Source organism: Streptomyces sp. NPDC048002, from assembly GCF_040653275.1.
Taxonomy (GTDB): domain Bacteria; phylum Actinomycetota; class Actinomycetes; order Streptomycetales; family Streptomycetaceae; genus Streptomyces.
Map to the genome: position 1 here is coordinate 1 of NZ_JBEZNL010000056.1, position 47,101 is coordinate 47,101.

The window sequence follows — 47,101 nt, forward strand, 5'->3', positions numbered from 1 at the left end:
GTGAAGACCAGACCGGCGACCACGAGCCAGGCCACGATCAGCGGAAGATCCGTTCCCCCCACGGGCACGGAGTAGAAGACCACCTCTACGAGCCAGGCGGCTATCGGTTCGAAGAATCCGCTGACCGCCTTGTCGACGGACTGGGTGAAGGAATCGAGTGACACGGTGGGGACCTCGGAAGCGCAGACCGGCGCGCGGGGCGGCCGGTGGGGATGCGGTCGGTGAGCGAACGCCGTTGTCCGGTCGGCGAACGAAGGGATCCGCTCCGTGGACTCGGAGCGTCACCACCTCGGTCGTGCTGCCGGTGCTGACCGGCACTCCACAGGACGGCCAGGGGTGTTGCCACCTGCGGATTTACGCATTCCTAACACAGGCCCCACCTGATCGAGAGTGGCGAGTGTCACAGCACCCAGGGTGACCTCGCAAAGTGCCAGCACCCGTGACACGACCGTTATCCGGACACCCATATCCGTTCACAGGACATCTATTTCCGCAGGTCAGTACCGTGCGCCGCCCGTCGGCCGCCCCACGCCGGTCAGACGCGCAGCCACACCGCCGTGTCCCCCGGCAGGTGACCCCCGTCGTCGAGCGGTCCGCTGGCGAGCAGCAGTTCCCGGTGCGCCGGCAGGGCGGCCGGCCGGGCGGAGAAGTTCACCAGGCACTGCACGCCCTGGGGCCGGGCGAAGGCGAGGACGCCGTCCGGTGCGGGCAGCCAGGTCATGGCGCCGTCACCGAAGCCGCGTGTGGTGCGGCGGATCAGCAGGGCCTCCCGGTACAGGGAGAGCATCGAGGAGGCGTCGAGGCTCTGCCGGTCCACGGCGTACGCGGACCAGCCGGCGGGCTGCGGCAGCCACGGCTCGTTCCGCTCGTCCGTACCGAAGCCCGCGTAGGGGCCGTCCTGCGTCCAGGGCAGCGGGACGCGGCAGCCGTCCCGGCCCGGGTCGGTCCCGCCGGAGCGGAAGTGCATGGGGTCGAGGATCCGCTCGCGCGGGACCTCGGCCTCCGGCAGGCCCAGCTCCTCGCCCTGGAAGAGGTAGACCGAGCCGGGCAGGGCCAGGGTCAGCAGGGCCGCCGCCCTGGCCCGCCGGGTGCCGAGATCGAGGTCCGTGGGGGTGCCGAAGGTCTTGGTGGCGAAGTCGAAGGCGGTGTCCTCGCGGCCGTAGCGGGTCACCGTCCGGGTGACGTCGTGGTTGCAGAGCACCCAGGTCGCGGGCGCGCCGACCGGGGCGTGCTCGGCGAGGGTGGCGTCGATGACGGCGCGCAGCCGGACCGGCTCCCAGGGGCAGGTGAGGAAGTTGAAGTTGAAGGCGGTGTGCAGTTCGTCGGGGCGCAGATAGCGGGCGAAGCGCTCGGCGTCGGGCAGCCAGACCTCGCCGACGAACATGGCGCCGTACTCGTCGGCGACGGCCCGCCAGGCGCGGTAGATGTCGTGCAGTTCGTCCCGGTCGACGTACGGGTGGACGTCGACGCCCTTCTCGAAGTCGGGGAGGTCGGGGGCCTTGGCGAGCAGGGCCGCGGAGTCGATGCGCACGCCGGCGACGCCGCGCTCGAACCAGAAGCGGAGGATGTCCTCGTGCTCCTGGCGCACCTCGGGGTGGTCCCAGTTCAGGTCGGGCTGCTCGGGGGTGAACAGATGGAGGTACCACTCGCCGTCCGGCACCCGGGTCCAGGTGGTGCCGGAGAACTCCGAGGGCCAGTCGTTGGGCGGGAGTTCACCCTGCTCACCGCGGCCGGGGCGGAAGTGGAAGCGGGCGCGCTCGGGGCTGCCGGGGCCGGCGTCGAGGGCGGCCCGGAACCAGGGGTGCTGGTCGGAGATGTGGTTGGGCACGATGTCGACGATGACCCGGACACCGAGGGCGGCGGCCTCGGCGATCAGTTTCTCGGCCTCGTCGAGGGTGCCGAAGGCGGGGTCGACCGCGCGGTAGTCGGCGACATCGTACCCGCCGTCGACCATGGGTGAGGCGTACCAGGGGGTGAACCACAGGGCGTCGACGCCGAGTTCGGCGAGGTAGGGCAGTCTCGCCCGTACGCCCGCGAGATCACCTGAGCCGTCGCCGTCGCCGTCGGCGAAACTGCGCGGGTACACCTGGTAGATGACGGCGTCGCGCCACCAGTCGTCGGTGCGGGGCGGGAGAGGGGCTGCCACGTGACGGTCCTTTCGGGCAGGGCTGGTTCTTCGCCGCCGTCCCGGACGCTGCGGGGCGTTGTCGGACGGGACGGCGGCGAAGGCTTCATGGTGGACGAGCGGCCGGGCGGAGGTTCCGCGGGGCGGGGTCAGCCCTTGAGGCTGCCGGCGGTGAGGCCGCTCATGATGTTGCGCTGGAAGACCAGGAAGATGAGCAGGGTCGGCAGGGAGGCGATGGTGAGCGCGGCGATCAGGACGTTCACCGGGACGCCGTTGGAGAGCGAGTAGATGCCGACGTTCAGGGTCTGTTTGGCCGGGTCGGGCAGGGTGAGCATCGGCCAGAGGAAGTCCTTCCAGATGCCCACGACCGCGAAGATCGACACCACGCCCAGGATGGGCCGGGAGATCGGCAGGACGATCGACCACAGGATGCGCATGGGGGAAGCGCCGTCCATGGCCGCCGCGTCGAGCAGCTCCTTGGGTATGGAGTCGAAGAACCGCTTGAGCAGGAAGATGTTGAAGGCGTTGGTGACGGACGGCAGCCAGATCGCCCACGGGGTGTTGAGCAGGTTCCGCTCGAAGATCGGCACGTCCAGCACGGTCAGGTACTGCGGAACGACGAGCACGGTCGCGGGGATCATCAGCGTCGCCAGCATCATGCCGAGGATCGCCTTGCCGAGCACCGGGCGCAGCCGGGACAGCGAGTAGGCGGCCGCGACGTCGAGGACCAGCTGGAAGGCGAGCGCGCCGAAGGCGTAGAAGCAGGTGTTCAGCAGCAGGGTGGAGAGGTCCATGACCTCCCAGGCGCGGCTGTAGTTGTCGGGTGTGAACGACTCGGGCACGAGCGTCGGCGGGGTCCGGATCACCTCCTGGGTGTCCTTGAAGCCGCTGGAGACCAGCCAGTACAGGGGGCCCAGGAAGACCAGGGTGAAGCCGCCGACGACGACGGTGAAGGTGGCCCAGTACAGGAACCTGCCGCGGGGCTTGGCGAGTTGGGCCGGTGAGATGAGGGTGCGCGTGGACATGGTGGTCTCTTTCGGTCTACTCGTCTTCGGAGCGGCTGAGCTTGACGTAGGCCGCCGAGAACGCGGCGAGCAGGACGAGCAGGAGCAGGCCGAGGGCCGCCGCGGCACCGTAGTTGTTGAAGTTGAAGGCGTACTGGTAGATCAGGTAGACGACCGTGGTCGTGGATCCTTCGGGGCCGGCGCCGCCGGTCAGCAGGAAGGGCTCGACGAAGACCTGCATGGTGGCGATGACCTGCATCAGCAGCATCAGCGACAGGATCAGACGGGTCTGCGGGATGGTCACGTGCCAGATCTTGCGGAAGAGGCCGGCCCCGTCGAGTTCGGCCGCCTCGTACAGCTCGCCGGGTATGCCCTGGAGCGCGGCGAGGTAGATCAGGGTGGCGCCGCCCATGTTCATCCAGGTCGCGGCGATGACCACGGAGAGCATGGACAGGTCCGGGTCCTGGAGCCACTGCTGTTCGGGCAGGTGGAGGAAGCCGAGCAGTTCGTTGAGCAGGCCGTAGCCGGGGTCGTAGAGGTACTTGAAGAGGAGTACGGAGGCGACCGGCGGCAGCATCACGGGGAGGTAGACAAGCAGCCGGAGGTAGCCCTGGCCGTGCTGGAACTCGTTGATGACGAGGGCCACGACGAACGGCACCACGAAGCCCAGGAGCAGGGCCAGCACCGTGAACAGGAGCGTGTTCCGCCAGGCCTGCCAGAACGCCGGGTCGTTGAATACGGTGCGGAGGTTGTCCAGGCCGACCCAGGTGGTGGCGCCGTCCTCGGTCTTCTGGAAGGCGAGCAGGAACTCCCGGATCATCGGGTACCAGGAGAAGAACGCGAAGCAGAGGACCGCGCCGATGAGGAAGCCGTGGGCGGTGAGGTTGCGGCGCAGTTCCTTGGCGAAACGGCTGCCGCCGGGTGCGGATCCCGCGCGGTGCGGGGCCGGGCGGCGGGGGGATTTCGCCTTCGTCGGGGTCAGGCTCGGGGCCGACATCGTCGCTCCTTGGTGCTGATGGCCGGGGTTGCTGTCCGACCCGGGCCGGGGTGGTCCGGGGTGCGCGGGGCCCGGCGGAGGCGGGTGACGGGGCCCGCCCCTGCCGGTATGCCGGTCATCCGTTGGCGAGGACCTGGTTGACCTGCGTCTCCGCGGTGTCGAGCAGTTTGTCGATGTCGGCCTTCTCGTTGGTGAGGATGCCGGACATCACGTTGTCGAGGACCTTGTAGACCTCCTGCGCCTTCGCCGGTTCGGCCTTGCCGGCGACGGGGTTGTCCATGAAGGTCTTGAAGTTCTCGACGGGCATGGTCGCGTTCTCCGCGCGCGAGGCGTCGTCCTTGGCCTTGGACTCGTTGAGCCAGAAGTTGGGCTGCGGGACGCCGACGGGGAGCTTGTCGGCCTTGGTGCGCGCCCAGTCGAACTGGCCCTTGCCGACGGTGAGGTTCTTGAAGTTCAGCCAGGCGATCGCGGCCTTGACCTTGTCGGAGGAAATGCCCTCCTTGATCATGTAGTTGTTGCCGCCGGCCAGGGTGGCCTTGCCGCCGGGGATCGGCCCCATGCCGAAGTTCTCGTACTTCGCGCCGAGTTGCTGGACCATGTACGCGATGTCGTCGGGCGCGGCGAGGAACATGCCGAGCTTGTCGGTGGCGATCTGCTTCTGGAGGTCGCCCCACTTCAGCAGCTGGGTCTTGCCCATGCTGTCGTCCTCCCAGCGCATGGCGTGGAGGTTCTCGGCGACCTGCTTGCCGAGGTCGGTGTTGAAGGCGGCCTTCTTGCCGCTCGCGTCGACGACCTCACCGCCGACGCTGTACATCTGGGCGGTGAAGTGCCAGCCGCCGGTGTTGCCCGCGCTGTACTCGCCGAAGCCTGCGATGCCGTCACCGAGGTCGGCGATCTTCTTGGCGGCGGTGCGGACCTCCTCCCAGGTGCGCGGCGGGTTGTCGGGGTCGAGGCCGGCCTGCTTGAACAGCTTGCGGTTGACCAGCAGGCCCATCGTGTAGTTGCTGGTGGGCAGACCGTAGAGCTTGCCCTCGTGCTGGAGCGAGCCGAGGACGCCCGGGTCGATGTCCTTGAGCAGGGGCACCGTCTTGTCGTTGACGTAGGCGGTGATGTCCTCGGCGCCGTCGTGGTCGAGGACCTGCGGCAGGTCGGTGAAGTACGTGTAGAAGACGTCGGGCTGGGACTTCGCCTTGAGCATGGCGGTGAACCGCGGCGGCTCCAGGCACTGGCCCGGCGTGGAGCGGCCCTCGATCGTGACGTTCGGGTACGTCTTGTTGAACTCGGCGACGTCCTCCTTCCACTCCTTCAGCTCCGCCGCCTTCGCGGCCGGCGGCATGCAGTCGATGGTGATCGTCACCTTGGTCTTCGGGTCCAGGGGCGCGGACGGGTCAGCCGAGGTGTTGTTCCCGGACTCGTCGTCGCTGTCGTTACTGCTGCTGGTGCCGCAGGCGGCGAGCGCGGTCAGCGTGAGCGCGGAAACGAGGGTGACCGCGCAGACGCGGCGGACACGGCGGATCCGGGCACTTCTCATGAGTGGCCCCCTTCGGGCATGTGCGTGGAAGTCGCCCCATCGCTGATGCGCTGTGAGGCGTGGCACACTCAACCACCCCCGACAAGTGAACGCAAGATCTCGCGCTGATTTCGTAATTGCACGACAAGAGTCTGAAGCTGAGCGGCTACTCCAGCCTCCGTCGCACCACATCGGCGCGACAGGTACGTGTAAGCCGCTGCAAACTTTCGACGATGCCAGGGAAGCCCTGGTGGCCCCTGTGGGGCGCCGGAGGCGAACCTGGGCCCGCGCGGGGCACGCGGGAGCCGCCGAGGCCCTGGACGGGGCCCCGGCGGCTTGCGGGCGCGTGTGTGCGCACGCTCCCGGACTAGGGGTTGTTGATGATCCGGAACGTGGAGGTGGTGTTGCGGATGTCGACCGCGTTGTTGCTCAGCTTCAGGCCGTTGAAGGTGACCTCACCGACCGCCGGGCCCTGGCCGGCCTCGGGCATCTCGTTCGCCCACAGTCCGAAGCCGGACTTGGCGTCGTAGGCGTCCCCGCTCTTGCGGGCGCCGCTGATGGAGACGTCCGTGAAGACGGTGTCCTTGATGGGGAACTGGGGCTGTCCGCCGACGTAGTTGGTCTGGAACATGATCCCGCTGTACGTGGGATCGACGATGTCGACGTTGCTGACCCGGATGCCCTGGAACACCTTCGAGGCGGAGAACACCCAGATGCCGGGGAAGGTCTGGCCGCCCCAGAAGTGCCCGCCCGCGCGGACGACGGAGATGTTCTCGAAGGTCGTCGGCTCGGTCCCGAAGCCGTTCATCGGATAGCCGAAGTCCAGCGACGAGATGGTGATGCCCGAGTACACCAGCGTGTCCGCGATGTGGATGTTGCGGAAGGTGTTGCGGTAGCCGCCGTAGACGGCGATGCCCGCGGCTCTCCAGGTGAGCGTGGTGGAGAGGTTCTCGTAGACGTTGTTGAGCATGTCGGCGCCGCCCGCGTCGATGGCGGAGAACAGCGCGAAGCTGTCGTCACCGGTGGCGCGGGCGTCGTTGTTGGTCACGAGGTTGTCCGTGGAACCGTTGGTCATGTTGACGCCGTCGGCGAACATGTTCCGGATCCGGGAGTTCTTGATCGTGATCCGGTCGCTGTTGGCGCCCCAGTAGAGGCAGACCATGTGCTCGTTCCAGATGTTGTCGATCGTGACGTTGGTGACGTTGGCGAAGTCGAAGACCTTGCCGGGTCCGTCGATGCGCGAGGTGTAGTTGCCGAAGTAGGCGAAGCCCTGGAAGAGCGAGCCCTGCGCGGTGTTGTCGGCGCGGAAGCCCACGTCGGTGTTCTCCTGCGCGGCGGGCGCGTGGAACCTGGTGTACCAGGGCCCGGCGCCGACCACCTTCACGGCCTTGCCGTAGACCTGGAACTTGCTGCTGGTCTCGTAGCTGCCCGGCGGCAGGTAGACGCCCTCGTAGGCGGTGTTCGTCCGGGCCTGGTCGAGCGCGTTCTGTACGGCCTGGTGCGTGAATCCGGCCGGTACGACGTAGCGCGCCGGGTCGGGGTTGGCGACGGGTGCGACCTGCTCGGTGTTGACGAAGTCGATCGCGTACGTGGAGGTGTTCGCCGCGTCCTTCTGGAGCCGGATCCTGCTGCCCGCGGGCACCGTCCCGTCGAGGAAGATGTTGGCCTCGTCGTAGATGTGCCGGGGTCCGCCGGCCGACGGCGAGTTGCCCGGCGCGGTCTCCGCCCCGTACAGCCAGGCGTACTTGGAGGTCAGCGGCATCGCCTTCCTGAAGGTGCCGTTCACATAGACGTTGATGGTGGAGTCGATGCCGCCACCGCCCGCCGCGTCCGGGATGGAGAAGCGGGTGACCAGGGTGTTGGTCGAGGCGCGGGTGGTGAACTCGACGTACTCGCCGGTCGAGTCCAGGTTCACGGCCTTGCGGCCGGAGGCCTCGCCCGCGATGTCGCCGACGGTGCGGTTCGGCCCGACGACCGCGGCACCGCCGCCGACCGTGCCGTCCTCCGCCTCGTACATGTCGTACGGCATGTTGGCGCCGCGTCCGACGAACAGGGGCTGCGAGGTGGTGTTGTTCTCCCGCTTCACCGGCAGCTCGTTGCCGTCGGCGGCGACGGAGACCTTCACCGTGTACGAGCCGTTGGCCGCGGTCCACGGCCCCAGGTCCACGGCGGCCGCCGAGGCACCGGCGGCGATGGCACCGCTGTGCGCACCGGTCAGCGTCTTGACGGTGTCGCCGGAGGAGTTCACCAGGGTCAGGGTCAGGCCGTGGGCACCGCCCGCGGAGGCCACCGTGCCCTGGTTCTTCACCGTGGCCTTGAAGGTCACGTTCTGTCCGGCCGACGGGCTGGACGGCGAGGTCGTCACCGAGGAGACGACGAGGTCGGAGCTGTCGACCGGCCGGACCACCAACGAAGTGGGGCTGGTGTACGTGTTGTTGCTCTCGTTCTGCTCGATGACCCGTTCGCCCTCGTCGGCGACGGCGCTGAGCTGGTAGGTACCCGCGTCCCGGGCGCCGAGGGAGGCACTGACGGTGGTCTGCGCCCCGGCGGCGAGGGCGCCGACGTCGGCGGAGGCCACCTTGGTGCCGCCCAGGCGCAGCGCGACGCTGCTGGCGGCCGCGGCGGCGTTGCCGTTGTTGCGGACGACCGCGGAGACGGTGATCGCGTCGGACTCGACCGGCGCCGCCGGCGACGTGGTCAGTGCGGTGACCACGAGATCGGGGTTGGGGGCCGGGCTGCCGATGACCTGGACCTCCGCGACCTGCGCCCCGGGCGCGCCGGTGTTGGAGGTGAAGCGGAGCTGGACGTCGGCGACGCGCGCGGTCACGGGGATGGTGACCGTGTTCGCCCCCGAGGCGGGGTTGAAGGCGTAGTCGCGGGCGGCGACGAGGCTCGTGAACGCCGAGGCGCTCTGCTCACGGCCGAGGACCTGGATGTTCTGGGTCCGCGCGCCCCAGGCCGCGTCCGGGTTGAGCTTGACCACAACACCGGTCAGGTCCGCGTTCGCGTCCAGCTCGGTGGTGAGCGTCGCGGGGAAGCCCGCCGACTCCCAGTAGGTGGCGGTGTTGTTGTCGTTGGCGTTGGCCGCGACGAAGGTCTGTGTCGTGGAGGAGGCCTCGATCGGCTTGCCGACCGCGAGGTTCGAGCCGCCGGACGTGCCGTTGCGGGTGACGGAGTTGCTGAACGCCGACACGTTGCCCGCGGCGTCCTTGGCGCGCACCTGGTAGGTCACCGTCGCCGAAGCCGACTGGGTGTCGGTGAAGGTGGTGACGTTCCCGGCCACGCTGTCGCGCAGGACGTTGTTGGCGTAGATGTCGTAGCCGGTCACTCCGGTGTTGTCGGTCGAGGCGGTCCAGGTGAGCCTGATCTGCCCCGCCGAGGGCTCGGTGTACTGGAGGTTCGCCGGGGCGGTGGGCGCCTGGGTGTCACCGGACTCGCCGATCCGGGTGACGGTGTTGCTGTCGCCCGACTCGTTGCCGGCGGCGTCCTTGGCGCGGACCCGGTAGGACACGGTCTGACCGGCCGGGCGGGTGTCGGTGAAGGTGGTGACGTTCCCCGCGACCGTGGTCAGCAGCTCGCCGTTGGCGTAGACGTCGTAGCCGGTCACGCCCGTGTTGTCGGTGGAGGCGTTCCAGGTGAGCCTGATCTGCCCGGTGGCGGGCTGGGTGTAGGCCAGGCCGGTGGGGGCGGTCGGCGGCTGGGTGTCGCCGGTGGCGGGCCCGTAGATCTCCAGCTCGGCGATCTGCGCCGCCGGGTGCTCGGTGTTGGCGGTGACCAGGACCCTGACGTAGCGCGTGGTCGTGGGGTCGAAGGAGATCGTCGCGGTCTGGCCGTTCCCGGTGTTGAAGGCGTACGCCTGGGACGCGGTCAGGTCGGTGAACGAGGTGCCGTTGGCGCTGCCCTGGATCTTCAGGGTCTGGCTGCGCTGGCCCCATCCGTCGGGCAGGCGGAGGACGACGCGGTCGATGCTGCGTCCGGCGCCGAGGTCGGCCTGGAGCCACTGCGGGAAGGCGTTGTTGGTGCTCTCCCAGTAGGTGGCCCTGTTGCCGTCGTTGGCGTTGGGGGTGCCGTAGGCGCCCTGGCTGCCGCTCGCCGTGAGGGTCCGGCCGGCGGCGAGGTTGCCGGAGGAGCCGTCGGCGGAGTGCACCTCCAGTTCGGAGAGCTGGGCGGCCTGCCAGCCTGTGTTCGCGGTGACGTTGACCCGGACGTAGCGCGTCTGGGAGGCCGGGAAGGCCACGGTGACGGTGTTGCCGTCGGCCGGGTTGAAGGCGTAGGTGGCGGAGGTCTTGAGGGTGGTGAAGCTGGTTCCGTCGCCGCTGCCCTGGATGGAGAGGGTCTGGTTGCGGCTCTCCCAGGAGGCGGGCAGCTTCAGGACGACCTCGTCGACCCGGGTGGTGGCGCCGAGGTCGGCCTGGATCCACTGGGGCAGGGACGCGCCGGCGCCCTCCCAGTAGGTGGCCTGGTTGCCGTCCGTCACGTTGGCGGCGCCGTAGCCGGACTGTGTGCTGCTGGCGGCGGCGGGGTCACCGAGGGCGATGTTGGGGCCTCCGGCGGCGGAGGCCGACAGCGTCGTGGTGCCCAGAGCCAGGAGACTGGTGACGATCACGGCGCAGACGCTCCGTGATCTCCAGTGCTGGGTTCTCATCTGTCCCCGATCTCGGCCCCGCTCGCTCTGCGGACGGCGGGGCACGGCTCAGTCGGAAGTACGAGGCACTCAACGTTCCATTTTTTCGTTGAGCGATCGGAGAGTTGCAGAGTTCCATCGCCTCGTCTACCGGTTCGGAGCCGGGGATTTCACTGCTTGAACCGAGTGCGCGCAGCCCCCTTGCCCGGGCATGCCGGAGCGGGCTTCCGCGGTCACCGGAGTGGTGACCGCGGAAGCCCTCGGGCGTCAGGTGCCCGTGGAGGCGGCCCGCGCCGCCGCTAGGAGGCGGCCCCGTTGATCACGAACTGGGATCCGGGTTCGACGACCACGTTCCCCTGGGCCGAGTTGGTGATGGTCACGTCGGTCAGGGTCGCGCTGCCCCGGGCGCCGCCCATCGCCAGGATCCCCGAGCCGTTGTTGGACCTGTCGATGTCGACGTTCTGGATCTGTACCCCGGGTACCGATCCCCCTCCGTTCTTGAACTGGATGCCGTCGTAGGTGGAGTCGAGGATGTCGGTGTCCCGGATCGTGACGCCCGGGATGTCGGTGGAGGCGGCGAACAGCGTGATCGCGCCGAACTCCTGGGCCTCGCCCCAGAAGGCCCCGCCCGTGCGGTGCAGGGCGTTGTTGGCGATCAGGGTCTGCCCCGAGAAGGGCAGCGGATCGTGGTCGGTGGCCAGCATGATCCCCGGGTAGTTCATGGTGTCGGAGATGATGTTGTTCTCGATCCTGTTCCCGTAACCGCCGTAGACGGCGATGCCGTTGGCCCGCCAGGGCAGCTGAATGGTGTTGTTGCGGAAGGAGTTGTCGTGGCCGATGTCCACCGACTGGTCCTTGACGTACTTGCTGGCCCAGACGGCGAGCGCGTCGTCGCCGGTGTTGCGGAACGAGGAGTTGTAGACGGTGGAGTTGCGCGTGCCGTTGGCGAAGTTGATGCCGTCGGCGTAGGTGTTGCGGATCCGCATCCCGGTGAACTCCAGGCCGTCACCGGGGCCCCACAGCTCGGGGATGTTGGAGTAGTCGCGCCCCACCCAGACGCCGACGTTGGCATGCTCGATCCACACATTGCTGATCTTGGTGTTCTTGCCGAACCTGCCGTTGAGGCCCACACCGCCCTCGGCACCGCCGTCACCGCCGCGGATCGTGCCCGAGCCGAAGATGGCGATGTCGGAGATCCGGGTGTTGTCGTCGATGTCGAAGCCGAAGTTGCCCTCGTGCGGGTGGTTGATGCCGCCCGCCTGGTGGGGCGGGGTGAGGGTGTACAGCTGGGAGTGCCACATGCCGGCGCCGCGGATGGTGACGTCGCGGATGCCGACCTGGTTGTGGGTGCCGCGGTTGAGCGGGTCGTCGGTGAGGATCTTCTGCTCCTGGCGCCACTGCCCCGCCGGGATCCACACGCAGCCGATCTCGCCGTTCTGGTCGGCGGTCACGGCCCGCTGGATGGCGGCCGTGTCGTCGATGCCGTCGTTGGGGACGGCGCCGTAGGTGGTGATGGACGTGCAGCCGGCGGGCTGGGTCGCCGCGGGGGCCACCTGCTCCAGGTCGACCAGGTCGACGATGTAGTAGGAGGCGGTGTCCGAGGCGTCGCGCTGGAGGCGGAACTTGGTTCCGGGCGGGTAGGTCTGGGTCAGCAGGGCGTTGGACTCGTCGAAGAGCCGGCGCGCGTCACCGCCCGGGGTGTTGCTCAGGCCCTCGGGGTCGTCCGTGGACCCGTACAGCCAGCTGTGCTTGGAGGAGAGGTTCAGCTTGCGGACGAACTGGCCGTCGGCGTAGAGGCTCAAGGTGGCCTGCTGCCCGCCGCCGCCCGCCGCGTCCGGGATCGCGTTGCGCACGACGATGGAGTTGGCCGCGTTGGTGGAGGTGAACTCCACGAACTGACCGGTGGAGTTGAGGCGGACCGACTTGCGTCCGGAGGACTCGGTGGCGAAGTTGGTGTGCCCGAAGGTGCGCTTGGCGTCGGTCTCCAGAAGGGTTCCGTTGTACTGGGCGGCCTCCGCCTCGTACTCGGTGTACGGCACGGCCGCTCCCCGGCCGACGACGACGGAACGGGCGAAGACGTTGTTGCCCTCGTTGGTCTCGGTGAGCACCTCGGTGGCGTCGGCGGTGGCGGTGAGCGTCGCTCCGCCGTTGGTGGCGGTCCAGGTACCGCTGATGGGCACCGAGACGGTGGCCCCGGCGGCGATGGAGCCCGTGGTGCCGTTCAGCAGGGTGTTGCCGACGACCACCCGGGTCACCGTGTTCGTGGTGACCGCACTGGTGCCGCGGTTCTGCACGGCGACCGTGAAGCCGACCTGGGCGCCGACCGCGGGGTTGGCCGGGTTCGTGGTGATGCCGGTGACGACCAGGTCGGGGCCGGGGGCCTGGCCCACGACCAGCTTGGACGCGGCGGTCCTGCTGTTGTTGGTGTCGTCCTGTTCGGCGACGGTGTCGGTCGGGTCGACCACCGCGGTCACGGTGTAGCTGCCGGCGGGCCGCTTGCCCACCCCGACCGGCACGGTGGCCGAGGCCCCGGCGGCGAGCGCGCCGACCTGGGCGGTTCCCGCGACCGTGCCCTCAAGGCTCACGTTGACCGTGGTCGCGGCGGAGGCCGCGGTGCCGCTGTTGCGTACGGTCGCCTCGACGGTGACGGCGTCGGCCTCCGACGGGGAGGCGGGGGTCCAGGTCAGGCCGGTGACGGTCAGATCCGGGTTCGGGGCCGCGGTGCCCACCACCTGGAACTCGGCGACCTGCCCGCCGGGCGCCCCGGTGTTGGAGAACACCTCCAGACGTACGTCGGCGTAACGTCCGGAGACGGGGATCGTGACCGTGTTCTGGTTGGCCGAGGGGCTGAAGGCGTAGTCGGCGCGCGCCTTGAGCGAGGTGAAGCCGGTCGCGTTCTGCTCACGCCCCCACACCTGGATGCTCTGGGTGCGGGCGCCCCAGACGGCGTCCGGGTTCAACTTCACCACCACGGCCTGGAGTTCGGCGTTGGCGCCGAGCTTGGCGGTCAGGGTCGAGGGGAAGCCCGCGGACTCCCAGTAGGTGGCCGTGTTGTCGTCGTTGGCTTGGGCCGCCACGTACGACTGGGTCGTCGAGGACGCCTCGATCGGCTTGTTCCGGGCCAGGTTGGTGCCGTCCGCCGGCGGTGGCTCCTCCGGGTCCTCACCGGTGCCGTACACCTCCAGCTCGGAGAGCTGCGCCGCGTTCCAGCCCGTGTTGGCGGCCACCTGGACGCGTACGTACCGGACGCCGGTCTCCGGGACGGTGATGTTCACCGTGTTGGCGCCGTTGGGGTTGAAGGCCCTGGCGGTGGACGCCGACAGGGTGCTGAACGAGGTGCCGTTGGTGCTGCCCAGGACGCTCAGTGTCTCCGTGCGCGCCTCCCACGCGGTGGGCAGTTTCAGGGACACCCCGGTGACGTCGGTGGCGCTCCCCAGGTCCACCTGGACCCACTGCGGGAAGGAGCCGGTGGGCCCCTCCCAGTACGAGGCCTGGCTGCCGTCGGTGACATGCGCGGCGGGGTACCCGCCCAGTGATCCGCCGGCGGTGGCCGGTCTCCCGAGCGCCAGGTTCGGCCCGTCGGCCGCCTCCGCGGTGACGGGCAGCAGACCGACGGCGATCATGCCGCCGATCACCGTACTGACGACCGTGCGCCAGTAATGCCGCTTCCATCTCATTGACAACCCTCTTGTTCCAAGAGCTGGGACGTCGGCCACGACAGGGCTCGTCGCCAGGTGACCGACAGCGGCCTGGCGACAATTCACAGTGCACACTTTGATCTTTTGAGGTTTTCAGTCAATCTTTTGCATCACTTGGGCCACAGGTTTCTACCGGGTGACGGCTTTGTCAACGGGTGTGACACGGACGGGGAGTTGGGGCCGCCCGAGTCCGGCGCAACTCGGAGAGGCATGTCACTCAATCTCTGCACACCATCGCGCAAATCCGTGCGGACACCTTGTGCAACCCGGTACGGCGCGCCTACTGTCCCAGCGCTCCCGACACCGACAGAAGCGAGCCACGATGTTCGGAAGACATGCGCACCACCGGTCGGACGGCGGCACGAGAGCCGCGGCCCTGCTGTCCGTGACCCTCGCGGTCGCCACCCTGGTCCAGGGCATCGCCATGGCCGCGCCCGCCCGGCCGGACGGCACCGGCGGTCATCGCGGACCGGTCGTGACCCGGGCCGCCCTCGATCCGGCGCTCGTGGCCGGCCGCGGGGCCGCGGTGGACTTCGACGAGCAGGAGGCGGAGAACGCCCGCACCGACGGGGAGGTCATCGGGCCCGACCGGACGCCCTACACGCTGCCCTCCGAGGCGTCGGGGCGGAAGGCGGTCAAGCTGCTACCCGGTCAGTACGTCGAGTTCGTCCTGCCCCGCAACGCGAACGCGCTGACCGTCCGGTACAGCATCCCGGACGCCCCCGGGGGCGGTGGCATCAGGTCCCCGCTCCAGGTGTCCGTCTCGGGCCGGCACCAGACCTCGATGACGCTCACCTCCGAGTACTCCTGGCTCTACAACCAGTACCCGTTCACCAACGACCCGCAGGCCGACCTGCTCCACCCCGACTGGTGGCTCACCGAGTGCTCCTGCGTCCCCGCCGAGGCCGAGGAACCCCCGCAGATCTCCAAGCCGTTCCGGCCCACGCACTTCTACGACGAGCAACGCCTGCTGCTCGGCAAGACCTTCCGCGCCGGTGAACGCGTACGGCTCACCGTGCCCGCCCGCGGCGCGGCCGCCTGGACCGTCGTCGACCTCCTCGACACCGAGCTGGTGAAGCCCGCGTACGTCGACCGGAGAGGGGTCAACGTCCTGCGGTACGGGGCCGATCCCACGGGGCGCAGGGATGCCGCGCCGGCCATCGAGCGGGCCATGGAGGCGGCCCGGCGCAGCGACCGCGCCGTGTACCTCCCGCCCGGAACCTACAGCGTCAGCCGGCACATCGTGGTCGACGACGTCACCATCAGGGGTGCCGGCAGCTGGCACACCGTCGTCAAGGGCCGCCAGGTCACCCTGGACGAACCCGCCCCCGACGGCTCGCTGCACACCGGCGTCGGGTTCTACGGCAGGAGCGCCGCCGACGGCGGGAGCCGCGACGTCCATCTCTCGGGCTTCGCGATCGAGGGCGATGTGCGCGAGCGCATCGACACCGACCAGGTCAACGGAGTCGGCGGGGCGATGAGCGACTCCACCGTCGACGGCCTGTACATCCACCACACCAAGGTCGGCCTGTGGTTCGACGGCCCCATGTCGAACGTCCGGGTCACCAACAACGTGATCACCGACCAGATCGCCGACGCGCTCAACTTCCACACCGGCGTGACCGATTCGCTCGTGCACAACAACTTCGTCCGCAACACCGGGGACGACGGGCTCGCCCTGTGGTCCGAGAAGTCGGCGAACGCCGGCAACGTCGTCTCCCGCAACACCGTCCAGTCCCCCGTCCTCGCCAACGGCATCGCGGTCTACGGCGGCCGGGACAACACCGTCGGCGGCAACCTCGTCGCCGACCCCGTGCGCGAGGGCAGCGGGCTGCACGCGGGCGCGCGGTTCGGCTCCGAACCGTTCGCCGGATCCCTGGACTTCACCGACAACACCACCGTGCGCGCGGGCACGCTCGACCTGAACTGGAGGATCGGACTGGGCTCGATCTGGTTCTACGCGCTCGACGGAAGCATCGACGCGGACGTGCGGGTCACCGGCGACCACTACCTCGACAGCACCTACAACGCGATCATGCTGGTGAGCGAGTACGGCGTGAAGGACCGCTACTCCGTCCCGAACGTGCACTTCAAGGACGTCCGGGTCGACGGGACGGGCACCTCGGTCGTGAGCGCCCGGGTCAAGGGCTCCGCCACGTTCGAGAACGTCGACGCGCGCGGGGTGGGCGCGGTCGGGGTGAACAACTGCGGATCGTTCAACTTCCCGCCGACGGGATCGGAGTTCACGCTGGCCGACCGAGGGGGCAACGAGGGCGGATGGCTGGCCGACTGGCTGCTGCCCAACACCATCACCTGTGACGACCGCCCGCCGGTCGTACAGCCCCCGGCTCCATCACCCTGGTGATGCAAGGAATTTCCTCACAGCTCCTTCATTGATTTCACCGTCGACATCACCTTTTGCAGTCCATCGCGGAGACGGGATGGACTGCACAGGGCTGTGGTGCGCTCGGTCCGCCCCGCGACGGCCGGGCGGACCGAGCGGAAACAGCCGTCTGACGACGCAAGGCAAGCGGCTTGCAGGATTTGCGCTAGTCTTGCGCGCATGACGCGACGACTTGCTCAGGTGGCGAAGAAGGTGGGGGTCAGCGAGGCCACGGTCAGCCGGGTCCTCAATGGCAAGCCCGGGGTCTCCGAGGCCACGCGCCAGTCGGTGCTGACGGCACTGGACGTCCTCGGATACGAGCGGCCCACGCAGCTGCGCGGTGAGCGGGCGCGTCTGGTGGGTCTGGTCCTGCCCGAGCTGCAGAATCCGATCTTTCCCGCGTTCGCGGAGGTGATCGGGGGCGCGCTGGCGCAGCTGGGACTGACACCGGTGCTGTGCACGCAGACCAAGGGCGGTGTGTCGGAGGCCGACTACGTGGAACTGCTGCTCCAGCAGCAGGTGTCCGGGGTGGTGTTCGCCGGCGGTCTGTTCGCGCAGGCCGACGCCTCCCACGAGCACTACCACCAGCTCCAGGAGCGCAAGATCCCCGTGGTGCTCGTGAACGCGCCGACCGAGGGCCTGGACTTCCCCACCGTCTCCTGCGACGACATGGTCGCCATCGAGCAGGCCTGGCGGCACCTGGTCTCCCTGGGCCACGAGCGGATCGGGCTGGTCCTGGGCCCCGGGGACCACGTGCCCTCCCGCCGCAAGCTGGCCGCCGCGCAGCGGGCGGCGGCCGTCGCGGGCCGTGAGCTGGCCGACGAGTTCGTCGAGCGAACCTTGTTCTCCCTGGAGGGCGGACAGGCCGCCACCTCGCGTCTGCTGGAGCGCGGTGTGACCGGCATCGTGTGCGCCAGCGACCCCCTCGCGCTCGGCGCGGTGCGGGCGGTGCGCCGCCGGGGGCTGACGGTACCGGGCGACGTGTCGGTGGTCGGCTTCGACGACTCCGCGTTCATGACCTGCACCGAGCCCCCGCTCACCACCGTGCGCCAGCCCATCGAGGCGATGGGCCGGGCCGCCGTGGACCTGCTCGTCGCGCAGATCCAGGGCAGCGAGGTCCCCATGGGCGAACTGCTCTACGAACCGGAACTCGTCGTCCGCGGATCCACCGCGCAGGTCAGCGCCGCCTGAGCCCCGCCGCCCCGGCCCACTTCCCCGGGGCCCCCGGGGCGGCGACGAACATTCGTACGACATCGGCTCGTACGGGCGGAACCGATTCCTCGGGCCCCGTGTCCTCCTTCGCGGGAGGTGGTTCCACGCCGGGACCGCCGGTGAAGGGGGCTGCCATGGGGCAGATACGCGAGGGGGCACGGTTAGGGGCGTACGCCGTCGCCGGGATCATCGGCCTGGCCGCGCTGTACGTGGTCGGGGTGTTCGCCTTCGGCGGGGCGGGGTGGATCACCGCGCCGTTCCGCGGTGAGGCGGACCAGCGCGAGAACACCGTCGCCTCGGGCGAGTTCCGCCAGACGACGTACGAGGAGTTCTTCGACCTCTGCGCCGCCGCGCAGAACGCGGAGGGGACCATCGAGGCGCTCCGCGAGGAGCGGGAGAACGCCTCGGAGACCCGCAAGGCACACATCGATCAGTCGATCACCGCGCTGAGGTCCACGCGGATCGAGTCGGTCAACACCTACAACTCGAAGGCCGCCCAGGAGCACCGCACCGCCTTCCGGGACAAGGATCTGCCGTACCGGCTTGACCTCGACGCCGAGCGCACCACGTGCACCGACTGATCCCCGACGCACCCGGAGAAGAGGGCAGCACCGCATGAAGAACTTCGCACGCCCGGCACAGGCCACCGTCCTCGCGCCCGTCGTGGGCCTCGCCCTGACGTCCTGCACCGACGACTCCAGCCAGGACAAGGAGAACGCGGCCAAGCAGGAGAACTACGACCATCTCGTGGCGCGACAGCCGGCGGGCCGCATGGAGTACTCGCCGACCCGCGAGGCGATCAACCAGTGGGTGAAGACCTGGGGCAAGCGGGGCAAGCTGTCGTACGTCTACATCCAGAACGCCAAGGGCGAGTACGGGTACTTCATCATGAAGGGCCTGCCGGTGCCGCGCTGCAAGATGCTCACGCCGACCGAACGCGTGGAGTCCTCCTCCGACGGCATAGCGGTCCTCGCGCAGCCCGGCATGGACGGCACGTACACGTCGGGCTCCACGTGCAACGCCTATTACGGCTTCGACGCCACGACGAACGCGTACATGGAGTTCACGGTCGGCACGAACCAGTCGTTCTTCCTGTTCGACAAGCCCATGTCGATGCCGGAGTACGCCGACGCCCGGCAGTTGGGGCCGTCCTCGGTGAAGGACGTCGAGAAGCGGCAGTGAGCGGCCGTCGCGGCGAGGGCCGGCCCGAAACGGGCCGGCCCTCCCCCGCGCCCGGTCACGCGGCGTCCAGGGCACCGGTGATCCGGCGGGTCATGTCGGCCAGGACGGCACCGGGCCCGCCCTTGCGGACCTGCGCCGCCGTCTCGACGGCGACCAGGACGATGCGGCGGAAGTCGTCCGCCTCGGCCGGGCGCCGCTCCTTGAGCAGGCCCATCGCCGCGGTCAGCGCGGGCAGGACCCGGTCCGCGAGGTCCGCCACGGACCGTCCGCCGAGGTCCTTGACGGCGGAGCGCTCGGCGAGCACGTGCCCGACCGGGCCGACCGCGGTGGCCAGGGCGACGGAGCCGTGCGCGGCCGCCTTGTGGGGCGAGCCGGTGGTGGCGGCGGCGATCAGGGCCACGGCGCCGTAGGCGGCGGTGCGCAGGGTGCTCTTGTCCTGGTCGGTGAGGGTGAGGGTGACGGTCATGGCTGGTGCTCCCTGTGGGTCAGTGGCGCCCCCGGTGCGGGGCCGCTCCGCTCTGCTGATGACACAGAGCTTGCGCGGACCCGCTTTCACCATGGCCGCAGCCCGGTTTCAGGCCCTCCTCGGCCCGCGCCCGGCGCTGAAACCCCCTGGTCGGGGTGGCGGATCCGGGGTCAGGCGGGCGGGGCCAGATCCGCGTAGACGATGTCGTGGTCCGAGACTTCGGTGGGGCGCACCTTCTGGGTGAGCGGGGCGATGTCCCGCAGGAAGATGTAGTCGAACTTGCTCTGCCAGTCGGTCGTGGTGGAGCAGCCCGCGCCGGGCGAGGGATGACAGTCCGGGTCGGCGTCCACCGCGAGTTCCCACATCGGGGCGAGTTCGGGAGCGTCGGGCACGGCGTTGAAGTCACCGATCACGACGGCCCGCTCGTACCGGGCGACGGCGGTGGCGAGCACCCGGGTCTGGCCCGCCCGGATCGGTTCCTGCCGCCGCTCGGCGAGGTGGGTGTTGAAGACCCGGACGGTCCGCCCGGCGACCTCGGTGGTGACCGCCATGTACCCGCGGTCCTCGGAACCGCCCTCGGGGTACTCCACGTTGACGTGGTCCGTCATGGGCGCTGCCGAGAGGACGGCCTGGCCGTAACCTCCCGGGTTCCACGGCACTCCCCCGCAGCGGCCCCAGTTCCGCAGAACGGCGCCGTACTCGACGTGGTAGACCAGCCCGTGCAGGTTCTCCAGGTACTCCCGGATCCGCTCCACGTCACTGACGCAGGCCTCCTGCACACCGATGACCTGCGGCGCGTACTCGGCGATCTCGGCGGCCCGGTCGACGTTGCTCTCCTCGCAGGGGTTGCAGAGGTTCCAGGTCATGACCCGGTTCGCCACGACGTCCTCGGCGGCGCGGGCGGGCAGCGCCCCGGAGACCAGGGAGCCGATGGCGGTGCTCGGGCCGACGAGCGCCAGGCAGGCCACGATCACGGCGCCCGCCAGCAGCCGGGTGTCCCTACCGAGCATCGCCGTCCCCTCGCCGTGGACACCCGCGGCGTGCGGTGTCCGCTGTCACGAGGCTATGCCACGACCCTGTCGGATCCCTGTCTTCCGGCCTCCCGCCGGTCTGTTCGCCGGGGCCGGGTCAGCTCGCGCGGTGCACCCGGAAGCGCAGGTGGGTGACGTGCGGCGAGGCGAGGAGCCGGGTCCGCTCCAGTTCGATGCCGTCCGTGCCCAGATGCTCGAACAGCCGGCGCCCGTCGCCCAGGAGCACCGGTGCGAGCTGGAGGTTGATCTCGTCGAGGAGCCCCGCGCCGAGTGCCTGCTGGGCCACGTCGGCGCCCATCAGCGCGATGTCCTTGCCGTCCGCCACGGCTTCCGCCCGCCGGAGGGCGTCCTCCAGGCCGTCGGTGGCGAAGGTGAAGGTTCCGCTCCTCATCTCTTGCGGCGTCCGCGCGCGGTGCGTGAGCACGAAGCAGGGCAGCGGGAAGGGGGTGTCCTGCCAGACCCCGACGCCGACGTCGTAGGTCCTGCGGCCCAGGACGACCGCGCCGGTGGCGGCGGCGACCTCCTCCCCCACGGCGGAGTCGACCTCGTCGGCCGGGCTCTTGAGGATCCAGTCGTGCAGGCGCAGCCCGCCTCGGCCCATGGGGTGCTCGACGCCGACGTCGGGACCCGCCATGAATCCGTCGAGGGACATGGTGACGTGCAGGACGACCTTGCTCATGGGACGTGTGCCTTTCCGCGTGTCCGTGATCGGGCGTTCGCGGTGTAGGACCGCGCGACGGCGCCGAACTCATCGCCCGGCCGGGCCCGTCCGGATTCCGGGCCCTGAGTCGTCACCATACGGACGAGTCAACTCCGTTCTCAGGAAAGGGATGTGCGTTCTCTTTACGCGGCGCTCACACGCGGGTAACTTCCAGCGACGAAATCGCTTGCTGCAAGTTTCCGAATCCTCTTGCGGCGGTGGGCGCGGCCTCCCCAGGGCCCGTGCCCGCCGTCGCGAGTGCGCCCACGGCCGTGCTCCGGCGAGCACGGTCCGCTCATGAGGGAGTCCCATGGAACGCAGTCCCGCCCGGCGGCTCAGACGGCCGCTCACGGCGCTGGTGATAGCCGGCTCGTTGCTCAGCCTGCTCCAAGCCGTCCCGAGGGAAGCCGAGTTGGCGGCGGAACCGGTCGCGCAGACGGCGACCACGGCAACGGTCTTCTACTACACGAAGACCAGGAACTGGTCCCAGTACAACCTGCACTACGCCCCGGACGGCGGCTCCTGGACGACCGTCCCGGGTGTGGCCATGGAGGCCGCCTGTACGGACTGGGTCAAGAAGACCGTGGACCTGGGCTCCGCGAGCGGCCTCCAGGCCACCTTCAACAACGGCAGCGGCACCTGGGACAACAACGGCGGCGCCAACTACGCGCTCGGCACCGGGAACATCACCGTCAAGGACGGCGTGATCGCCCACTCCGACCCCTGCGCGGACACCGGGACCCCGGCCGACAACACGGCCACCGTCTACTACTCGACCGAGTCCCTCGGCTGGTCGACCGCGAACATCCACTACAAGCCCACGGGCGGAAGCTGGACGACCGTCCCCGGCATCGGCATGCAGGCGGCGTGCGCCGGATGGTGGAAGCAGACCGTCGCCCTCGGCTCGGCCACGTCCCTGACCGCCGCGTTCAACAACGGCAACGGGACCTGGGACAACAACAACGGCGCCGACTACGCCATCCCCGCGGGCACCAGCACGGTGAGGAACCGCACCGTCGTCGGGGATGCCGCCGACCCCTGCGCGGCCGAGGAACCGGACACCGAGGCACCCACCGCCCCCACCGAGGTGAGCGCGAGCGCCGAAGGCGTCTCGGTCGTCCTGACCTGGGAGCCCTCGACCGACGACAAGGGCGTCACGAAGTACCAGGTCACCCGCTCCGGCGGGGCGGGCACGACGGTCACGGACGTCGGTTCGACCGTGTGGACCGACACGGGCCTGGAGGAGCGGACCGAGTACACCTACACCGTCCGGGCCGTGGACGCGGCCGGCAACGTCTCCGCCGCCTCCCCCGCCGTCAAGGTGACCACGGGGGAGAAGCCCGACGCCCCGGCGGCCGGCACCCCGCTGGGCACCGACCCGCGCAAGGACCCCATCTACTTCGTGCTGACCGCCCGCTTCCACGACGGCGACAGCTCCAACAACCGCGGCGGCAGCCAGCACACCAAATCGGGCAACGCGGCCAACAACGACCCCATGTTCCGCGGTGACTTCAAGGGTCTGGTGCAGAAGCTCGACTACATCAAGTCCCTCGGCTTCTCGGCCGTGTGGATCACCCCGGTCGTGCTCAACCGCTCCGACTACGACTACCACGGCTACCACGGCTACGACTTCTACAAGGTCGACCCGCGCCTTGAGTCGGCGGGCGCCACCTACCAGGACCTGATCAACGCCGCGCATGCCAAGGGCATGAAGATCTACCAGGACGTCGTCTACAACCACTCCTCCCGCTGGGGCGCCAAGGGCCTGTACACGCCGACCGTGTACGGCGTCCGCGACACCCAGTGGAGCTGGTACTACGACGAGAAGAACGAGGGCTTCGAGTACGACGGGCTGACCGTCGAGACCAAGAGCGGCAAGTCGTACTACAACGGCGACCTGTGGTCGACCGCCGAGCCGACCGGCAACACCTGTCTCAACTGGGGCAAGCCGACCGGCGGCAAGAGCGCCGAGGGGTACACCCTCTACAACTGCCAGTGGCCGAGCCCCACTTCGGGGATGTTCCCGAAGGCGCTGTACCACCAGTGCTGGATCGGCAACTGGGAGGGCGAGGACTCCCGTTCGTGCTGGCTGCACGAGGACCTCGCCGACTTCAACACCGAGAACGCGACCGTGCAGAACTACCTGATCGGCGCCTACGACAAGTACATCGACATGGGCGTCGACGGCTTCCGCGTCGACACGGCCGTACACATCCCGCGCACCACCTGGAACCGCCGTTTCCTCCCCGCCATCCAGGAGCGGGTCACCCAGCGGTTCGGCGCGGAGGCGGCGAAGAACTTCTTCGTCTTCGGTGAGGTCGCGGCCTTCGTCAACGACAAGTGGAACCGCGGCTCGGTCAACCACTCGGCGCAGTTCTTCACCTGGAAGGAGCGCAAGGAGTACGACGCCGACGACGCCAAGGCGGCGCTGGAGATGTACGACTACGAGCAGCAGCAGGGCACCGGCAACCAGCCCACCTCCACCAACGCCTTCCTCCAGGGCAACAGCTACCACACCCCGGACCACTCGCAGTTCTCCGGTATGCACGTCATCGACATGCGGATGCACATGAACTTCGGTGACGCGCACAACGCGTTCTCCAACGGCAAGGACTCCGACGACAGTTACAACGACGCCACGTACAACGTCGTCTACGTCGACAGCCACGACTACGGGCCCAACAAGTCGAGCGAGCGCTACACCGGCGGCACCGACGCCTGGGCCGAGAACATGTCCCTGATGTGGACGTTCCGCGGCATCCCGACGCTGTACTACGGCTCCGAGGTCGAGTTCCAGGCGGGCAAGAAGATCGACTGCGGGCCCAGTTGCCCGCTGGCCACCACCGGTCGCGCCTACTTCGGCGACCAGATCGCGGGCGAGGTCGAGGCGGCCGGCTTCTCGGAGGTGAGGTCCGCCAGCGGGGCGGTCGCGACCACTTTGGAGAAGCCGCTGGTCAAGCATGTGCAGCGGCTGAACCAGATCCGGCGGGCGATCCCGGCGCTCCAGATGGGCCAGTACTCCACCGAGGGGGTCTCGGGCGGCATGGCCTTCAAGCGCCGGTACACCAGCGGCTCGACGGACAGCTTCGCGCTGGTCGCCGTCACCGACGGAGCCACCTTCACGGGCGTCCCCAACGGCCGTTACGTGGACGCGGTCACCGGTGACGTCCGGGAGGTCACCGGCGGCACCCTGACCGTATCCGCGCCCGGCAAGGGCAATCTGCGGGTGTACGTGCTGGGCGGCACCGGCCGGATCGGCACCGCGGGCCCCTACCTGAAGTAGGCCGGAAAACGGCGGCGGGTCCCGAGTGGTCGTTCCCTCGGGACCCGCCGCCGCACTGTTCGCACTCCACCTCCCCCACCGCTCACACGGTGTCGAGGGTCTCCTCGGCCTGCTCGGCCTGCTCGGACCCGGGCGCGCCGGAGCGCTTGCGTCCGGGCAGCACCGCGAGGACGATCATCGTCCCGGCGGCCATGATGATCCCGCCGAAGAGGCTGGTCACGGCGACACCGTGGGCGAAGGACTCGTGCACCGCGTCGAGCACGGCCTGGGACTGCTGGGCGCCGCCCTCGGGGTTCCTGGCGACCTCCCGGGCCACGGCGATGCCGCCGCCCACCGAGTCCTTGGCCACCTCCAGCGCCTCGTGCGGCAGGCCCGCGCCGACCAGGTCGGTGAGCCTGTCCCGGTAGGCGGTGCCCAGCAGGGAGCCGAGGACCGCGATGCCGAGGGCGCCGCCCAGCTCCAGCGAGGTGTCGTTGGCGCCGCCGCCGACGCCCAGCTCCGACTCGGGGAAGGAGCCCATGATGGTGTCGGTGGCCGGGGACACGCTCAGCCCGATCGCGAGGCCCAGCATCATCAGCGGGGCCAGGAAGTCGGTGTACGTGGAGCCCGTGTCGATCAGCGTGAGCAGGAAGACGGCGGCGGTGCCGATGAGCATGCCGGTGACGACCATGACCTTCACGCCCAGCTTCGGGGTGAGCCGCCCGGTCGCCGCCGCGCCCACGAAGACGGCGCCGGCCAGCGGCAGCAGCCGGACCCCGGTCTCCAGCGCGTCGTGTCCGAGGACGAACTGGAGGTACTGGGTGGCGTAGTAGAGCGCGCCGAAGGTGCCGAAGAAGAAGAACAGCACGGCGAGCATCGAGCCGCTGAACGGCCGCTGGGTGAACCTGCGGACGTCCAGCATGGGGTGCGGATGCCGCAGCTCCCAGACGACGAAGGCGAGCAGACCGGCCCCGGCGACCACGGCCGCGGTGACCGGACCGGCGCCCCAGCCGAAGTGCGGGCCCTCGATGGCCGCGTAGACCAGTGAGCCGACCGAGACGATGGAGAGCAGGCCGCCCACGTAGTCGATGCGGCCCATGCCCTCGGCCTTCGACGGGGGTACGAGCATCAGGGCCCCGACGACGGCGACCACGGCGATGGGCACGTTGATCAGGAACGTGGACCCCCAGGCGTGGTCCTCCAGCAGGTACCCGGCGAGCAGCGGTCCGGCCGCGATGGCCAGTCCGGAGGTGGCGGTCCAGGCGGTGATGGCCTTGGCCCGCTCCGCCCTGGGGAAGATCGCGACGAGCAGGGAGAGCGTGGCCGGCATGACGACCGCCGCGCCCACGCCCATGATCGCGCGGGCGGTGATGACCAGTGAGGTCTCCTCGACCAGGCTGCCCATGACCGAGCCGCCCGCGAAGATCACCAGGCCCGCGACCAGGGCGCCCCGGCGGCTGTACTTGTCGCCGATCGCGCCGAGCACCAGCATCAGCGCCGCGTAGGGGACGGTGTAGCCGTCGATGACCCACTGGAGGTCGCTGCTGGACAGCCCCAGGTCCGCGGTCATGTCCGGGGCGGCCACGATCAGGGAGGTGTTCGCCATGACGACGATCAGCAGGCTCAGACAGAGCACGATCAGCGCCCACCAGCGGCGGGCGTAGGGCCCTGCCGTCCGGTCGGCGGGGGCGGTGGCGAGGAAGGGCATCGGAGCTCCCGGGAACGGTTAATTGCACATCCATGAGCAGACTAGTTTATTGCCCATGGGTGTGCAAATATCGAGCCGAGCCCGCTCGCCGCCCGACCCGGAGGTCATCGATGTGACGAAGGAACCCGAGACGGCCGAGACCACCGGCCGGCCCGTTCGCGATGTCGCGCGCCGCCACCGCTCCCCGGCCGCGCCCCGCCGCCGCTCACCCGCCGCCACCCGGGCCCGGATCCTGGAGGCGGCACGGCGTGAACTGGGGCGCGACCCCGACAGCAGCCTCGCAGCCATCGCCGCCGCGGCCGGGGTGTCCCGCCGGACCGTCTACGTCCACTTCGCCGGCCGTGCCGCGCTCGTCGAAGGCCTCGCCGACGAGGCCGGAACGGCGATCCGGCAGGCGGTCGCGGTCAGCGGCGGGCCCGGACCGGACCCGGTGTCCGCGCTGGCCCGGTTCGTCCGGACGCTGTGGGCGGTCGGCGACCGCTACCGCGTGCTCATCGGCCTCGCCCACCAGGACCTCGGCGCGGGGCGCGTGGCCCAACTGCTCGCGCCCGCCCGCTCCACCGCGGCCCTGATCCTCGCCGACGGACAGCGGCTGGGCGTCTTCCACTCCAGCGTGCCGCCGGGCCCGCTCAGCAGCGCGCTGGAGGCGCACCTGCTGGCCCTGCTCGAAAGCGTCCACCGCGGTGTCTGGGCCGACGACGGCACGGCCTCGGCGCAAGCCGCCCTGATCGCCGCGGGCGTGGACCACCGCACGGCCGCAGCCGTGGTGCTGCGCCTGCGCCGCACCCCGACCCCGCCCTGAAGGAGCCCGCCATGCACCACTCCCCGTACGCCTACGACGAGTACGGCGACGACACCCTGTACGAGGCCCACGAGCCCGAACGGCCGCGCCGGCCGCGGCGGCCCCTCGTCGTCGCGGCTGCCGCCGTGCTCGCTCTCACCCTGCTGCCCGTGGCCCTCGACCGGTTCCTGGCGTCGCGGGCGGAGGCACGCACGGCCCAGGCCTTCCAGGAGGGCATGGGCACGGAGCTGCCGCCCGAGGTGCACATCCGCGGCTTCCCCGTCGTGACCCAACTGGTCTCCGGCACCCTGCGCCAGGTGGACATCACCGCGCACGACATACCCGCGCACGGCGCGGACCGTCCGCTGCCGGTGTCCGAACTCGAACTGCGGCTGCGCGATCTGCGCCGGTCCGACGACGGCGGCGAGGCCCGCGCCCGCGGCGCCGAGGCGACCGCCCGCCTGTCGTACCCGGACGTCTCGAACGCGCTCGGCGTGGAGATCTCTCAGGGCGGCAGCCCCGGCGAGGTCGCCGCCCTGATCGTCCTGCCCTTCGCCGACCAGGTCACCGTGACGACGACGGTCTCGGCCCTGTCCGGCAACCGCATCGCCTTCCGGGACTTCCGCGTCACCGGCGGCGCGCTGCCCGGGATCGGGCGGAAGCTCCTCGACAAGGTCTTCGAACAGCCCGTCCAGCTGCGGAACATCCCTCGCGGACTGACCCTGCGCTCGGTCACGACGACGCCCGAGGGGCTCACCGCCCGCTTCTCGGGCAGCTCGGTGACCTTCACCCCCGAGGCCGAACAGGGCGGTACGGCCAGGGAGTCCGCGCCGCGGAACACCTGAGCCGGGCCGCCGCCGTCCGCTCAGTCGTCGCCGAGGACGGGCACGTCGATGTCGTCGACCACGGCCGACGCCTGCTTCTCCGGCACCCCGGCCGCGATGAGCGAGGCGACGGCCGCCCGGCTTCCGTCGTCCTCCAGCGCGCCGGTGTTGACCTCCTCCAGCAGGGCGAAGGTCATCCCCTCCAGCGCGGCGCTCAGCACGGCGGGCGGCAGATGGGTGTGGAAGACGCCGTCCCGCTGGCCCCGCTCCAGGATGGCCGTGACCGCGTCACGGGCCGGGCTGAGGATCTCGGACACCCGCTCCGGACCCAGGTCGTGCCGGGCCAGCGCCAGCAGCAGCCGGTAGCGGTCGCCCACCGGCCAGATCGACCGTACGAAGTACGCGAGGGCGCGCTCGGCCGGCTCCTCGGGCCGCACTCCGGTCGCGACCGCGCCGAGCAGCGTCTGCGACGCCTCCTCGGCCAGCGCCTCCAGCAGCGCGGCCCGGCCGGGGAAGTGCCCGAACAGGGTGCGCCGTACGACTCCGGAGGCGCGCGCCAGCTCCTCCAGGGTGATGTCGGGGTTCCGGCCCAGCTCCCGGCGGGCCGTGGCGAGGATGCGCGCACGGTTCGAGCGGGAGTTGCGTCGCTGCGGCTCGCGGGCGACGGGCTTGGTCACGGAGTACCTCGTGGGATCACGGCGAAGACGCTGAACGGAGCCCACCCATTCTGGCACGCGCCCGGATCCGCGCTCCGGGACCGGCGGGCGCACGACGGGAGGGCCCCCGCGAGTGATGTGCTCGTGGGGGCCCTCCGCGTGCTGGTGCTACGCCGTCACGGCGCGAGGAGCAGGCTGTCGCCGCGCTCCTTGGCGGCGGCGTAGCGCCTGGCCACGTCCTGCCAGTTGACGACCTGCCACATCGCCTCGATGAAGTCGACCTTCTGGTTCTTGTACTGAAGGTAGAAGGCGTGCTCCCAGGCGTCGAAGACCAGGATCGGGGTGGAACCCTGGCCGACGTTGCCCTGGTGGTCGTAGATCTGCTCGACGATGAGCCGGCCGCTGAGCGGCTCGTAGGCGAGCACGCCCCAGCCCGAGCCCTGGGTGGTGGCCGAGGCCTTGGTCAGCTGGGACTTGAAGGCGGCGAAGGAGCCGAAGGACTCGGTGAGGGCGTCCGCGAGGTCGCCGACACCGTCCGCGGCCAGCGGCTCACCGCCGCCGTCGCCGGTCATGTTGTGCCAGTAGATGCTGTGCAGGATGTGGCCGGAGAGGTGGAAGGCCAGGTTCTTCTCCAGCCCGTTGATCGAGCCCCACGTCTCCTTGTCCCGCGCCTCGGCGAGCTGCTCCAGCGTGTCGTTGGCCCCCTTCACGTACGCCGCGTGGTGCTTGTCGTGGTGCAGCTCGATGATCTCGGGGCTGATCACGGGAGCCAGCGCGGCGTAGTCGTAGGGAAGTTCCGGGAGCGTGTAAAGCGCCATGTCCAACGTCCTCCGACGTTATTGCGAATGATGTGCAACTGCACGCTAACAGTATGAGCGACAGCTTCTCGATCAGGCATTGGACCTAGGACCACTGCCGTGTCGCACGAGGACCGCTGGAGGAGGCTCCGGACATGCCGAAGGGCCCGGCGCACTCGGCGCACGGGCCCTTCGTGAGGGGGTGAGGAACCGTCAGTCCTCGCCCTCCAGATCTCCCTCGGTCTCCAGGTAGACCTGGCGCAGCGCGTCCAGGACCGCCGGGTCGGGCTTCTCCCACATGCCGCGGGACTCCGCCTCCAGCAGCCGCTCGGCGATGCCGTGCAGGGCCCAGGGGTTGGCCTCCTGGAGGAACTCCCGGTTGACCGGGTCCAGCACGTAGGTCTCGGTGAGCTTGTCGTACATCCAGTCGGCGATGACCCCGGTGGTGGCGTCGTAGCCGAACAAGTAGTCCACGGTCGCGGCGAGTTCGAAGGCGCCCTTGTAGCCGTGGCGGCGCATCGCCTCGATCCACTTCGGGTTGACCACCCGGGCCCGGAAGACCCGGGAGGTCTCCTCGACCAGGGTGCGGGTGCGCACCGTCTCGGGCCGCGTGGAGTCGCCGATGTACGCCTCGGGGGCGGTGCCGCGCAGGGCGCGGACGGTGGCCACCATGCCGCCGTGGTACTGGAAGTAGTCGTCGGAGTCGGCGATGTCGTGCTCGCGGGTGTCCGTGTTCTTCGCGGCCACCTCGATGCGCTTGTACGCCGTCTCCATCTCCTCGCGGGCCGGGCGGCCGTCGAGTTCACGCCCGTAGGCGTAGCCGCCCCAGACGGTGTACACCTCGGCGAGGTCCGCGTCGGTGCGCCAGTCGCGGGAGTCGATGAGCTGGAGGAGGCCGGCCCCGTAGGTGCCGGGACGGGAGCCGAAGATGCGGGTGGTGGCGCGGCGTTCGTCACCGTGCTCGGCGAGGTCGGCCTGGACATGGGCCCGTACCCGGTTGAGTTCCGCCGGTTCGTCGAGCGAGGCGGCGAGCCGCACGGCGTCGTCGAGCAGGGCGACGGTGTGCGGGAACGCGTCGCGGAAGAAGCCCGAGATACGCAGGGTGACGTCGACGCGGGGGCGGCCCAACTCCTCCTGCGGGACGGGCTCCAGGCCCGTCACACGGCGGGAGGCGTCGTCCCAGACGGGGCGGACGCCGAGCAGGGCGAGGGCCTCGGCCACGTCGTCGCCCGCCGTGCGCATGGCGCTGGTGCCCCACAGGGACAGGCCGACGGACGTGGGCCAGTCGCCGTTGTCCGTGCGGTAGCGCTCCAGCAGGGAGTCGGCGAGGGCCTGCCCGGTCTCCCAGGCGAGGCGGGAGGGGACGGCCTTGGGATCGACGGAGTAGAAGTTGCGGCCCGTCGGAAGGACGTTGACCAGGCCGCGCAGCGGGGAGCCCGAGGGGCCGGCCGGGACGAAGCCGCCGTTGAGGGCGTGCACGACATGGTGGAGTTCGAGGGTGGTCGCGGCCAGCCGCGGGACGACCTCGCGGGCGGCGAACTCCAGGATGGCGGTGACCTGTTCGCCGTGCGAGTCCGGCGCGGAGTCGGGGTCCCAGCCGAGTTCCTCCATCCGCTCGACCAGGGCGCGGGCCTCGTCCTCGGCCTCGTCGGCGGTGGTGCGGGTCGCGGCGGACTCGTCGAGGCCGAGCGCCTCGCGCAGGCCGGGCAGGGCGGTGGTGCCGCCCCAGATCTGGCGGGCCCGGAGGATCGCGAGGACCAGGTTGACGCGGTCCGCGCCGCCCGGCGGGGTGCCGAGGACATGCAGACCGTCACGGATCTGGGCGTCCTTGACCTCGCACAGCCAGCCGTCGACGTGCAGCAGGAAGTCGTCGAAGCCGTCGTCCTCGGGGCGGTCGTCGAGGCCGAGGTCGTGGTCGAGCTTCGCAGCCTGGATGAGGGTCCAGATCTGGGCCCTGATCGCCGGGAGCTTGGCGGGGTCCATGGAGGAGATCTGGGCGTACTCGTCGAGGAGTTGCTCCAGGCGCGCGATGTCGCCGTAGGAGTCGGCGCGGGCCATCGGCGGGACCAGGTGGTCGACGAGGGTGGCGTGGACCCGGCGCTTGGCCTGGGTGCCCTCGCCGGGGTCGTTGACCAGGAAGGGGTAGATCAGCGGGAGGTCGCCGAGGGCGGCGTCGGGGCCGCAGGCGGCGGACAGGCCCGCGTTCTTGCCGGGCAGCCACTCCAGGTTGCCGTGCTTGCCGAGGTGGATCATCGCGTCGGCGCCGAAGCCGCCGTCGTCGGCGCGGGCGGCGATCCAGCGGTACGCGGCCAGGTAGTGGTGGGAGGGCGGCAGGTCGGGGTCGTGGTAGATGGCGATGGGGTTCTCGCCGAAACCGCGCGGGGGCTGGATGAGGATCAGCAGGTTCCCGAAGCGCAGCGCCGCGAGGACGATGTCGCCCTCCGGGTTGCGGCTGCGGTCGAGGAACATCTCGCCGGGCGCCGGACCCCAGTGCCGCTCCACCGCGGTGCGCAGCTCCTCGGGCAGCTCGTCGTACCAGCGGCGGTAGTCGGCGGCCGGGATGCGGACCGGGTTGCGGGCGAGCTGCTCCTCGGTGAGCCAGTCCTGGTCGTGGCCGCCCGCCTCGATCAGCGCGCGGATCAGCTCGTCGCCGTCCCCGGAGGCGAGGCCGGGGATGTCGGCGCCGCCGAAGTCGTAGCCCTCGTCGCGCAGCCGGCGCAGCAGGGCGACCGCGCTGGCGGGGGTGTCCAGGCCGACCGCGTTGCCGATGCGGGAGTGCTTGGTGGGGTAGGCGGACAGGACGAGCGCGACCCGCTTGTCGGCGTTGGCGATGTGCCGAAGTCGCGCGTGGCGTACGGCGATTCCGGCGACGCGGGCGGCGCGCTCGGGGTCGGCGACATAGGCGGGGAGGCCGTCTGGGTCGATCTCCTTGAAGGAGAACGGGACGGTGATGAGCCGGCCGTCGAACTCCGGGACGGCGATCTGGCTGGCCGCGTCGAGCGGGGAGACGCCCTCGTCGTTCTCCTCCCAGTCGGCGCGTGAGCCGGTGAGGCACAGGGCCTGGAGGATCGGCACGTCCAGGCCGGTGAGCGCGCCCGCGTCCCAGGATTCGTCGTCCCCGCCCGCGGAGGCCTCGGCCGGCTTGGTGCCGCCCGCCGCGAGGACGGTGGTCACGATCGCGTCGGCGGCCCGGAGTTCCTCGATCAGCTCGGGCTCGGGGCTGCGCAGGGAGGCCACGTACAGAGGCAGCGGCCGGGCGCCCGCGTCCTCGATCGCGTCGCACAGGGTGCCGACGAAGGCGGTGTTGCCGCTCATGTGGTGGGCGCGGTAGTAGAGCACGGCGATGGTCGGGCCGTCCGCGTCGGCGCGGGCCGCGCGCTCCAGCGGGCCCCAGCCGGGAGCCGCCGCGGGTGCCTCGAAGCCGTGCCCGGTGAGCAGGACGGTGTCGGAGAGGAAGCGGGCCAGCTGCTCCAGGTTGGCGGGGCCGCCGTGCGCGAGGTAGGCGTGGGCCTCGGCGGCGATCCCGACCGGGACGGTGGAGGCGGCCATGAGCTGGGCGTCCGGGGCCTGTTCGCCGGTGAGGACGACGACCGGGCGGCCGTCGGCGAGGAGCAGGTCGATCCCCTCCTGCCAGGCGCGCAGGCCGCCGAGGAGGCGTACGACGGTCAGGTCGACGCCGTCGAGGAGTCCGGGCAGGTCGTCGAGGGCCAGCCGGGCCGGGTTGGCGAAGCGGTACTCGACCGGACCGGCCGCCGCACGGGCGCTGAGCAGGTCGGTGTCGGACGTCGACAGCAGGAGGATGCGGGAGTGCTCGGGGGTGGCCCCGGATGAACGCGGCATGCGGCGTCTGCCTTCCTCGGGGTGTCCGCGCCCCGGGCGGTGTCGGACGGCGGGAGTTCCTGACTCGCCCGGACCGTGGGGGCCGGGCTCACAGTGGCGGGACCGCGCCGGAGTCTCACCGGGCTTCCTCCCCTGTCGCCGTCATGGCGATGGCGGACCGGGATGATCCACCGCTGGTCATAGTAAGGGGCACCACATCCGGGGCGGGAGTACACCCCAGGTGGGGGTAGGTATGCTCGCCGCCATGCCGGCTTCCCACAACTCATCGCCCCAGGCCACCGTGGTCGCACGGGGCTCCGGGGACGCCTGCCCGGGGACCTTGCGGCTGCACGCCGCGGACGACGGGGCCCTGGCCCGGATACGGATCCCCGGCGGGGTCCTGAGCGTTCCGCAGGCCGGGGCGCTGGCGGACGTGGCGCAGCGGCTGGGCGACGGGGATCTGCATCTGACCTCCCGCGGGAACGTGCAGGTGCGGGGCCTGGAGGACGGCTGCGGTGGGGAGTTGGCGGCGGCGCTGGACGCGGCCGGACTGCTGCCCTCGCCCCCGCACGAACGGGTCCGCAACATCGTGGCCTCGCCCCTGTCCGGGCTCGACGGACGGGGCCGGACCGACGTACGGCCCTGGCTGACGGCCCTCGACGCGGGGCTGTGCGCGAGCGCCGCGACGCCGTCCCTTTCCGGCCGTTTTCTGTTCGCGTTGGACGACGGGCGCGGTGATGTCGCGGCGCTCGGCGCGGACGTGACCGTGCGGGCGACGGGCGACGGGGGCGCGGAACTCGCCCTGGGGGCGCACCCGGAGGCGCTCCGGGTATCCGAGGAGGACGCGCCCCGAGCCGCGTTGACGGCCGCCGAGACGTTCCTGAAGGCCGCTTCGGCGAACGAGGGGCGCGTCTGGCGGGTCACCGAACTCCCTTTGAACGGAGCGGAGTTCCTCGAACTGGTCGCTGCCGCACTGACGGTGGGCGGCCTGCCTCACGAGCGCGTGGACAGGGCCCCCGCGTCCACCCCGGGGCCGCCGCCGGGAGTGATCGGCGACTCTCTGTCCGTGCACGTTCCCCTGGGCCGTCTCTCGGCCGCCCAGTGGCGTGGACTGGCCGCTCTGGCCGCTCTGGCCGCCGGCGAACTGCGGCTGACTCCGTGGCGCGGTGTGGTACTTCCCACATCGGCGCCGCCCCCGGACCCGGTCCTGGACGGTGTCGCCGCCGACGGCCTCGTCGTCGACCCCGGCTCGCCCTGGCCGCGGGTCGGCGCGTGCATCGGCAGCCCGGGGTGCGCCAAGTCGCGGGCGGACGTGAGGGCCGACGCGGCCGCGGCCCTGGCCGCGACCGGTCCGCGCGGCCTGCCGCTGTACTGGTCCGGCTGCGAACGCCGCTGCGGGCATCCGCCGGGCGACCGGATCGATCTGGTCGCCGTCCCCGAGGGCGGATACCGGGTGTCGACCGCGGTGGCCGAAGCGGAGCCCCGCACCACCACCATGGCCGGACCGACCGCCCCAGGGCCGGGCGTCGCGGGGCAGCCGGGAAACCTGGAACAGGCCCTGGCCGCCGCCCTGGCGGCGATCGCCCCCTGAGCCGCACGACCGCGTGCCCCCGCGGGGTACGCACCACCCTCAAGAGCCGGACGGGCCCGTGCAAAGCCCGCCTTACGACCGAAAGCAGCGAGAGAGCCCGTGACCACGTACGCATATGAGAAGGACGGCGCGGCGATCTACCGGCAGTCCTTCGCCACCATCCGCGCGGAGGCGGACCTGGCGGGCCTGCCGGCCGACGTCAGCCAGGTCGCGGTCCGGATGATCCACGCCTGCGGGATGGTCGACCTCGTCGAGGACCTCGCCCACTCGCCCGCCGTCGTGTCCCGCGCCCGTGCGGCGCTGCGCGCCGGGGCACCCATCCTCACCGATGTGCAGATGGTCGCGAGCGGGGTGACCCGCAAGCGGCTGCCCGCCGACAACGAGGTGCTGTGCACGCTCTCCGACCCGGCCGTCCCGGCCCTCGCCGCGCGGCTCGGCACCACGCGCAGCGCGGCCGCGCTGGAGCTGTGGCGGGACCGGCTGGAGGGCGCGGTGGTCGCCGTCGGCAACGCGCCCACCGCCCTGTTCCAGCTGCTGGAGATGGTCGAGGCGGGCGCGCCCCGGCCCGCCGCCGTCATAGGCGTGCCGGTCGGCTTCATCGGTGCCGCCGAGTCCAAGGAGGCCCTGGCGGCGAACGAGTCCGGTCTGGAGTACCTGGTGGTGCGCGGACGCCGGGGTGGCAGTGCCATCGCCGCCGCCGCGCTCAACGCGATCGCGAGTGAGGAAGAGTGAGCGGCGAGCAGACGGCGGCCGGGCGGCTGTACGGAGTCGGGCTCGGCCCCGGCGACCCGTCCCTGATGACCGTACGGGCGGTCGAGGTGATCGCCGCGGCGGATGTGATCGCGTACCACAGCGCGCGGCACGGCCGGTCGATCGCCCGGTCGATCGCCGCCCGCCACCTCCGCGCCGACCACATCGAGGAGCGGCTGGTCTATCCCGTCACCACGGAGACCACCGACCACCCCGGCGGCTACAAGGGCGCCATGGAGGACTTCTACGCCGAGGCGTCGGCGCGGCTCGCCGCACACCTCGACGCCGGGCGCACGGTCGCGGTCCTCGCCGAGGGCGACCCGCTCTTCTACGGCTCCTACATGCACATGCACAAGCGGCTCGCCGACCGGTACGAGACGGAGGTCGTGCCCGGTGTCACCTCGGTGTCCGCGGCCGCGGCCCGCCTGGGCACCCCGCTCGTCGAGGGCGAGGAGGTGCTGACCATCCTGCCGGGCACGCTGCCGGAGGAGGAGCTGGCGGCCCGGCTGGCCTCGACGGACACGGCCGTGGTGATGAAGCTGGGCCGGACGTTCACCAAGGTGCGCGGCGCGCTGGAGAGTTCGGGCCGGCTGGCCGAGGCGCGGTACGTCGAGCGGGCCACCATGGAAGGCGAACGGGTCGGGGAGCTGGCGGAGGTGGACCCGGCGTCGGTGCCGTACTTCTCGGTCGCCGTGCTGCCCAGCCGGGTGGACGCCGAGCGGCCCGAGGCCCGGGAGCGGGGCGAGGTCGTGGTGGTGGGCACCGGTCCGGCCGGTCCGCTGTGGCTGACGCCGCAGACCCGGGGCGCCCTCGCGGACGCCGACGACCTGGTCGGCTACACCACGTACCTGGACCGGGTGCCGGTACGCGCGGGCCAGGCGCGGCACGGCAGTGACAACCGGGTCGAGGCCGAGCGTGCCGAGTTCGCGCTCCAGCTGGCCCGGCGGGGCCGCCGGGTCGCCGTGGTCTCGGGTGGTGACCCCGGGGTCTTCGCGATGGCGACCGCGGTGCTGGAGGCCGCCTCGCAGAAGGAGTACACGGACGTCCCGGTACGGGTGCTGCCCGGGGTGACCGCGGCGAACGCGGCGGCGGCCCGCGCCGGTGCCCCGCTCGGGCACGACTACGCCACCATCTCCCTGTCGGACCGGCTCAAGCCCTGGGAGGTCATCGCGGAACGGCTGCGCGCCGCGGCCGCCGCCGACCTGGTGCTGGCGCTGTACAACCCCGGTTCCCGCAGCCGTACCTGGCAGGTGGGGCAGGCCCGTGACCTGCTGCTGGAGCACCGGGCGGCCGACACTCCCGTGGTGGTCGCGCGGGACGTGGGCGGCCCGGACGAGAGCGTGCGGATCGTGGAGCTGGGCGAGCTGGATCCGGCGGAGGTGGACATGCGCACGATCCTGCTGATCGGCTCCTCGCAGACGCGGGCCGTGCAGCGGGGGGACGGCACGCGGATCGTCTGGACCCCGCGCCGGTATCCGGAGGCGTGAGCGCGGGGAGCGGCGGCGCCTGTGCGCAGCCGCTCCCCGGTCCACCGCGCCCGGTGACCGGGGCGGTCCCCCGCTTCCCCCTCCAAGGCCGACCGGGCCGCACCCCTGCTCCACCGCCCAAGTCCGACCGGGCCGCACTCCCGCCCCACCACCCAAGGCCGACCGGACCGCTCCCCCGCCTCACCACCCAAGGCCGACCGGACCGCTCTCCCGCTTCACAGTCCGTGGGCGTCCGGGCCGCCGCTCCCCCGGAGTCCCCGGACCCAGCGGGCGGCCTCCTCGGGGCCGTCCGCGACGGTCACCCCCTCCGGCACCGGCGGACGGCGCACCACGACCACGGGCACCCCGGCCTCCCGGGCGGCCGTGAGTTTCGGTGCCGTGGCCGCTCCGCCGCTGTCCTTCGTCACGACGACGTCGACCCGGTGGCGGCGCAACAGCTCCCGCTCCCCGTCGAGGTCGAAGGGCCCCCGGTCGAGCAGCACCTCCATCCGGGCCGGGTGCGGGGCCTCGGGCGGGTCGACGGACCGCACCAGGAACCACAGCTCGTCCAGCCCGGCGAAGGCGGCCAGGCCCATCCGCCCGGTGGTGAGGAACACCCGCCCGCCCAGGGCGGGCAGCAGCGCGGCGGCCTCCTCCAGGGAGGCGGCCTCGTGCCAGTCGTCGCCCGGTACGGGGACCCAGCCGGGACGGCGCAGCGCGAGCAGGGGAACATGGGCGGTGGCGGCGGCCAGCGCCGCGTTGAAACTGATCGTTCCGGCGAAGGGATGGGTGGCGTCGATGAGCGCGTCCACCCGGTGCTCGGCGAGCCACGCGGCCAGGCCCTCCGCACCGCCGAAGCCGCCGATCCTGACCTCGCCCGGAGGGAGCCGGGGGCTGGTGACGCGCCCGGCGAGGGAACTCGTCAGGGTGAGGCCCGGCGTCCCGTGGAGCAGTTCGGCAAGTCGGCGGGATTCCGTGGTCCCGCCGAGAATCAGTACATGCATGGAAGTCCAGGTCCGTTCATGAGCAACGAAGTCAAGGGCGGCCGAAGGGCCCAGCTGGAGCACACCGGGCTGCGGCCGGGGTGGACCACCGGCGCCTGCGCCACGGCCGCCACGACGGCGGCGTACACGGCGCTGCTGACCGGGGAGTTCCCCGACCCGGTGACGATCACCCTGCCCAGGGGGCACACCCCGGCGTTCGCCCTGGCGGTGGAGGACCTGGGCGACGGGTTCGCGACGGCGGGCGTCGTGAAGGACGCGGGCGACGACCCGGACGTCACGCACGGGGCGCTGATCCGGGCCACGGTGCGGCCGCTGGCCGCGGGGGCGGGCGTGGTGTTCCGGGCCGGGCCGGGCGTCGGGACGATCACCCGTCCCGGTCTGCCGCTGCCCGTCGGCGAACCGGCGGTGAATCCCGTGCCGCGGCAGATGATGCGCGACCACGTGGCCGAGGTGGCGGCCCGGCACGGCGGCACCGGCGACGTGGAGATCACCGTCTCCGTGGACCACGGCGAGGAGATCGCCCGCTCCACCTGGAACCCCCGTCTGGGCATCCTCGGCGGGCTGTCGATCCTCGGCACGACCGGGATCGTGGTGCCGTACTCCTGCTCGGCGTGGATCGACTCGATCCGGCGGGGCGTGGACGTGGCGCGGGCGGCGGGCCGCACGCATGTCGCCGGGTGCACCGGGTCGACGTCGGAGAAGACGGTCGTCGCCGAGTACGGGCTGCCCGAGGACGCCCTGCTGGACATGGGTGACTTCGCGGGCGCGGTGCTCAAGTACGTCCGCCGCCATCCGGTGGACCGGCTGACCGTGTGCGGCGGCTTCGCGAAGCTGTCGAAGCTCGCCGCCGGCCACCTCGACCTGCACTCCGCCCGCTCCCAGGTCGACAAGGGCTTCCTCGCCGGCCTCGCCCGGCGCGGGGGCGCGGACGAGACGCTGGCGGGCGCGGTGGCCGAGGCCAACACCGGTCTCGCCGCGCTCCAGTTGTGCCTGGCCGCCGGGGTGCCGCTCGGCGACCTGGTCGCCACGGCCGCCCGCGACGAGGCGCTGTCCGTGCTGCGCGGGGCGCCGGTCGCCGTCGACGTGATCTGCATCGACCGGGCCGGGACGGTGGTGGGGCGCAGCACGGTGGCGTGAGCGCGGCTACCGCTCACGCGTCGGCCGCGCCCACGCGCAGCCGGTTGCCGTCGGGGTCCCGCAGCTCCAGTTCGCGGCCCCAGGGCGCCTCCTCGGGCACCACGCCGAACTCCGCGGCGACGGCGTCGAGGTCGGCGAGCCGCAGGTACACGAGGGTGTCCGGCCGTGCGTCCCCCTCGTGCTCCGAGAGGAACAGCCGGACCCGTCCGCGCGTCACCTCGGTGAAGACGGGCAGTCCCGGCTCGAACCGATGTTCCCAGCCCTGGGTGAAGCCCAGCCGCGCGTACCAGGCGACCGCGACGGCGGCGTCCCGGACCCGCAGGATCGGGATGACTTCCTCGTCCATCGTCGCAACCTCCGTCAGCAGACGTGCCGTTCGCGTTCCGCCGAGTACAGGTGGCTGTCGCGGAACTGCTCCGCGCCCAGCGTCCGCCCCACCATGATGACGGCGGTGCGTTCCACCCCGGACTCCTTGAGCTTTCCGGCGATCTCGCCGAGCGAGCCGCGGATGACCAGTTCGTCCGGGCGGGAGGCGTAGGCGACGACCGCAGCGGGGCAGTCGGCTCCGTAGTGCGGCAGCAGCTCGCCGACCACACGGTCGACCAGCTTGGCGGCGAGGTGCAGCACGATCAGCGCGCCGCTGCGGCCGAGGGTGGCCAGGTCCTCGCCCTCGGGCATGGGGGTGGCCCGGTTGGCGACGCGGGTGAGGATGACCGTCTGGCCGACGGTGGGCACGGTCAGTTCCCGCTTCAGGGCGGCAGCGGCGGCGGCGAAGGCCGGGACGCCCGGGACGACCTCGTAGGGCACCCCGGCCGCGTCCAGTCTGCGCATCTGCTCGGCGACCGCGCTGAAGACGGACGGGTCCCCGGAGTGCAGCCGCGCCACGTCGTGCCCCTGCTCGTGGGCGCGCACCAACTCCTCGGTGATCTGGTCGAGGTTGAGGTCGGCGGTGTCCACCAGCCGTGCGTCCGGCGGGCATTCGGCGAGCAGTTCGCGCGGGACCAGGCTGCCCGCGTACAGGCAGACCCGGCAGGCGGCGAGCGTCCGGGCACCGCGGACCGTGATCAGGTCGGCGGCACCGGGTCCGGCGCCGATGAAGTACACGGTCATGTGTCCACTCCTGCAAGGGGGTCGAGGGTCTTCCGTACGGCCCACTGGGTCACGGGCATCGCCTGCCGCCACCCGGTGAAGCCGCCCACCGGGACGGCGTGCGCGACGGCGAGCCGCACCAGTTCGCCGCCGTGCCGTCGGCGGGCGTCCGCGAGCAGCGCCTCGGACTCCAGGGTCACGGTGTTCGCCACCAGCCTCCCGCCGGCGGGCAGCGCCTGCCAGCAGGCGTCGAGGAGGCCGGGTGCGGTGAGTCCGCCGCCCACGAACACGGCGTGCGGCGGGGGCAGTTCGGCGAGCGCGGCGGGCGCCGGGCCGGTGACGACGACGAGTCCGGGCACGCCGAGGCGGTCGGCGTTGCGGGCGATGCGCTCGGCCCGTACCGGGTCGCGCTCGACGGTGTAGGCGCGGCAGGACGGGTGGACACGCATCCACTCGACGGCGATCGAGCCCGAACCGCCGCCGACGTCCCAGAGCACCTCGCCGGGCGCGGGGGCCAGCGCGCCCAGGGTCGCGGCGCGGATGTGCCGCTTGGTGAGCTGGCCGTCGTGCTCGTACGCCTCGTCGGGCAGGCCGGGCACCGCGCCGAGCCGGAGGGCGTCCGGGGAGCGGCGGCACTCGACGGCGACGAGGTTGAGGGGGTCACCGACCGCGCCCTCGCGGGGCCAGTCGTCGGCGGCGCTCTCGGCGCCCAGGTGTTCCTTCGGCCCGCCCAGCTGTTCCAGGACGCGCATCCGGCTCGGCCCGAAGCCGCGGTCGCGCAGGAGGGCGGCGACGGCTGCGGGCGTGGTGGCGTCGGCACTCAGGACGAGGATCCGCCGACCCTCGTGCAGGGCGGCGGCGAGGCGGGCGGTGGGGCGGCCGACGAGCGTGACGACCTCGACGTCCTCCTGGGGCCACCCGAGCCGGGCCGTGGCCCAGGACACGGAGGAAGGGTGGGGAAGAACACGTGGGCCGCCCGTCTCGCGCAGTTCCTCGGCGAGGGCGCGCCCGATGCCGTAGAACATCGGGTCCCCGCTGGCCAGTACGGCGATGCGGCGGCCCGCGTGGGCCGCGAGCAGCACGGGGACGGCGGGGCGCAGCGGCGAGGGCCACGCGACGCGCTCGCCGGCGCAGGGGGCGGGGAGCAGGGCCAGTTGACGGGGGGCGCCGATCAGGACCTCGGCGTCCCGCAGCGCGGCGCGTGATGCCTCGGGCAGCCCGTCCCAGCCGTCGGCCCCGATGCCGACGACGGTCACGGCGGGGGTCGGCGGTTGTGGACGTACGGCGGTCAAAGCTCGGCACCTCGGGACTCGGCGGCAACGCGCGGTGATATCAGGGGCGCACTCTACTGGGCGGCCACCAGCGGGTTCGCGCTCGGGTACACATCCCGGGGCTCTTATTGCACACTACTTGCAATAGCGATATGCAGGCAGAAAGAGGCGGGTATGGGGTCACCGATCGTGCTGGGCATCGAGTCGTCCTGCGACGAGACCGGCGCGGGGCTGGTCCGGGACGGACGGCTGCTGGGCCAGGCGCTGGCGTCGAGCATGGACGAGCACGCCCGCTTCGGCGGGGTCGTGCCCGAGATCGCCTCCCGGGCACACCTCCAGGCGCTGCGGCCGGTGATCCGGCGGGCGCTGGACGAGGCGGGGCTGCGGCTGTCCGACATCGGCGCGGTCGCCGTGACCACCGGGCCGGGCCTGTCGGGCGCGCTCCAGGTGGGCCTGGCCGGGGCGAAGGGCGTCGCCTACGCGCTGGGGGTTCCGCTGTACGGGGTGCACCATCTCGCCGGGCACGTGGCCGCCGACACGCTGGAGCACGGGCCGCTGCCCGATCCGTGCGTGGTGCTGATCGTCTCGGGCGGTCACACCTCACTGCTGCTCGTGCGTGACCTGGTGCGCGATCCGATCGTCCACCTCGGCGACACGCTCGACGACGCGGCCGGGGAGTGTTTCGACAAGGTGGCCCGGGTGTTCGGCCTGCCGTATCCCGGCGGTCCGGCCGTGGACCGGGTGGCCCGTACGGGTGATCCGCGGGCGGTGGCGTTCCCGCGGCCGCTGACCGGTCCGCGGGACGACCCGTACGCGTTCTCGTTCTCCGGCCTGAAGACGGCGGCCGCGCGCTGGGCGGAGGGGCACGCGGGGCGTGAGCTGCCGGTGGCCGACGGCGCGGCCTCGCTCCAGGAGGCGGTGGCCGACGTACTGACCCGCAAGGCGGTCGCGGCCTGCGCCGAGTACGGCGTGGGCACGCTGGTCGTGGTGGGCGGGGTCGCCGCGAACTCGCGGGTGCGGTCGCTCGCCGAGGAGCGGTGCCGGGCCGCGGGGATCGAGTTGCGGGTGCCTCCGCTGCGGCTGTGCACGGACAACGGCGCGATGATCGCCGCGGTCGGCGACCTCCTGGTCCGCTCCGGCGCCGAACCCGCCCCTCTGGACGTGTCGATCGACCCGTCGGCACCGCTGGAATACGCCGCGCTCACCCCGCTGACGGCCGTGGCGGGCGCCGCCTGAGAGAGATCCGCGCTTCCGGGACACCGAGCACTCCGCCGGTCACCGAGTACTCCCCCGTGCGCCCCCACGCGCTCCCCCACACGTCCGCGCACCTCCCCGCATGGTCGTGCGCCGCCTAATTGCCGTGATTCGTCAGCTACTTGACCGCTCAGTGGGTATCCACAAGTCGGGTGGCATCGGGAGGCATGGGGGGCTGACGGTTGGCGCGCGTGTCTTCGACGTCCGGGCCCCGCGCGTCCCGCCGCGCGCGGCGCCGGCAGGCGGTTCGGCTGCTGCGGGCCCGCGGGCTCTACGGGCCCAGGTTCCGTGAAGTGCTCCCGCCGCTCGCCCTGTTCGTCACGTCGGTGTGCTGCCTGGTCGCCCTGCTGGCCCTCGGCTATCGCGCCCTGGGCATCGCCGCACCGGTCACCGGGGCCCTGGCCGTGACGGGTGCCGTCGCCCTCTGGCTGCGCCGCCGACGGCCGGGCGCCCGTCGGCGCGTCGGGTACTACACCCGGGACGAGCTGCTCGAACTCGACACCGAGGGCCTCGCGCTGGCCGTCGCCCGGATGCTGCGCCGGGACGGCTGGCGGGTACGGCTGATTCCGGCCGCCGACCGGCCGCGCGTCTGCGCGCGCAACGCCGAGGGCCGGCATCTGGACGTGGCCTTCCGGCCGGTCGCTGAACCGCTCCCCGACGAGGACGCGGCCCATCCCCACCCCCGCCGCGGGAAGCGGGACGAGGAGGTCCTCCACCTGGTCGTGCACCGGGGCTCTTTCGCCGCCCGCGACGTCCGGTGGGCCACCCGGGACGGCAGGACCCACCTGCTCGACGGTCTCGCGCTCCGTCGCTGGGCGGCGGGCGAGCGGCTGGGGGAACTGCTCGCCGAGGAGAGGTGAGCCCAGGCCGCCGGTCCGCCCGGCCGCCGGTCCGCCCAGCCGCGGGGCGACGGCCGTCCACGGAGCGCCGTGCGGCAGGATGAGCGGCATGAGCGTAGTCAAGATCAATGTACTGAGCGTCCCGGCCGAGCAGCGCGAGACGCTGGAGAAGCGCTTCGCCTCCCGCGCGCACGCCGTGGAGAACTCCGACGGGTTCGAGTGGTTCGAGCTCCTGCGGCCCGTCGAGGGCACCGACAGCTACCTCGTCTACACGCGCTGGCGCGACGAGGAGTCGTTCCAGGCGTGGATGGAGGGCCCCATGAAGGCGGCCCACCAGGGCGGTGGCGCGGAGGGCGGCGAGCGGCCCCGCCCCGCGGCCTCCGGTTCCACGCTGTGGTCCTTCGACGTGGTGCAGCAGGCGGCCCCGAAGGGCGCCTGACGACGTAGCACCGACGCGTCCCGTCGTCGCGTACGGGCGACGGGACGCGTACGCACACGGCTTGAAGGCGCCCTACCACCGGTCCCGGCGCCCCGGCACAATGGGCGCGGCCCGTTCCCAACAGGCGGCCCGCGCACGTCGCGTGACCCGCCTGAGCACACCACCGCCGCTCCCTCCAGGGCCCGGCGGACCTGACCAAACCAGCCAACGGTTCTCGGGGAGTTGTGGGCGATGCGAGCACGCCGTAGCAGGACGGCACGTTTCCGGTCGGTCACCTGTGCCCTGAGCCTGCTCACCGCGGCGGTGCTCGCCCTGCCCGGAACGGGCGCGGCCGCCGCCACACCCCCGCCCCACACCGCGCCGCGCACCGCCTCCGCCGCCGTGGAGGCACTGGACATCGCCGGTACGTCCTGGGCGGTCGACGACAGGACCGGCACCCTGCGCGTGCAGGCCGACGCGACGGTACCGGCCCCCGGTCTCGCACGACTGCGACAGCTCGCCGCGCGCTCCGGCGGAACCGTCGTCCTCGAACGGCACGACGGACGGCTGCGCACCCTGCTGTCCGGGGGCGACGCGGTCTTCGCGTCCGGGCTGCGCTGCACGGCCGGGGTCAACGTGCGCAGCGGGACCTCGTACTACTTCGTCACCGCCGGCCACTGCACCGGCTCGGCGGGCACCTGGTACACCAGTGCCGCCCAGACCACGGTGATCGGCCCCACCACCGGCACCAGCTTCCCGGTCGACGACTTCGGCATCGTCCGCTACGCCAACGACGCGGTACCGCGCCCCGGCACGATCGGCACCCTCGACGTCACCGGCACGGCGACCGCCTACGTCGGCCAGAGCGTCTGCCGTCGCGGCGCGACCACGGGCATCCGCTGCGGTGTGGTCACCGCGCTCAACACGACCGTCAACTACGCCGGCGGCCACATCGTCCACGGCCTCATCCGCACCAACATCTGCGCCGAGCCCGGCGACAGCGGCGGCCCCCTCTACGCGGGCGACAAGGTCATCGGCATCCTCTCCGGCGGCTCCGGCAACTGCACGAGCGGCGGCACCACCTTCTACCAACCGATCCAGGAACCGCTGGCCCAGTACGGCCTGTCGGTCTACTGACCCCACAACCACCGAGCCCCCGCTCCCCCGTGCCCCGCACCCGTGCGGACGGCACGTCAGCTTCCCTCGGCCTCCTCCAGCGACGCCACGTCCGCCACCGCCCGCGTCAGGAGTGCGACCAGGTCGTTCAAGACCGGGGGGCGGGTGTCGGGGCGGCTTACCGCGAGGACTTCTCGGTGCAGGGGGGTGGTGCCGGGTGGCAGGGGGACCCTGGTGACGCCCGGGTTCCGGTGCGGGCCGAGGAGTGTGGCCGGGATCAGGCCCACCGCGAGTCCGGCCCGGACCATGGCGAGCATGCTGTGCAGATCGTCGGTCTCCAGCGCCACCCGGGGCGCGATGCCGAGTTCCCCGGCCCAGCGGTGCAGCAGGCGGCGGTCGGGGTTGTTCGCGTGGCCCGAGACCCAGTCGCGCTCCAGGCAGTCGGCCAGCTCCGGCGGGCCGCCCCGGCCCGGCTCGGCGCCCGCGACCAGGACCAGCGGTTCGCGCCCGAGGACGGAGATGGTCAGGGCCTCGGACGGGACCGGCGGGTCCTCGGGCAGATAGCGGTAGGCGACGAGCAGGTCGATGTCGCCCGACCGGACCCGCGGCACGCCCTCGTCCGTCTCCACGACCACCAGACGGATGCGCGGACCCGGACGGCGCTCCCGGAGCGTGGCCAGGACCTGGGGCAACAGGTATGTCATCGCGCTCGGGTAGACCCCGACCCGCAGTTCGGCCAGCTCCTGGGCCGCGATGGCCTGGGCGGCGTCCTGGAAGCGTGCCGTGGCGTCGAAGAGCGTCTCGGTGACCTGGGCGAGGGAGCGGCCGGCGGCGGTGAGGATCAGCCGGCTGCCGGGACGGCGGACGATCAGTTCGACGCCCATCGCGCGTTCGAGCGCGGCGATGTGCTGGGAGACCGCGGAGGGCACATAGCCGAGTTCCGCCGCCGCCTCGGCCATCGAACCCCGGCGCACCACCGCCAGGAAGGTGGCCAGAAGCTTCAGATCCGGCTGAGACTTCATGGCTCATGAACTTTCTCTTCGAGATCCGTCGCTTTACGTGTCGAACGGCCGAGGCCAGAGTAGAGGAACCGCGACGCCGGGAATCGCCGGCAGAAAGCAGAGGTCATGGCCATCGATCTGCCCGCCCTGCGGGCCCAGTTCCCCTCGCTCGACACCGGCCTCGCCTTCTTCGACGGCCCCGGAGGGACACAGACCCCGCGCCCGGTCGCCGACGCCGTCGCCGCGACCCTCACCGGCCCCCTGTCCAACCGCGGGGCCGTCAGCCCCTCGGAGCTGAACGCCGAGCGCGCCGTGTCGGACTTCCGCGGCGCCTTCGCCGACCTGCTCAACACCCCGGCGAACGGCATCGTCCACGGCCGCAGCGCCACGCAGCTCACGTACGACTTCTCCCGGCACCTGGCCAAGACCTGGCGGGCGGGCGACGAGATCGTCCTCAGCCGCCTCGACCACGACGCCAACGTCCGCCCCTGGATCCAGGCCGCCGAGCGCGCCGGGGTGACGGTGCGCTGGATCGAGATCGACCCGCGGACCACGGAACTCGACCTCGACTCCTACGAGCGGGCCCTGTCACCGCGGACCAGGCTGGTGGCGGTCACGGCCGCCTCGAACGTGCTGGGCACCAGGCCGCCCGTACGGCGGATCGCCGACCGGGCGCACGAGGCGGGCGCCCTGGTGTACGTCGACGGCGTCCACTACGCCGCGCACGCGCTGGTCGACGTACCCGCTCTCGGGGCGGACCTGTTCGTCTGCTCGCCGTACAAGTTCCTCGGACCGCACTGCGGGGTGCTGGCGGCGGCGCCCGAGTTCCTGGAGACGCTGCGTCCGGACAAGCTGCTGCCCTCCACGGACGCCGTGCCGGAGCGCTTCGAGTTCGGCACCCTGCCGTACGAGGTCCTCGCCGGTGCCACCGCCGCCGTCGACTTCCTCGCCGCGCTGGACCCGGGGACGGCGACCTCGCGCAGGGAGCGACTGGCGCACTCCCTGGACTCCTTGCACGCCCACGAGCTGGCCTTGCGCGCCCGGATGGAGGAGGGGCTGGGCGATCTGGGCGAGGCCGTCACCCTGCACTCCAGGGCCGCCGACCGGACGGCGACCCTGTTGATGACCCTCGAGGGCCGCGACGCGCGCGAGGCGCAGGCCCACCTCGCGACACGGGGCGTGGTGGCACCGGCGGGGTCGTTCTACGCGCACGAGCCGTTCGCCGCGCTCAAGCTCGACGATCCGGCCCTGCGCGCGGGGCTCGCTCCCTACAACACCCTCGACGACGTGGAGCGCTTCCTCGGCGGGCTGGCGGAGTTCGTCTGACGCCGGCGGTCCCCGGCGGTCGTGCGGTGTCGGTCGGCGGGGCGACGGCCTGTTCCGGCC

At 71.6% G+C, this 47,101-nt stretch carries 34 protein-coding genes, 1 pseudogene and 1 riboswitch; of the genes and pseudogenes, 16 read left to right on the top strand and 19 right to left on the bottom strand.

Going from position 1 to position 47,101, the window contains the following annotated elements; translation table 11 throughout:
* The 7 genes and pseudogenes from AB0E07_RS37140 to AB0E07_RS37170 all read right to left on the bottom strand — a co-directional run.
* Window positions 1–164, bottom strand: a pseudogene (locus AB0E07_RS37140) (D-alanine glycine permease); the annotation flags it as partial.
* A gap of 371 nt (window positions 165–535) precedes the next feature.
* Window positions 536–2,146 (bottom strand): glycoside hydrolase family 13 protein, encoded by a 1,611-nt coding sequence (locus AB0E07_RS37145; RefSeq protein ID WP_362262063.1) that lies wholly within the window; start codon window positions 2,144–2,146, stop codon window positions 536–538.
* 128 nt (window positions 2,147–2,274) lie between these two features.
* Complete coding sequence (locus AB0E07_RS37150; RefSeq protein ID WP_362262065.1) at window positions 2,275–3,150, bottom strand: carbohydrate ABC transporter permease; 876 nt, start codon at window positions 3,148–3,150, stop codon at window positions 2,275–2,277.
* Between the two features lie 16 nt (window positions 3,151–3,166).
* Window positions 3,167–4,126: a sugar ABC transporter permease gene (locus AB0E07_RS37155; RefSeq protein ID WP_362262067.1), complete on the bottom strand. Its 960-nt coding sequence runs from the start codon at window positions 4,124–4,126 to the stop codon at window positions 3,167–3,169.
* Window positions 4,127–4,241: 115 nt separating this feature from the next.
* A complete protein-coding gene (locus AB0E07_RS37160) occupies window positions 4,242–5,657 on the bottom strand; it encodes an extracellular solute-binding protein (protein WP_362262070.1) in 1,416 nt (471 codons plus the stop codon).
* Between the two features lie 346 nt (window positions 5,658–6,003).
* Window positions 6,004–10,281 (bottom strand): discoidin domain-containing protein, encoded by a 4,278-nt coding sequence (locus AB0E07_RS37165; RefSeq protein WP_362262072.1) that lies wholly within the window; start codon window positions 10,279–10,281, stop codon window positions 6,004–6,006.
* 278 nt (window positions 10,282–10,559) lie between these two features.
* Complete coding sequence (locus AB0E07_RS37170; protein ID WP_362262075.1) at window positions 10,560–13,937, bottom strand: CARDB domain-containing protein; 3,378 nt, start codon at window positions 13,935–13,937, stop codon at window positions 10,560–10,562.
* Window positions 13,938–14,382: 445 nt separating this feature from the next.
* Here AB0E07_RS37170 and AB0E07_RS37175 point away from each other — a divergent pair, with 445 nt between their 5' ends.
* The 4 genes from AB0E07_RS37175 (at window position 14,383) to AB0E07_RS37190 (ending at window position 18,735) form a co-directional block, all read left to right on the top strand.
* Complete coding sequence (locus tag AB0E07_RS37175) at window positions 14,383–16,323, top strand: glycosyl hydrolase family 28-related protein (RefSeq protein ID WP_362262147.1); 1,941 nt, start codon at window positions 14,383–14,385, stop codon at window positions 16,321–16,323.
* A gap of 198 nt (window positions 16,324–16,521) precedes the next feature.
* Window positions 16,522–17,532 carry a LacI family DNA-binding transcriptional regulator gene (locus tag AB0E07_RS37180; RefSeq protein WP_362262077.1) on the top strand — a complete coding sequence of 337 codons (1,011 nt, stop codon included), beginning with the start codon at window positions 16,522–16,524 and terminating at the stop codon, window positions 17,530–17,532.
* A 155-nt stretch (window positions 17,533–17,687) separates the two neighbouring features.
* On the top strand, window positions 17,688–18,134 hold the full coding sequence (locus AB0E07_RS37185) for a hypothetical protein (protein ID WP_362262080.1): 447 nt from the start codon (window positions 17,688–17,690) through the stop codon (window positions 18,132–18,134).
* A 34-nt stretch (window positions 18,135–18,168) separates the two neighbouring features.
* A complete protein-coding gene (locus AB0E07_RS37190) occupies window positions 18,169–18,735 on the top strand; it encodes a hypothetical protein (protein WP_362262083.1) in 567 nt (188 codons plus the stop codon).
* A 55-nt stretch (window positions 18,736–18,790) separates the two neighbouring features.
* Here the strand turns inward: AB0E07_RS37190 and AB0E07_RS37195 are convergent, their stop codons facing one another.
* The 3 genes from AB0E07_RS37195 to AB0E07_RS37205 form a co-directional block, all read right to left on the bottom strand.
* Window positions 18,791–19,201 carry a hypothetical protein gene (locus tag AB0E07_RS37195; protein ID WP_362262086.1) on the bottom strand — a complete coding sequence of 137 codons (411 nt, stop codon included), beginning with the start codon at window positions 19,199–19,201 and terminating at the stop codon, window positions 18,791–18,793.
* 170 nt (window positions 19,202–19,371) lie between these two features.
* Window positions 19,372–20,211: an endonuclease/exonuclease/phosphatase family protein gene (locus AB0E07_RS37200; protein WP_362262089.1), complete on the bottom strand. Its 840-nt coding sequence runs from the start codon at window positions 20,209–20,211 to the stop codon at window positions 19,372–19,374.
* Between the two features lie 118 nt (window positions 20,212–20,329).
* A complete protein-coding gene (locus AB0E07_RS37205; RefSeq protein WP_362262092.1) occupies window positions 20,330–20,911 on the bottom strand; it encodes a dihydrofolate reductase family protein in 582 nt (193 codons plus the stop codon).
* Window positions 20,912–21,242: 331 nt separating this feature from the next.
* On the opposite strand from AB0E07_RS37205, the gene AB0E07_RS37210 reads away from it, so the two are divergent.
* On the top strand, window positions 21,243–24,215 hold the full coding sequence (locus AB0E07_RS37210; protein WP_362262095.1) for a carbohydrate binding domain-containing protein: 2,973 nt from the start codon (window positions 21,243–21,245) through the stop codon (window positions 24,213–24,215).
* Between the two features lie 82 nt (window positions 24,216–24,297).
* Here the strand turns inward: AB0E07_RS37210 and AB0E07_RS37215 are convergent, their stop codons facing one another.
* A complete protein-coding gene (locus AB0E07_RS37215) occupies window positions 24,298–25,902 on the bottom strand; it encodes an MFS transporter (protein ID WP_362262097.1) in 1,605 nt (534 codons plus the stop codon).
* Window positions 25,903–25,957: 55 nt separating this feature from the next.
* Here AB0E07_RS37215 and AB0E07_RS37220 point away from each other — a divergent pair, with 55 nt between their 5' ends.
* Window positions 25,958–26,704, top strand: coding sequence for a TetR/AcrR family transcriptional regulator (locus AB0E07_RS37220; RefSeq protein WP_362262099.1), 747 nt, complete (start codon window positions 25,958–25,960; stop codon window positions 26,702–26,704).
* A gap of 11 nt (window positions 26,705–26,715) precedes the next feature.
* On the top strand, window positions 26,716–27,528 hold the full coding sequence (locus tag AB0E07_RS37225; protein WP_362262102.1) for a DUF2993 domain-containing protein: 813 nt from the start codon (window positions 26,716–26,718) through the stop codon (window positions 27,526–27,528).
* 20 nt (window positions 27,529–27,548) lie between these two features.
* On the opposite strand, the gene AB0E07_RS37230 is transcribed toward AB0E07_RS37225, so the two are convergent.
* The 3 genes from AB0E07_RS37230 to cobN all read right to left on the bottom strand — a co-directional run bounded on the left by AB0E07_RS37230 (window position 27,549) and on the right by cobN (window position 32,800).
* Window positions 27,549–28,184: a TetR family transcriptional regulator gene (locus AB0E07_RS37230; protein WP_362262105.1), complete on the bottom strand. Its 636-nt coding sequence runs from the start codon at window positions 28,182–28,184 to the stop codon at window positions 27,549–27,551.
* 155 nt (window positions 28,185–28,339) lie between these two features.
* On the bottom strand, window positions 28,340–28,981 hold the full coding sequence (locus AB0E07_RS37235) for a superoxide dismutase (protein WP_362262107.1): 642 nt from the start codon (window positions 28,979–28,981) through the stop codon (window positions 28,340–28,342).
* A gap of 192 nt (window positions 28,982–29,173) precedes the next feature.
* Window positions 29,174–32,800 (bottom strand): cobaltochelatase subunit CobN, encoded by a 3,627-nt coding sequence (gene cobN, locus AB0E07_RS37240; protein WP_362262110.1) that lies wholly within the window; start codon window positions 32,798–32,800, stop codon window positions 29,174–29,176.
* Between the two features lie 53 nt (window positions 32,801–32,853).
* A riboswitch (cobalamin riboswitch) is annotated at window positions 32,854–32,930 on the bottom strand.
* A 102-nt stretch (window positions 32,931–33,032) separates the two neighbouring features.
* On the opposite strand from cobN, the gene cobG reads away from it, so the two are divergent.
* From cobG to AB0E07_RS37255, 3 genes are all read left to right on the top strand, one after another.
* On the top strand, window positions 33,033–34,370 hold the full coding sequence (gene cobG / locus AB0E07_RS37245) for a precorrin-3B synthase (RefSeq protein WP_362262112.1): 1,338 nt from the start codon (window positions 33,033–33,035) through the stop codon (window positions 34,368–34,370).
* A 99-nt stretch (window positions 34,371–34,469) separates the two neighbouring features.
* Window positions 34,470–35,102 carry a precorrin-8X methylmutase gene (locus AB0E07_RS37250; protein ID WP_362262114.1) on the top strand — a complete coding sequence of 211 codons (633 nt, stop codon included), beginning with the start codon at window positions 34,470–34,472 and terminating at the stop codon, window positions 35,100–35,102.
* Window positions 35,099–36,607: a precorrin-2 C(20)-methyltransferase gene (locus AB0E07_RS37255; RefSeq protein ID WP_362262117.1), complete on the top strand. Its 1,509-nt coding sequence runs from the start codon at window positions 35,099–35,101 to the stop codon at window positions 36,605–36,607. The genes AB0E07_RS37250 and AB0E07_RS37255 overlap by 4 nt, the downstream gene beginning before the upstream one ends.
* A gap of 215 nt (window positions 36,608–36,822) precedes the next feature.
* On the opposite strand, the gene AB0E07_RS37260 is transcribed toward AB0E07_RS37255, so the two are convergent.
* Window positions 36,823–37,590 (bottom strand): cobalt-precorrin-6A reductase, encoded by a 768-nt coding sequence (locus tag AB0E07_RS37260; protein WP_362262119.1) that lies wholly within the window; start codon window positions 37,588–37,590, stop codon window positions 36,823–36,825.
* Window positions 37,591–37,608: 18 nt separating this feature from the next.
* Between AB0E07_RS37260 and AB0E07_RS37265 the strand changes: the two genes are divergently transcribed.
* Window positions 37,609–38,727, top strand: coding sequence for a cobalt-precorrin-5B (C(1))-methyltransferase (locus AB0E07_RS37265; protein WP_362262121.1), 1,119 nt, complete (start codon window positions 37,609–37,611; stop codon window positions 38,725–38,727).
* 13 nt (window positions 38,728–38,740) lie between these two features.
* On the opposite strand, the gene AB0E07_RS37270 is transcribed toward AB0E07_RS37265, so the two are convergent.
* Genes AB0E07_RS37270 through cbiE form a run of 3 tightly spaced genes read right to left on the bottom strand, consistent with a single transcriptional unit; the run spans window position 38,741 to window position 41,108 of the window.
* Window positions 38,741–39,073 (bottom strand): glyoxalase superfamily protein, encoded by a 333-nt coding sequence (locus AB0E07_RS37270; RefSeq protein WP_362262124.1) that lies wholly within the window; start codon window positions 39,071–39,073, stop codon window positions 38,741–38,743.
* A gap of 14 nt (window positions 39,074–39,087) precedes the next feature.
* On the bottom strand, window positions 39,088–39,837 hold the full coding sequence (gene cobM / locus AB0E07_RS37275; protein ID WP_362262127.1) for a precorrin-4 C(11)-methyltransferase: 750 nt from the start codon (window positions 39,835–39,837) through the stop codon (window positions 39,088–39,090).
* On the bottom strand, window positions 39,834–41,108 hold the full coding sequence (cbiE, locus tag AB0E07_RS37280) for a precorrin-6y C5,15-methyltransferase (decarboxylating) subunit CbiE (protein WP_362262129.1): 1,275 nt from the start codon (window positions 41,106–41,108) through the stop codon (window positions 39,834–39,836). Before cbiE ends, cobM begins: the two co-directional genes overlap by 4 nt.
* A 153-nt stretch (window positions 41,109–41,261) precedes the next feature.
* Here cbiE and tsaD point away from each other — a divergent pair, with 153 nt between their 5' ends.
* The 4 genes from tsaD (at window position 41,262) to AB0E07_RS37300 (ending at window position 44,735) form a co-directional block, all read left to right on the top strand.
* A complete protein-coding gene (gene tsaD, locus AB0E07_RS37285) occupies window positions 41,262–42,323 on the top strand; it encodes a tRNA (adenosine(37)-N6)-threonylcarbamoyltransferase complex transferase subunit TsaD (RefSeq protein WP_362262131.1) in 1,062 nt (353 codons plus the stop codon).
* Between the two features lie 209 nt (window positions 42,324–42,532).
* Window positions 42,533–43,201: a hypothetical protein gene (locus tag AB0E07_RS37290; protein WP_362262134.1), complete on the top strand. Its 669-nt coding sequence runs from the start codon at window positions 42,533–42,535 to the stop codon at window positions 43,199–43,201.
* Window positions 43,202–43,289: 88 nt separating this feature from the next.
* Window positions 43,290–43,619: an antibiotic biosynthesis monooxygenase gene (locus tag AB0E07_RS37295; RefSeq protein ID WP_362262136.1), complete on the top strand. Its 330-nt coding sequence runs from the start codon at window positions 43,290–43,292 to the stop codon at window positions 43,617–43,619.
* 231 nt (window positions 43,620–43,850) lie between these two features.
* A complete protein-coding gene (locus tag AB0E07_RS37300) occupies window positions 43,851–44,735 on the top strand; it encodes a S1 family peptidase (protein WP_362262139.1) in 885 nt (294 codons plus the stop codon).
* A gap of 56 nt (window positions 44,736–44,791) precedes the next feature.
* Here AB0E07_RS37300 and AB0E07_RS37305 read toward each other — a convergent pair whose 3' ends face one another.
* Window positions 44,792–45,736, bottom strand: coding sequence for a LysR family transcriptional regulator (locus AB0E07_RS37305; protein ID WP_362262141.1), 945 nt, complete (start codon window positions 45,734–45,736; stop codon window positions 44,792–44,794).
* A 105-nt stretch (window positions 45,737–45,841) separates the two neighbouring features.
* Here AB0E07_RS37305 and AB0E07_RS37310 point away from each other — a divergent pair, with 105 nt between their 5' ends.
* Complete coding sequence (locus AB0E07_RS37310) at window positions 45,842–47,041, top strand: cysteine desulfurase-like protein (RefSeq protein ID WP_362262144.1); 1,200 nt, start codon at window positions 45,842–45,844, stop codon at window positions 47,039–47,041.
* Window positions 47,042–47,101: the final 60 nt, after the last annotated feature.

Excerpts from the sequence above, each read along its gene's own strand:
- AB0E07_RS37310 (WP_362262144.1), top strand. The coding sequence starts at position 45,842 with ATGGCCATCGATCTGCCCGCCCTGCGGGCCCAGTTCCCCTCGCTCGAC.
- AB0E07_RS37260 (WP_362262119.1), bottom strand. The coding sequence starts at position 37,590 with ATGCATGTACTGATTCTCGGCGGGACCACGGAATCCCGCCGACTTGCC.
- AB0E07_RS37305 (WP_362262141.1), bottom strand. The coding sequence starts at position 45,736 with ATGAAGTCTCAGCCGGATCTGAAGCTTCTGGCCACCTTCCTGGCGGTG.
- AB0E07_RS37215 (WP_362262097.1), bottom strand. The coding sequence starts at position 25,902 with ATGCCCTTCCTCGCCACCGCCCCCGCCGACCGGACGGCAGGGCCCTAC.
- AB0E07_RS37270 (WP_362262124.1), bottom strand. The coding sequence starts at position 39,073 with ATGGACGAGGAAGTCATCCCGATCCTGCGGGTCCGGGACGCCGCCGTC.
- AB0E07_RS37235 (WP_362262107.1), bottom strand. The coding sequence starts at position 28,981 with ATGGCGCTTTACACGCTCCCGGAACTTCCCTACGACTACGCCGCGCTG.
- AB0E07_RS37265 (WP_362262121.1), top strand. The coding sequence starts at position 37,609 with ATGAGCAACGAAGTCAAGGGCGGCCGAAGGGCCCAGCTGGAGCACACC.
- AB0E07_RS37220 (WP_362262099.1), top strand. The coding sequence starts at position 25,958 with ATGGGTGTGCAAATATCGAGCCGAGCCCGCTCGCCGCCCGACCCGGAG.
- AB0E07_RS37205 (WP_362262092.1), bottom strand. The coding sequence starts at position 20,911 with ATGAGCAAGGTCGTCCTGCACGTCACCATGTCCCTCGACGGATTCATG.
- AB0E07_RS37295 (WP_362262136.1), top strand. The coding sequence starts at position 43,290 with ATGAGCGTAGTCAAGATCAATGTACTGAGCGTCCCGGCCGAGCAGCGC.
- AB0E07_RS37190 (WP_362262083.1), top strand. The coding sequence starts at position 18,169 with ATGAAGAACTTCGCACGCCCGGCACAGGCCACCGTCCTCGCGCCCGTC.
- AB0E07_RS37160 (WP_362262070.1), bottom strand. The coding sequence starts at position 5,657 with ATGAGAAGTGCCCGGATCCGCCGTGTCCGCCGCGTCTGCGCGGTCACC.
- AB0E07_RS37200 (WP_362262089.1), bottom strand. The coding sequence starts at position 20,211 with ATGCTCGGTAGGGACACCCGGCTGCTGGCGGGCGCCGTGATCGTGGCC.
- AB0E07_RS37195 (WP_362262086.1), bottom strand. The coding sequence starts at position 19,201 with ATGACCGTCACCCTCACCCTCACCGACCAGGACAAGAGCACCCTGCGC.
- AB0E07_RS37225 (WP_362262102.1), top strand. The coding sequence starts at position 26,716 with ATGCACCACTCCCCGTACGCCTACGACGAGTACGGCGACGACACCCTG.
- AB0E07_RS37155 (WP_362262067.1), bottom strand. The coding sequence starts at position 4,126 with ATGTCGGCCCCGAGCCTGACCCCGACGAAGGCGAAATCCCCCCGCCGC.
- cobM (WP_362262127.1), bottom strand. The coding sequence starts at position 39,837 with ATGACCGTGTACTTCATCGGCGCCGGACCCGGTGCCGCCGACCTGATC.
- AB0E07_RS37180 (WP_362262077.1), top strand. The coding sequence starts at position 16,522 with ATGACGCGACGACTTGCTCAGGTGGCGAAGAAGGTGGGGGTCAGCGAG.
- cobG (WP_362262112.1), top strand. The coding sequence starts at position 33,033 with ATGCTCGCCGCCATGCCGGCTTCCCACAACTCATCGCCCCAGGCCACC.
- AB0E07_RS37165 (WP_362262072.1), bottom strand. The coding sequence starts at position 10,281 with ATGAGAACCCAGCACTGGAGATCACGGAGCGTCTGCGCCGTGATCGTC.
- AB0E07_RS37175 (WP_362262147.1), top strand. The coding sequence starts at position 14,383 with ATGGCCGCGCCCGCCCGGCCGGACGGCACCGGCGGTCATCGCGGACCG.
- AB0E07_RS37185 (WP_362262080.1), top strand. The coding sequence starts at position 17,688 with ATGGGGCAGATACGCGAGGGGGCACGGTTAGGGGCGTACGCCGTCGCC.
- AB0E07_RS37150 (WP_362262065.1), bottom strand. The coding sequence starts at position 3,150 with ATGTCCACGCGCACCCTCATCTCACCGGCCCAACTCGCCAAGCCCCGC.
- tsaD (WP_362262131.1), top strand. The coding sequence starts at position 41,262 with ATGGGGTCACCGATCGTGCTGGGCATCGAGTCGTCCTGCGACGAGACC.
- AB0E07_RS37210 (WP_362262095.1), top strand. The coding sequence starts at position 21,243 with ATGGAACGCAGTCCCGCCCGGCGGCTCAGACGGCCGCTCACGGCGCTG.
- cobN (WP_362262110.1), bottom strand. The coding sequence starts at position 32,800 with ATGCCGCGTTCATCCGGGGCCACCCCCGAGCACTCCCGCATCCTCCTG.
- AB0E07_RS37300 (WP_362262139.1), top strand. The coding sequence starts at position 43,851 with ATGCGAGCACGCCGTAGCAGGACGGCACGTTTCCGGTCGGTCACCTGT.
- AB0E07_RS37170 (WP_362262075.1), bottom strand. The coding sequence starts at position 13,937 with ATGAGATGGAAGCGGCATTACTGGCGCACGGTCGTCAGTACGGTGATC.